This is a genomic window from Bacillus methanolicus (genome assembly GCF_028888695.1).
Taxonomy (GTDB): domain Bacteria; phylum Bacillota; class Bacilli; order Bacillales; family Cytobacillaceae; genus Bacillus_Z; species Bacillus_Z methanolicus_B.
On record NZ_PNFF01000001.1, the window covers coordinates 257,501 to 315,171 of the forward strand.

General features: G+C 38.9%; 47 protein-coding genes, 17 tRNA genes, 1 rRNA gene and 1 pseudogene (1 of these 66 cut by a window edge). 52 read left to right on the forward strand and 14 right to left on the reverse strand.

All coding sequences use genetic code 11. From position 1 onward, the window contains the following. Positions 1 to 94 precede the first annotated feature (94 nt). From rrf to C0966_RS01465, 25 genes and pseudogenes are all read left to right on the forward strand, one after another. A 5S ribosomal RNA gene (gene rrf / locus C0966_RS01345) occupies positions 95 to 210 on the forward strand. Between the two features lie 165 nt (positions 211 to 375). Beyond that, positions 376 to 450 (forward strand) — tRNA-Asn (locus C0966_RS01350). Positions 451 to 453: 3 nt separating this feature from the next. After that, positions 454 to 545, forward strand: a tRNA-Ser gene (locus C0966_RS01355). An 18-nt stretch (positions 546 to 563) separates the two neighbouring features. Next, positions 564 to 638: transfer RNA gene (locus C0966_RS01360), tRNA-Glu, on the forward strand. Positions 639 to 646: 8 nt separating this feature from the next. Next, positions 647 to 722 (forward strand) — tRNA-Val (locus C0966_RS01365). Positions 723 to 912: 190 nt separating this feature from the next. After that, positions 913 to 986 (forward strand) — tRNA-Met (locus C0966_RS01370). Positions 987 to 989: 3 nt separating this feature from the next. Next, a tRNA-Asp gene (locus tag C0966_RS01375) sits at positions 990 to 1,065 on the forward strand. 40 nt (positions 1,066 to 1,105) lie between these two features. Then, positions 1,106 to 1,181, forward strand: a tRNA-Phe gene (locus C0966_RS01380). A 5-nt stretch (positions 1,182 to 1,186) separates the two neighbouring features. Next, positions 1,187 to 1,259, forward strand: a tRNA-Thr gene (locus C0966_RS01385). Between the two features lie 53 nt (positions 1,260 to 1,312). After that, positions 1,313 to 1,397, forward strand: a tRNA-Tyr gene (locus tag C0966_RS01390). 7 nt (positions 1,398 to 1,404) lie between these two features. Then, positions 1,405 to 1,478: transfer RNA gene (locus C0966_RS01395), tRNA-Trp, on the forward strand. Positions 1,479 to 1,486: 8 nt separating this feature from the next. Beyond that, positions 1,487 to 1,562 (forward strand) — tRNA-His (locus C0966_RS01400). 25 nt (positions 1,563 to 1,587) lie between these two features. Continuing rightward, positions 1,588 to 1,662 (forward strand) — tRNA-Gln (locus tag C0966_RS01405). Positions 1,663 to 1,666: 4 nt separating this feature from the next. Further along, a tRNA-Gly gene (locus C0966_RS01410) sits at positions 1,667 to 1,741 on the forward strand. Between the two features lie 7 nt (positions 1,742 to 1,748). Then, positions 1,749 to 1,822 (forward strand) — tRNA-Cys (locus C0966_RS01415). A 43-nt stretch (positions 1,823 to 1,865) separates the two neighbouring features. Continuing rightward, positions 1,866 to 1,951 (forward strand) — tRNA-Leu (locus tag C0966_RS01420). Positions 1,952 to 1,974: 23 nt separating this feature from the next. Continuing rightward, positions 1,975 to 2,057: transfer RNA gene (locus tag C0966_RS01425), tRNA-Leu, on the forward strand. A gap of 191 nt (positions 2,058 to 2,248) precedes the next feature. Further along, positions 2,249 to 3,469, forward strand: a complete 1,221-nt coding sequence (locus C0966_RS01430) for an ISL3 family transposase (protein WP_274853381.1) — start codon at positions 2,249 to 2,251, stop codon at positions 3,467 to 3,469. 130 nt (positions 3,470 to 3,599) lie between these two features. Beyond that, positions 3,600 to 3,722, forward strand: coding sequence for a hypothetical protein (locus C0966_RS01435; protein WP_274853382.1), 123 nt, complete (start codon positions 3,600 to 3,602; stop codon positions 3,720 to 3,722). A 96-nt stretch (positions 3,723 to 3,818) separates the two neighbouring features. Beyond that, on the forward strand, positions 3,819 to 5,327 hold the full coding sequence (gene istA / locus C0966_RS01440) for an IS21 family transposase (protein ID WP_274853338.1): 1,509 nt from the start codon (positions 3,819 to 3,821) through the stop codon (positions 5,325 to 5,327). Continuing rightward, positions 5,324 to 6,046: an IS21-like element helper ATPase IstB gene (gene istB, locus C0966_RS01445; RefSeq protein WP_274853337.1), complete on the forward strand. Its 723-nt coding sequence runs from the start codon at positions 5,324 to 5,326 to the stop codon at positions 6,044 to 6,046. Before istA (C0966_RS01440) ends, istB (C0966_RS01445) begins: the two co-directional genes overlap by 4 nt. Before the next feature lie 56 nt (positions 6,047 to 6,102). After that, positions 6,103 to 7,317, forward strand: a pseudogene (istA, locus tag C0966_RS01450) (IS21 family transposase); the annotation flags it as partial. Then, a complete protein-coding gene (gene istB, locus C0966_RS01455; protein ID WP_274853383.1) occupies positions 7,317 to 8,075 on the forward strand; it encodes an IS21-like element helper ATPase IstB in 759 nt (252 codons plus the stop codon). The pseudogene istA (C0966_RS01450) and the gene istB (C0966_RS01455), both read left to right, overlap by 1 nt. Positions 8,076 to 8,382: 307 nt before the next feature. Then, entirely contained in the window at positions 8,383 to 9,045 is a 663-nt protein-coding gene (locus C0966_RS01460; protein ID WP_274853384.1) for a hypothetical protein, read from the forward strand. Positions 9,046 to 9,369: 324 nt separating this feature from the next. Continuing rightward, the gene (locus C0966_RS01465; protein WP_087960461.1) at positions 9,370 to 10,605 is read left to right on the forward strand and encodes an IS256 family transposase; all 1,236 of its coding nucleotides are present in this window, start codon (positions 9,370 to 9,372) and stop codon (positions 10,603 to 10,605) included. 188 nt (positions 10,606 to 10,793) lie between these two features. Here C0966_RS01465 and C0966_RS01470 read toward each other — a convergent pair whose 3' ends face one another. Beyond that, positions 10,794 to 11,507: a hypothetical protein gene (locus tag C0966_RS01470; protein ID WP_274853385.1), complete on the reverse strand. Its 714-nt coding sequence runs from the start codon at positions 11,505 to 11,507 to the stop codon at positions 10,794 to 10,796. Positions 11,508 to 12,309: 802 nt separating this feature from the next. Here C0966_RS01470 and C0966_RS01475 point away from each other — a divergent pair. The 5 genes from C0966_RS01475 (at position 12,310) to C0966_RS01495 (ending at position 17,253) form a co-directional block, all read left to right on the forward strand. Next, positions 12,310 to 14,088 carry a stalk domain-containing protein gene (locus C0966_RS01475; protein ID WP_274853386.1) on the forward strand — a complete coding sequence of 593 codons (1,779 nt, stop codon included), beginning with the start codon at positions 12,310 to 12,312 and terminating at the stop codon, positions 14,086 to 14,088. A 26-nt stretch (positions 14,089 to 14,114) separates the two neighbouring features. Further along, complete coding sequence (locus C0966_RS01480; RefSeq protein ID WP_274853387.1) at positions 14,115 to 14,981, forward strand: phosphate ABC transporter substrate-binding protein; 867 nt, start codon at positions 14,115 to 14,117, stop codon at positions 14,979 to 14,981. A gap of 94 nt (positions 14,982 to 15,075) precedes the next feature. Continuing rightward, entirely contained in the window at positions 15,076 to 16,008 is a 933-nt protein-coding gene (pstC, locus tag C0966_RS01485; RefSeq protein WP_274853389.1) for a phosphate ABC transporter permease subunit PstC, read from the forward strand. Beyond that, positions 16,008 to 16,898 (forward strand): phosphate ABC transporter permease PstA, encoded by an 891-nt coding sequence (pstA, locus tag C0966_RS01490; RefSeq protein ID WP_274853390.1) that lies wholly within the window; start codon positions 16,008 to 16,010, stop codon positions 16,896 to 16,898. The genes pstC and pstA overlap by 1 nt, the downstream gene beginning before the upstream one ends. Positions 16,899 to 17,179: 281 nt before the next feature. Then, positions 17,180 to 17,253 (forward strand) — tRNA-Gly (locus tag C0966_RS01495). An 81-nt stretch (positions 17,254 to 17,334) separates the two neighbouring features. Here the strand turns inward: C0966_RS01495 and C0966_RS01500 are convergent. Then, positions 17,335 to 18,003, reverse strand: a complete 669-nt coding sequence (locus C0966_RS01500) for a B3/B4 domain-containing protein (protein WP_274853391.1) — start codon at positions 18,001 to 18,003, stop codon at positions 17,335 to 17,337. A 104-nt stretch (positions 18,004 to 18,107) separates the two neighbouring features. Here C0966_RS01500 and queG point away from each other — a divergent pair, with 104 nt between their 5' ends. The 7 genes from queG (at position 18,108) to C0966_RS01535 (ending at position 26,292) form a co-directional block, all read left to right on the forward strand. Next, positions 18,108 to 19,238 (forward strand): tRNA epoxyqueuosine(34) reductase QueG, encoded by a 1,131-nt coding sequence (queG, locus tag C0966_RS01505; protein ID WP_274853392.1) that lies wholly within the window; start codon positions 18,108 to 18,110, stop codon positions 19,236 to 19,238. Between the two features lie 94 nt (positions 19,239 to 19,332). Beyond that, entirely contained in the window at positions 19,333 to 20,217 is an 885-nt protein-coding gene (locus C0966_RS01510; protein ID WP_274853393.1) for an amidase domain-containing protein, read from the forward strand. Positions 20,218 to 20,319: 102 nt separating this feature from the next. Next, complete coding sequence (gene trmL / locus C0966_RS01515) at positions 20,320 to 20,802, forward strand: tRNA (uridine(34)/cytosine(34)/5-carboxymethylaminomethyluridine(34)-2'-O)-methyltransferase TrmL (RefSeq protein WP_274853394.1); 483 nt, start codon at positions 20,320 to 20,322, stop codon at positions 20,800 to 20,802. A 67-nt stretch (positions 20,803 to 20,869) separates the two neighbouring features. Then, a complete protein-coding gene (gene nfsA / locus C0966_RS01520) occupies positions 20,870 to 21,619 on the forward strand; it encodes an oxygen-insensitive NADPH nitroreductase (RefSeq protein WP_274853396.1) in 750 nt (249 codons plus the stop codon). 508 nt (positions 21,620 to 22,127) lie between these two features. Next, complete coding sequence (locus tag C0966_RS01525; protein WP_274853397.1) at positions 22,128 to 24,023, forward strand: PrkA family serine protein kinase; 1,896 nt, start codon at positions 22,128 to 22,130, stop codon at positions 24,021 to 24,023. A gap of 347 nt (positions 24,024 to 24,370) precedes the next feature. Further along, positions 24,371 to 25,537, forward strand: a complete 1,167-nt coding sequence (gene yhbH / locus C0966_RS01530) for a sporulation protein YhbH (RefSeq protein ID WP_274853398.1) — start codon at positions 24,371 to 24,373, stop codon at positions 25,535 to 25,537. A 179-nt stretch (positions 25,538 to 25,716) separates the two neighbouring features. After that, positions 25,717 to 26,292: an HXXEE domain-containing protein gene (locus tag C0966_RS01535; protein ID WP_274853399.1), complete on the forward strand. Its 576-nt coding sequence runs from the start codon at positions 25,717 to 25,719 to the stop codon at positions 26,290 to 26,292. A gap of 54 nt (positions 26,293 to 26,346) precedes the next feature. Here the strand turns inward: C0966_RS01535 and C0966_RS01540 are convergent, their stop codons facing one another. Continuing rightward, positions 26,347 to 26,988 (reverse strand): DNA-3-methyladenine glycosylase, encoded by a 642-nt coding sequence (locus tag C0966_RS01540; RefSeq protein WP_274853400.1) that lies wholly within the window; start codon positions 26,986 to 26,988, stop codon positions 26,347 to 26,349. Between the two features lie 120 nt (positions 26,989 to 27,108). On the opposite strand from C0966_RS01540, the gene ytvI reads away from it, so the two are divergent. Together ytvI and C0966_RS01550 are read left to right on the forward strand one after the other, a co-directional pair. Beyond that, positions 27,109 to 28,140 (forward strand): sporulation integral membrane protein YtvI, encoded by a 1,032-nt coding sequence (gene ytvI / locus C0966_RS01545; RefSeq protein ID WP_274853401.1) that lies wholly within the window; start codon positions 27,109 to 27,111, stop codon positions 28,138 to 28,140. 62 nt (positions 28,141 to 28,202) lie between these two features. Then, positions 28,203 to 29,105 (forward strand): aldo/keto reductase, encoded by a 903-nt coding sequence (locus tag C0966_RS01550; protein WP_274853402.1) that lies wholly within the window; start codon positions 28,203 to 28,205, stop codon positions 29,103 to 29,105. Positions 29,106 to 29,166: 61 nt separating this feature from the next. On the opposite strand, the gene C0966_RS01555 is transcribed toward C0966_RS01550, so the two are convergent. The 6 genes from C0966_RS01555 to C0966_RS01580 form a co-directional block, all read right to left on the reverse strand. Continuing rightward, the gene (locus tag C0966_RS01555) at positions 29,167 to 32,196 is read right to left on the reverse strand and encodes an efflux RND transporter permease subunit (protein ID WP_274853403.1); all 3,030 of its coding nucleotides are present in this window, start codon (positions 32,194 to 32,196) and stop codon (positions 29,167 to 29,169) included. Between the two features lie 392 nt (positions 32,197 to 32,588). Continuing rightward, the gene (locus tag C0966_RS01560) at positions 32,589 to 33,872 is read right to left on the reverse strand and encodes an IS110 family transposase (RefSeq protein ID WP_274853404.1); all 1,284 of its coding nucleotides are present in this window, start codon (positions 33,870 to 33,872) and stop codon (positions 32,589 to 32,591) included. A gap of 408 nt (positions 33,873 to 34,280) precedes the next feature. Continuing rightward, positions 34,281 to 35,582, reverse strand: a complete 1,302-nt coding sequence (locus C0966_RS01565) for an NCS2 family permease (protein ID WP_274853405.1) — start codon at positions 35,580 to 35,582, stop codon at positions 34,281 to 34,283. 173 nt (positions 35,583 to 35,755) lie between these two features. Next, the gene (locus tag C0966_RS01570; protein ID WP_274853406.1) at positions 35,756 to 36,754 is read right to left on the reverse strand and encodes an inorganic phosphate transporter; all 999 of its coding nucleotides are present in this window, start codon (positions 36,752 to 36,754) and stop codon (positions 35,756 to 35,758) included. Between the two features lie 12 nt (positions 36,755 to 36,766). After that, positions 36,767 to 37,384, reverse strand: coding sequence for a DUF47 domain-containing protein (locus C0966_RS01575; RefSeq protein ID WP_274853407.1), 618 nt, complete (start codon positions 37,382 to 37,384; stop codon positions 36,767 to 36,769). A 163-nt stretch (positions 37,385 to 37,547) separates the two neighbouring features. Beyond that, positions 37,548 to 38,069 carry a flavodoxin family protein gene (locus C0966_RS01580; protein ID WP_274855690.1) on the reverse strand — a complete coding sequence of 174 codons (522 nt, stop codon included), beginning with the start codon at positions 38,067 to 38,069 and terminating at the stop codon, positions 37,548 to 37,550. 310 nt (positions 38,070 to 38,379) lie between these two features. Here C0966_RS01580 and C0966_RS01585 point away from each other — a divergent pair, with 310 nt between their 5' ends. Beyond that, the gene (locus C0966_RS01585) at positions 38,380 to 38,640 is read left to right on the forward strand and encodes a GlsB/YeaQ/YmgE family stress response membrane protein (RefSeq protein WP_274853408.1); all 261 of its coding nucleotides are present in this window, start codon (positions 38,380 to 38,382) and stop codon (positions 38,638 to 38,640) included. A gap of 78 nt (positions 38,641 to 38,718) precedes the next feature. Here C0966_RS01585 and C0966_RS01590 read toward each other — a convergent pair whose 3' ends face one another. After that, entirely contained in the window at positions 38,719 to 39,642 is a 924-nt protein-coding gene (locus C0966_RS01590; protein WP_274853409.1) for an RluA family pseudouridine synthase, read from the reverse strand. A 276-nt stretch (positions 39,643 to 39,918) separates the two neighbouring features. On the opposite strand from C0966_RS01590, the gene C0966_RS01595 reads away from it, so the two are divergent. Further along, the gene (locus C0966_RS01595; RefSeq protein WP_274853410.1) at positions 39,919 to 40,317 is read left to right on the forward strand and encodes a YhcU family protein; all 399 of its coding nucleotides are present in this window, start codon (positions 39,919 to 39,921) and stop codon (positions 40,315 to 40,317) included. A gap of 347 nt (positions 40,318 to 40,664) precedes the next feature. On the opposite strand, the gene C0966_RS01600 is transcribed toward C0966_RS01595, so the two are convergent. Together C0966_RS01600 and C0966_RS01605 are read right to left on the reverse strand one after the other, a co-directional pair. Further along, a complete protein-coding gene (locus tag C0966_RS01600) occupies positions 40,665 to 41,135 on the reverse strand; it encodes a thioredoxin family protein (RefSeq protein ID WP_274853411.1) in 471 nt (156 codons plus the stop codon). Between the two features lies 1 nt (position 41,136). After that, positions 41,137 to 41,571, reverse strand: coding sequence for a disulfide oxidoreductase (locus C0966_RS01605; protein ID WP_274853412.1), 435 nt, complete (start codon positions 41,569 to 41,571; stop codon positions 41,137 to 41,139). Between the two features lie 199 nt (positions 41,572 to 41,770). Here C0966_RS01605 and C0966_RS01610 point away from each other — a divergent pair, with 199 nt between their 5' ends. Further along, positions 41,771 to 43,510, forward strand: coding sequence for a phospho-sugar mutase (locus tag C0966_RS01610; RefSeq protein WP_274853413.1), 1,740 nt, complete (start codon positions 41,771 to 41,773; stop codon positions 43,508 to 43,510). Positions 43,511 to 43,564: 54 nt separating this feature from the next. Here C0966_RS01610 and C0966_RS01615 read toward each other — a convergent pair whose 3' ends face one another. After that, on the reverse strand, positions 43,565 to 43,807 hold the full coding sequence (locus C0966_RS01615; RefSeq protein WP_274853414.1) for a YhdB family protein: 243 nt from the start codon (positions 43,805 to 43,807) through the stop codon (positions 43,565 to 43,567). 209 nt (positions 43,808 to 44,016) lie between these two features. Here C0966_RS01615 and C0966_RS01620 point away from each other — a divergent pair, with 209 nt between their 5' ends. Together C0966_RS01620 and C0966_RS01625 are read left to right on the forward strand one after the other, a co-directional pair. Next, the gene (locus C0966_RS01620) at positions 44,017 to 44,361 is read left to right on the forward strand and encodes a DUF3889 domain-containing protein (protein ID WP_274853416.1); all 345 of its coding nucleotides are present in this window, start codon (positions 44,017 to 44,019) and stop codon (positions 44,359 to 44,361) included. Between the two features lie 128 nt (positions 44,362 to 44,489). Beyond that, positions 44,490 to 45,902, forward strand: a complete 1,413-nt coding sequence (locus tag C0966_RS01625) for a SpoVR family protein (protein ID WP_274853417.1) — start codon at positions 44,490 to 44,492, stop codon at positions 45,900 to 45,902. Positions 45,903 to 46,084: 182 nt separating this feature from the next. Here the strand turns inward: C0966_RS01625 and C0966_RS01630 are convergent, their stop codons facing one another. Beyond that, a complete protein-coding gene (locus C0966_RS01630; protein WP_274853419.1) occupies positions 46,085 to 48,184 on the reverse strand; it encodes a transglycosylase domain-containing protein in 2,100 nt (699 codons plus the stop codon). Between the two features lie 364 nt (positions 48,185 to 48,548). Here C0966_RS01630 and C0966_RS01635 point away from each other — a divergent pair, with 364 nt between their 5' ends. The 8 genes from C0966_RS01635 to cydD form a co-directional block, all read left to right on the forward strand. Continuing rightward, positions 48,549 to 49,499, forward strand: a complete 951-nt coding sequence (locus C0966_RS01635; protein WP_274853420.1) for an ABC transporter permease — start codon at positions 48,549 to 48,551, stop codon at positions 49,497 to 49,499. After that, positions 49,492 to 50,442: an iron chelate uptake ABC transporter family permease subunit gene (locus C0966_RS01640; RefSeq protein WP_274853421.1), complete on the forward strand. Its 951-nt coding sequence runs from the start codon at positions 49,492 to 49,494 to the stop codon at positions 50,440 to 50,442. The genes C0966_RS01635 and C0966_RS01640 overlap by 8 nt, the downstream gene beginning before the upstream one ends. Beyond that, the gene (locus tag C0966_RS01645; protein WP_274853422.1) at positions 50,436 to 51,191 is read left to right on the forward strand and encodes an ABC transporter ATP-binding protein; all 756 of its coding nucleotides are present in this window, start codon (positions 50,436 to 50,438) and stop codon (positions 51,189 to 51,191) included. The genes C0966_RS01640 and C0966_RS01645 overlap by 7 nt, the downstream gene beginning before the upstream one ends. A 19-nt stretch (positions 51,192 to 51,210) precedes the next feature. Further along, entirely contained in the window at positions 51,211 to 52,176 is a 966-nt protein-coding gene (locus C0966_RS01650; protein WP_274853423.1) for a siderophore ABC transporter substrate-binding protein, read from the forward strand. Between the two features lie 189 nt (positions 52,177 to 52,365). Further along, positions 52,366 to 53,580, forward strand: coding sequence for an ISL3 family transposase (locus C0966_RS01655; protein ID WP_425535910.1), 1,215 nt, complete (start codon positions 52,366 to 52,368; stop codon positions 53,578 to 53,580). Positions 53,581 to 53,900: 320 nt separating this feature from the next. Further along, positions 53,901 to 55,307 (forward strand): cytochrome ubiquinol oxidase subunit I, encoded by a 1,407-nt coding sequence (locus tag C0966_RS01660; protein WP_274853425.1) that lies wholly within the window; start codon positions 53,901 to 53,903, stop codon positions 55,305 to 55,307. Position 55,308: 1 nt separating this feature from the next. Beyond that, a complete protein-coding gene (gene cydB / locus C0966_RS01665) occupies positions 55,309 to 56,322 on the forward strand; it encodes a cytochrome d ubiquinol oxidase subunit II (protein WP_274855692.1) in 1,014 nt (337 codons plus the stop codon). Continuing rightward, positions 56,322 to 57,671: the 5' portion of a thiol reductant ABC exporter subunit CydD gene (gene cydD / locus C0966_RS01670; protein ID WP_274853427.1), read on the forward strand. 366 nt of this gene lie beyond the right edge of the window; only the first 1,350 of its 1,716 coding nucleotides appear in the window; its start codon is at positions 56,322 to 56,324; its stop codon lies off the right edge, out of view. The genes cydB and cydD overlap by 1 nt, the downstream gene beginning before the upstream one ends.

The following is a 57,671-nucleotide window of genomic DNA, read 5'->3' on the forward strand; positions in this document are numbered from 1 at the left end:
CTTCTTCATGCGTTATCTAGTTTTGAGAGAATGAAAATTCCTCTTGAAAAAATAAAAAAAGGTATTATAATAATATATGTCTTTGATCACTTAGTCTGGTGGCGATGGCGAGAAGGTCACACCCGTTCCCATACCGAACACGGAAGTTAAGCTTCTCAGCGCCGATGGTAGTTGGGGCATTGCCCCTGCGAGAGTAGGACGCTGCCAGGCTGAATATGTAATTTACTATTCCGCAGTAGCTCAGTGGTAGAGCAACGAGCAAAGCTTCAACGAAAGAGCTGCGAGTTGTACCCATCGAGCTGCAACTTGAGTAAGCTTGCTGAGATGTGGACATTCGGCTAAGCTAGATATACTTTAAGAAGTAATACTAATTATTCCGCAGTAGCTCAGTGGTAGAGCATTCGGCTGTTAACCGAACGGTCGTAGGTTCGAATCCTACCTGCGGAGCCATTAGGAGAGCTGTCCGAGTGGTCGAAGGAGCACGATTGGAAATCGTGTAGACGGTTACCGCTGTCTCAAGGGTTCGAATCCCTTGCTCTCCGCCATTAATAACTACCATCTATGGCCCGTTGGTCAAGTGGTTAAGACACCGCCCTTTCACGGCGGTAACACGGGTTCGAATCCCGTACGGGTCACCACTTATTTTGGAGGATTAGCTCAGCTGGGAGAGCACCTGCCTTACAAGCAGGGGGTCGGCGGTTCGATCCCGTCATCCTCCACCATCCGAAAGCAAAGAAAGCGCATGGACTAACAAGATTAAATAATATTACCGCGGGGTGGAGCAACTAGCGTTACTTCACCGAATAAACAGCGAGTTGTACCGACCGAACGGCTTCTCGGTTTAGCTTTTTGAGGTCGGGACAGTCCTAAGCTAAAAAAAGCGCATGGACTAACAAGATTAAATAATATTACCGCGGGGTGGAGCAGTCCGGTAGCTCGTCGGGCTCATAACCCGAAGGTCGCAGGTTCAAATCCTGCCCCCGCAATTTGGTCCCGTAGTGTAGCGGTTAACATGCCTGCCTGTCACGCAGGAGATCGCGGGTTCGATTCCCGTCGGGACCGCCATACCATCTAATACATAATACTGGGTTATTTTTATTTGCTTGGCTCGGTAGCTCAGTCGGTAGAGCAAAGGACTGAAAATCCTTGTGTCGGCGGTTCGATTCCGTCCCGAGCCACCATAGTAGCCGGTGTAGCTCAATTGGTAGAGCAACTGACTTGTAATCAGTAGGTTGGGGGTTCGATTCCTCTCGCCGGCATCACTAAAATATATTGATCCAATAATATTTTCATGTTATAATCATAATCTCTTGGAGGGGTAGCGAAGTGGCTAAACGCGGCGGACTGTAAATCCGCTCCCTCAGGGTTCGGCGGTTCGAATCCGTCCCCCTCCACCATTCAAATAGGGGTATAGTTTAACGGTAGAACAGAGGTCTCCAAAACCTCCGGTGTGGGTTCGATTCCTACTACCCCTGCCAATCTTATGGCGGCTATGGCGAAGTGGTTAACGCATCGGATTGTGGCTCCGACATTCGTGGGTTCGATTCCCACTAGTCGCCCCATATGATAAGTACAATTTGTGATTACTGGGCTATAGCCAAGCGGTAAGGCAACGGACTTTGACTCCGTCATGCGTTGGTTCGAATCCAGCTAGCCCAGCCATTATGCGGAAGTAGTTCAGTGGTAGAACACCACCTTGCCAAGGTGGGGGTCGCGGGTTCGAGTCCCGTCTTCCGCTCCATTAATATGGCGGCATAGCCAAGTGGTAAGGCAGAGGTCTGCAAAACCTTTATCACCGGTTCGAATCCGGTTGCCGCCTCCATTTTTTATTTTTTATATTAAATGGACAGGCATATATGGAATACGCCGGGGTGGCGGAACTGGCAGACGCACAGGACTTAAAATCCTGCGGTAGGTGACTACCGTACCGGTTCGATTCCGGTCCTCGGCACTGCCGTTATAAATAATTAATATGCCGGTGTGGCGGAATTGGCAGACGCGCACGACTCAAAATCGTGTGGGTTTATCCCGTGTCGGTTCGACCCCGACCACCGGTATCGAAAACATTGCAAAATCAACACTTCTAACTGTTTTGTTAGGAGTGTTTTTTCGTTTTTCTAAAAGATTTTTTGGCTCTATAATATTTGTTGGGGTTTAAACACACTTTCGTTTGCATAAAAAATACACGCAAACATCCAATTCCTTTATACTTGAATTGTCCAGAAACAAGTTTAAAGAATGGAGTTGCGTGTATATGAATCTTATCATGAATATTCCTGGTTTAAAAGAGGTTGTCCTGACCAAAGTGGAACAAGTTGGGGAAGTTGTACAGTTTCATGTGGAGATGGAACGAAAGATGCATCGTTGCCCCCGTTGTAACAGAAGGACAAGCCGTGTTCATGATTACCGGATCCAGAAAATCCAGCATTTGAAATGGTTTGAGCGAAAGACCCAGATTTTTTATAGACGCCGGAGATATGTATGCAGCTGCGGGAAACGTTTCTCTGAGAAAAACTCCATAGTCGAGCGCTACCAACGCACTTCCATTGAGTGGAACCAGGCCGTATCCATCCGGGCCATCAAAGGAAAGACCTTCAAGGAAACCGCTGAGAACTATGGCACTTCTGCGTCGACGGTAGTCCGCCGGTTTGACCGCTTGGCGAGCAGTGAAATCCGTGCGGTTGAGGAATTGCCGAAAATCATTGCCATTGACGAATACAAAGGCGATACGAAGGAAGGCAAATACCAATTAATCATAGCCGACGGGGTGACAAAAAAGCCATTGGATATCCTCCCCAATCGGTATAAAAAAACCATTAAGCAATACCTTCAAAAGCACGGAAGCCAGGTCCAAGTGGTCATTATGGATATGAACCAATCGTTTAAAGCAGCCGTCCAGGCAGCGCTGGGGCGTCCGGTTATTATCGCAGATCGATTTCACTTCTGCCGATATATCTACTGGGCGCTTGATGCGGTGAGAAGGCGAGTCCAACAGGATTTTCACGACTATGACCGTAAAAAGTGCAAGCGAATGAAACATGTCTTCCACAAGGCCAGTGACCGCCTTACGGAAGAGGAACGCTGGTATTTAGAGCGTTATCTGGATATGTCCGAGGAGCTCAGGAAGGCATACGAACTCAAAGAGGCCTATCGAGAATGGTTTACACGTGCCAAAGAGATTGGCAGGGATCAAATTGCCGTGGTGAAAGAGGAGTTAAAAGCGTTTTACCGATTGGTTGAAGCTTCGGAAATCCCTGAGATGGAGAAAGCCATAAAGACCTTTCAAAACTGGCAGACAGAAATCCTTAACAGTTTTGTTTATGACTGTTCCAACGGATTTTTGGAAGGGATCAATAATTTAACCAAAGTACTAAAACGGAATGCCTTTGGCTTCAGAAGCTTCAAACGCTTCAGGGCTAAAATTTTATTATCACATCAGTATAAAGGAACTGGGGTTCACATTGGATAGGGGTGAGGACATAAAGTCATCACCCCAACATTTGACGGATAGAAATGATAATTTAAATATGTACACAAATGCTGGAATAATAATGTACAAAATTGACTTTAGATTTCATACTAATCATGAGGTGGTTAGTATGTACATATCGATAAATGTGGAAACTGATTTTGAGATTAAGAGTCTTGAAGACTTACCAAAATTAAAACAACTAATGGAGCATGTTTATTGCAAAATAGAAATGGCGCAAATTGCAAAATAAAAATCCTACAGTAAGAAAAAAAAATCATTGCCAGCACCCCTCTTCTCTACTAACCTTCTAATTGGCGTGAAATGTCAGTTAGAGGAGGAAGAAAGGATGCTTTCAATGATTCAACAACATCATATCAAGTATTTGCATCAATATAAAGGGCTCTCTTTACGAGCCATAGCCAGAGAGACTAATCATGATTTTAAAACTGTTAAGAAATATGCCTATAAAGAGGATGATAATTCCCTTCCTTCGGAACGGAAAAAAATTAAAGGATCAAAATTAGATCCTTATAAACCTCTTATCGATCAGTGGCTTCAAGAGGACATGAAAGCTCCAAAGAAACAACGCCATACTGGAGCCCGTGTTTTTCATCGCCTAAAAGCCATGTTTGGGGATGACTTTAATGTTTCATACCGGACCGTTCAATATTATGTATCCACAAAAAAGAAAGAGCTTTATGACGCTAATGAAGGATACTTGCCACTTGAACATTCTCCTGGAACAGCGCAAGTAGACTTTGGGAGCTATACTTATCAAGACGAGTCAGCAGGAGTTGAAAAAGAAGGTTACTATTTAAATTTATCATTTCCTTACAGTAATGCTGGCTTTATGCAAGCGATGCCAGCCCAAAATCAAGAATGTCTTCTTCAGGGGTTAAAACAGATATTTGAATATATTGGGGGCGTTCCAAAAAAGATTTGGTTTGATAATTTATCGGCAGCTGTCATTAGTATTTACAAAAATGGGGAACGCAAGCTAGTACCGCAGTTCGAGAAATTTGCCCTCCATTATAACTTTCAGCCTATTTTCTGTAATCCTAACAGCGGCCACGAAAAGGGGCATGTCGAAAATAAAGTGGGCTATCATCGACGTAATTTCCTGGTTCCCATCCCAATCATTAAAGATATGAACGCCTTTAATCAATCCTTACTTATTCGCTGTGAGGAGGATATGAAACGACCACATTACCGAAAAGAAAAGCAAATCGCAACATTGTTTGAGGAAGACAAGAAATCCATTTGGGAATTACCTAAAACATCATTTGATGTTCACAGGTTGATAAAAGCAAGAGCAGATAAATATGGCAAGGTTCGCTTTGAAAAAAACCGGTATTCTACCTCACCTTCCCTCGCATCCCAAAAAGTGTGGTTAAAAATTACATACGAAACAATTGTCGTATTGGATGATGAATACCATATGGTGGTCGAGCATCGAAGGTTGTACGGAGAGAACTTAGAATCTATGAAATGGATTCCTTATTTGGATTTGATGGCCAGAAGACCTAAATCTTTTGAACAGATGCCGTTTTTTCGTGAATTGCCGGATCCATGGCAAGATTATTTATCATATACAAGCAAAAAGAAAGAAGCCTTACGTCTCCTGTCCCAAATCATTAAGGAAGAAGGAGATATTGAAACTGCAACACAGGCATTGGTCGAGAGTATAAAACTGGGGCAAACAGATACAGACAGCATTTTGACCACCTGGTATCGAATAACTGGGAAATTAGAGGATTTACCAGAAATTCAGATTTCGGAACATTTAAAACAAGAAGAGGTTTTTGAAGCAAATTGGACCAGTTATGATCAACTTTTAGGCGGTGGTGTCAAATGAGAAGCCAAATAGAAGCATACTGTAAAGAACTGAAACTCGGAAACCGAATAGCAGAACATTATTCGAGCATACAAGCAGAAACTCATGAAGAGTTTCTGGCAGAGCTCCTTGCATTGGAGGTAAAGCATCGAAAAATCACTAGAAAAAACCGGTTATTAAAACAGGCCAACTTTGATACCTTTAAGACATTTGAAGGATATGAATTCGGAGGAATAGAACTGCCTGCAAAGCTTTCGATAGACGAATTAAAAACGGCAGCATTCATTGATAGAAAAGAAAATCTAATAATGTATGGAGGTGTTGGAACGGGCAAAACTCATCTGGCGACGGCTCTTGGAGTGGAAGCGTGTAATCAAGGAAAAGTCGTAAAGTTTTATCGAACTGCAGCATTGGTGAATGAATTAATCGAATCAAAACAGGCAGGTACCTTGCATAAAACAATCAGTCAGCTAGAAAAGGCGGATCTCTTAATTTGTGATGAATGGGGCTATATTCCAGTTAGCCGGGAAGGAGCGCAGCTTCTTTTCCAGGTGGTTGCCTCGTGTTATGAGAGGAGAAGTATTATCATTACAACAAATCTTGAATTTAGCAAATGGAACAGTATTTTTCATGATGAGAGAATGACAACTGCAATAATTGACAGACTCGTACATCACAGTTATTTACTTACATTTACCGGACCAAGTTATCGAATAAAAAATTCCTATATGAACCTATAAAATGAAGAGCAAGGTGCTGGAAAAAAATCTTGCAAAACGCTGGATTTTTAAATTGCAAAACACAGGAGCATTTGAAGATGAAAATTAATAAAAGTCAATTAGCTAGAGATCTAGGTGTAGATCGTAGAACCATTGATAAATATTTAAATGGATTTATTCCTAAACGTACACGAAAGAAGCATTCCAAAATTGATGAATACTATGAAATCATTGCGGCACTACTTTCGGAAGATGCTAAGCAGAAGTTTTATTATCGACGTGTGCTATGGCAGTATTTAAAGGATAATCATGGACTGGATTGTGCAGCATCGACGTTTCGAGCGTATATTGCAAAAACGCCCGAATTTAATGCTTACTTTGAAGAGGATAAACGGATTCCTTCTCCTAAAGGCACAGTACGTTTTGAAACGCCTATAGGAAAACAAGCACAATTGGATTGGAAAGAGAGTATTCCTTTTGAAACAAAGGATGGTCAGAACGTTGAAATCAATGTTGCAATACTGATTCTATCTCATTCACGTTTCAGAACCTTCCTAATGAGTATTTCTAAATCACAAAGTGTCCTGTTTTCCTTCTTAACAGAAACATTCGAAGCTCTTGGAGGGGTGCCGGCTGAAATAATCACGGATAATATGAAAACCGTTATGGATGAGGCAAGAACAGAACATTCTCCAGGAAGAGTAAATGCCAAGTTTGCGCAATTCGCTAAAGATTTTGGTTTTGAGGTGAAGCCATGCATTGCTGGACGTCCACGGACAAAAGGAAAAGTCGAAACCACAATGAAAATATTAGATGAAATTCATGCTTATCAAGGTCAGTTGACCTTGGAAGAATTACATCAATTTGTGCAAGACTTATCTCATCGGGTGAACCATGAGGTCCACCAAGGAACTGGAAAAATTCCTGCGATAGAATTCAAAAAAGAAAGGAATCACCTACTCCAGTTACCAGCCGAGAAAGTAAGAGATTCCTATCGGATCAAACATACGCTTGTAAAAGTCAATGCATCCAACATGATTTCCTACAAATCAAACCAATACTCGGTACCAGCACAATACCAAGGAAAGAAAGTAGGCTTACAAGTGTATGATAATCATTTATGGATTTATTATAACACGGAACTGATTGCGCAACACCCTATAAGTAACAAGAAATTAAATTATCAGGAAGCACATTATCAAGAAGCCTTGGGCGTTTCCATGCCCAATTATCCGGATATTGATGATCTAGCAAAACGGAATTTAGCAACGATTGGGGAAGTGTATAAATAATGAATCCTCCAACAAACTATCAACAACTCATACAAAACTTGGATTATTTGAAGCTCAAGCAAATGTCCTTGCATTTAAATGAAGTCTTAGACTTCAGCGTTAACCATCAATTGTCACTGGTAGATACGCTAGTGAAACTGACGAATTACGAAATTGATGTACGTGAACAAAATATGATTCAATCGATGGTGAAGGTTGCGGCTTTTCCGCATTTGAAAGAAATAAAAGATTTTGATTTTAGTTTTCAACCGTCAATAAATCAAAAACAAATTTTAGATTTTTTAACGCTTCGATTTATCGAGGCAAATGAAAACATAGTTTTTCTAGGGCCAAGTGGCGTAGGAAAAACACATTTAGCCACTTCCATTGGGATTGAGGCAGCGAAGAAACGTACAAGCACTTATTTCATTAAGTGCCATGATTTAATTCAAAATCTGAAGAAAGCACGTTTAGAAAATCGGTTAGAGAGCAGATTAAAACACTATACAAAATATAAACTATTAATTATTGATGAGATCGGTTATTTACCGATTGATGCCGAGGACGCAAAGCTTTTCTTCCAACTCATCGATATGCGTTATGAGAAGCGTAGTACGATTCTTACAACGAATGTGAATTTTAAAGCATGGGATGAAATCTTTCAAGAACCCAAGCTGGCCAATGCGATTTTAGACCGCATTTTACATCACGCAACCGTTGTCTCTATCATTGGAGATTCTTATCGTTTAAAGGATCATTTGGCGAAAGAAAACGAGTGATTTTGTACATCCTTAAACAAGCAAAAGTGTACATATTTGTGTTGACATTTATAGACGGAGAACCTTTTTTACAAGTAATCATGCGTGAATTAGTTTATTACGTAATAATATTTTAAGGTAGTCCCTAAAATTGTAAACTGCCCAAATTTTTTCCTTAAGAAATTCTATTGTGAAATAACAAGTAAACGATTTTTCCGGCATTTTGTATTTTCACTTGTTTGGAGTAATATAACTGCCTTAACATTCCAATATTAGTATGATATAGTATATTTTGATTTTTCAAAAAGGAGAGAGGGAGAGAAAGAAGTTGAATTTATTAAAAGTTGGAATGTCAGGAATGTTAATTGGTGGATTGTTGGCAGGGTGTGAAATATCAGAATCTTTAAAAACATCCGAGCTGAAGGAAGAAGTCAATACCGAAACGAAAAAGTCGGAGGAAGTTGACCCGAAAGAATCGAAAGACTTGTCGACTACGAAAGGTATAGAAAATCCCGATATTGAACCAGATGTGAAGAAATGGATTGCAAAAAAGGTCGAAGAATTTTCAAAACCCCACCCGAAAGTGTCCCAAGCGGGATTTGATGAAGGATACGATTACTATTTGAAAGCACAATCCGTTTCAAATGAGGTGGGGAGTTATATTCGGGTTGAAGGCGTTGACCTTGAAAAAGATTTCGAAAATTTGCGGCAACTTTCGAGTATAATCAGTCATGAACAATTCGTTCGAACAGCACACATTGATCCTAACGGAAATGCAAAGGAAAAAACAGAATATGCAAAAGAATGGAAACCTGTAAACGAACGAATGAAACGGACGTTTGAATATATGAAAGAATTATTGAATGATATTAATGTTGCAATAAATAAGAATGGGAAAGGCGAAACGTTTGGCGTGTCACACCAATTAGATGGGGACAAGGTAAGCGAAATGGAATCGTTCATGGAATATTTTGAGGAAGGCAACGAGTAATCACTTCTTTTTATATGACAATTAAAAAGTACCGTTTAGCATTATCATTTTGCTACACAGCAATTACTTTAATGTTAAAACCAGCAGGAATTCAGTCTGCTGGTTTTGTTGTTTATTTTCCCTTTTCTTTCTTTTCTTGAAGGAGGCGTTTTAGTCGAATATATTCTTTTTTGGTATCTTCATGTTTCTTAATGGCATCCTCCAATTTTTAGTTAAGTCCATATAATTGTGTAAAAAGGGAAATAGAAAAAGAGCCATGTTGCTTCCCCTTTGGTAGAATAAACAGTGGACAAACAAACACCAAACATAAGGAGGAATGCAACCATGGCTCAATATCATATTACCCTAAATGATGAACTTCTGCACGGGTTATTCACCAGAGATGAAGGATTAGCTAAGCTACTGGAACAAGTCCTCAATCAAATCCTCGAGGCACAAGTAGAAGAACAGCTGGGGGCTCGCCGTTATGAACGAACGGAAGAACGAAAAGGATATCGCAACGGTTCGTATCCACGCCAGCTGACAACCCGGGTGGGACGGTTGACCTTGCGCGTTCCACGCACAAGAGAGGGAGAGTTCTCTACGGAACTGTTCCAACGGTATCAACGGAGCGAACAAGCACTGGTACTGGCACTCATGGAAATGGTGGTAAACGGGGTGTCTACCCGAAAAATCACCCAAATCACAGAGGAGTTGTGCGGCACCTCGTTTTCCAAATCCACGGTTTCCTCGCTGTGCAAGGGGCTGGATCCGATTATCCAAGACTGGAATTACCGTTCCCTGCATGAACATGTGTATCCGTTTGTGCTAGTAGATGCTATTTATACGAAAGTCCGGGAAGATGGACGGGTACGTTCCAGAGCCGTTTTGATCGCCACAGGAGTGAATGAGGAAGGATACCGGGAAATTCTTGGCCTGCAAATCGGAAACAGTGAATCGGAGTCCAGCTGGAGCGAGTTCTTCGGATGGCTGAAAGATCGAGGACTCCGGGGAGTGGACTTGATCATCTCGGATCAGCACGGCGGGCTGGTGCAAGCGATTGAAAAGCATTTCCAAGGTGCTACATGGCAGCGATGCCAGACACATTTTATTCGCAATATCCTCGATGCCGCACCAAAGTATATGCAGGATGCCTTGCTGGAGGAGATTCGCGGGATTCTTCATGCCCCAAACAAGCAAACGGCCCGGCTGTTATTGGAACAAGTGCTGGCCAAATGGGAAGAAAAAGCCCCAAAAGCCATGCAAATCCTTGAAGAGGGATTCGAAGACGCCACGGCTGTATTGGACTATCCGGACCGTTATCGGCGGCGTCTGCGTACGACCAACGGAGTGGAACGGCTGAACGAAGAAATTCGTCGCAGAGAACGGGTCATCCGCATCTTTCCGAACCGGGAATCGGTGTATCGCCTCGTTGGTGCCGTGTTGATCGAAATCGATGAAAAATGGATGTCGGGACGTAAATACTTAGATATGTCCGAATATTGGCAGTGGCGGAAAACGAAAGAGCAAGAAGCTCGATCGGTGAATCAGGAAGTTTCGGAGATGAAAAGAGTAGGGTAACCCCTTCGCTGTGTCAAGGAGAACGTGGAATACCGGAGCGAAGCGAGGATATGCCGCGAAAGCTCCTTGACACGCCTGTTCCTTGACAACATGATCGTTTGTCCGGGAAGGCGACTGGCAGGGAGACTTGCCGGACTTGCCTACCATACGTCAAGTCATCAGGTCCATGTTGTCTATCAAAGGGGAATTTACACAATAATTAGGACTTGACCCAATTTTTTCTTAGCATCTGACAATTCATTGTCCAACTGATTCAAAGTGTATTCTTCTACTAATCTCTCTTCTTCCAGAATGCCTGGTGTGAAATTAAACTCAAGTGCTAGAGCCATTGCAAAATCATCACAATATTTTTCTACTTCCTGACCATGCAAATCACCTAAAGTCACATAACGTAAATGATGGCCTAATTCATGAAGCAATGTATTAATAACAGCATACTTTGTTATTTGTTCATCGGCCTGAAGAGTACCATCACCAAAACCATGATAATATATACCATTCTCATATGAAAAACCAAACAAGCATATTTCACCTTTAAGGAAACCGGTAGGTCTATACGAACCTCTAACACCTTCGTTCAAATAGGAAGGTCTTTCTATTATCAAGATCCTTTCAATACCTATAATAGAAAGGGGGTATTTCTTATAAACCTCTCTAAGGATATATTCAATTTCATCTTTCGATATTGGACATTCTATGTTTTTTGGGAGTTTTTTTATGATATTGATTGAACGATGTGATCCAAAAATAAAAGATAATAGGGAAACTAATAAAAAGTGAATTTTTTTGCCACGCCTTACTTGACTAACTGCATATTTTGCTAATATGAACCTAGCCGTTACATGATATAAGATAAATAATATAGCGAAATAAAACAATGCATATAACAAATTTTTGAGCACAACATTACCTCCATCAAACAAGTCAAGCGATTACGAGAAATAAGTATGGCTGTTAACTAAAAATCTTTTATATCCTATCGTACTATAACGAGGTGGATTTAATCCATATACTTTATGACTCTTTAATATTTTGTATAATTTATCTTTAGTTTCAATGTTCAACTGTGAAAACAATTCAAATGAATATTAATTTTCTACCAGCATAATTACACTCCAATAACAAATACTGTATATTACTATTTTAGTAGAATTATCAATTCAATAAAGACTTGATTTTTCAAAATACTCCATTTTCCTAATTGAATATTTATTTTATTGAATAAAAATATGAATTCATTATTTTTCCTCAACAACTGCCAGCCATAATTGTATTGATTGTGTAAATCTTGTTTAACTCTTTCCAGCCATTTTCAACTCAAAATTCTCCAATTCATTTAGAATTTAAAAACTAACTCAATTATCTTCTCTATTCAACCGAATTTACCTTTATTCTTTATCTTCGTAATTTTACTATGTGCAAGTTGGGATATTCCTTTCTTAAAGTAGATTCTCAATAATTGCGCTCATAAAATCATGCAATTGATTTGATGGATAGAAAAGGTGTGAGAGGAAACATTTAACAAACAATTAATGAAAAATTTATAAAGTTAAAAATATATCAATAATGTCTTAACAGTAGAATACTATAATTACGTTTGTACTAAGACTATAGTTGGTAGAAAAAGAGGTGAGTGAAGGCGGTTTTCAAGAAAAGTAGGTCCAATCTATTAGTTCAGTAAACATCAATAAAGGAGGAGAGGATTTGAAGAAAACTCCCACAGGACTAGTGATCGCTTTAGCTGTTTTAGCAGGCAGTGCCTATGCGCCTATTTCAAAGAATCATGTCGATGCGGCATCTGTTCAGCAATCATTAGCCGTTCAAAAAGAAAAAGTGCTTGTGAATGGCCAATTTAAAGATGTCAACTATATTAATTGGAATAAAAAGAAGCTTTATTCATCGGCAGATTTAGCGAAAATGATGGCCGCCAAGCTTACGACTAATCAAAAGAATAAGACAGCTGTCATTGAAAAAATGATCGGCAAGAAAAAAGTAAAAATCAGTCTTAAAGCAGATACAAATACAGCTGCCAGCAATGGAAAAACAGTAAAGCTTGGAGCTTCTACGAAACTGGTTGGAAGAACGTTATACGTGGATGCCAAACCTATCATCCAATTGTTGGGCGGAGATTCGATTGCTGATAAGAACCTTCTTATTTCAACAAATGGTTCTTTTAAATTTGAAACGGCTGCTTTAAATGTAGAAGGAAAACAACAAAAAGTGCCAGTATTAAAAGTGAATGGAAAATCATTATATTCTGTTCAACACATTTCAAAACTGTTTTCAGCTTCTACAAGTATTACAAAGGATCAGCGAGTCTTAATTACAAAAAAAGGAAAAACTCTTCAATTGAAGCTTTCTCAAAATACGGCAATTTTGAATGGAAAAACTGTAAAACTGCGTTCTCTTCCTATTATTGCTAAGAATCAAGCTTATGCCGACATTTATGATTTAGTGGCGGCACTTGGCGGAGACGTGATCCCTGTACAAAACAGCCTCTTTGTTTCAACAACAGGACTAATAAGCGGGGAAACATTTAATCCGGTATGGATTGACAAGTCAACACTTTTAGTTACGAATGAAACGGAATCAGGAGCAATTTCATATTTAGTAGACGTTAATAGTAAAAAAGCAATTGCCAAAATAAATGGCACTGAACTTTCTGTGTCTCCTGATGGAAAACAAGCTATCTATTCTGATGAAACTGGAGTTGTCTATATTGTTGATCTAGTCACTCATAAAGTGAAGACCATTAATGATCAGGATGACTCTACGAAATTTGAATTTGTTTGGGCGCCAGATGGAGAAAAGGTGTATTTTATTCAGGGAGATAAAAGCGATAAAATTTCATCTCTGAATGTCAAAGACGGTACAATTACCGAGGTTTATAAAGATGGACTTGCATATAAATCTGATTTGCACCTTTCTTTTGATGGGAATAAGCTTCTTTACGCAGTTGGAAAAGAAGGAAAAACGGAATATACGGAAGATAATTCTGATGTGAAAGACATTGATGTAAAAGATACAGAAGTTCAATTATATGAACTTGATTTGCAAAAGAAAGAAATTAAGCCTGAACAGTTGACAGCTACAGTCGATAATAAAGTATTTCCGGCTTATTTAAAAAATGGCAATGTAGTATATGTTTCCTATGATGTGGAAGGAAATAAAACTTCTGAACTAACAATGATTGATACAGCACGAAAAACAACTTCATTGCTTTCAGACAAAGAGATTATCGCCAGTACAGTGACTGCGCAAGGGAAAATCGTCCTTTTAGTTGCTGAAACAGACGGCAATTATGTTGTGTATGAAATGGATCCGGATAGTAAGAAACTGACAAAACTTGCCCAAACAAAAATCGAACTTCATTCAATTTCAGTTTCCAAGGACGGAAAATCGATTGCCGTAACAGCTCTTTCTCAAGAAGGAGAAAAAGTATTCATCATCAAAAATGGATTTTTTGAAGCAGTAACTAAATAACTAAAAAGGAAAAGGAGAGATGCACAATGAAATTGATTAAACGACTTACTTTAACAATTTTAACTTTTGCAACAATTCTTGGGTTTTCATTTTCCAGCTTTACTCAATCTGCAGAGGCTGCATCTAAAGTTTCAGGAAAAGTAGTAATTGCAGGATCTACTGCTTTGCTTCCATTAACACAGCAAGCAGCAAAAGAATTTAAGAAAATCCATCCTAAGGTATCGGTGACAGTCTCAGGTTCGTCTTCTATTGCCGGACCACAGTCGGTTATGAAAGGCTCTGCTACAATCGGTGCGTGTGACTGGGATGCTACAAAACCGGTTGCAGGTTTCAATGCTTTTAAAGAATTAAAAGCTCATAAAATAGCAGTAATTCCATTCGCAACTATTGTTCATAAATCAAATCCGGTAAAAAATTTAACAACAGCTCAATTACAAGGCATTTTCTCCGGAAAAATCACTAACTGGAAACAAGTTGGCGGAAAAGATGCAAAAATTGTTGTAGTGAACAGAAAGCACGGTTCCGGTACACGCGTTAACTATCAGATGAAAGCTTTAAAGAATGCAAGCTTTATGACAAAAGGAGAAAATTACAAAGAAGTAGGTAAAAGCGGTGAAATGTTGTCTGCTGTAGAGTCAAATCCAAATGCGATTGGCTACATTGACTTAGCATATGTAAAAGGAAATGTTAAGGCGGTTAATTATAACGGTGTAGCTGCAACTACTGCTAATGTGATCAATGGCAAATATCCGGTTTGGGGCTATGGATACTTATTGACAAAAGGTACTCCTAAAGGAGCAAACGCTGAGTTCATTAAATACATCCAAAGCAATAAATTCCAAAATGGATCTCTAACAAAGTTAAAATTTATTCCTATTAACAAAGTAAAATAAACAACCCTTTACAGGGAAAAAAGAAATTGAGGGTGACTAATGGCTGGGAAAACACTTATTAGTTACCCTCCTTTTCATACTATATGGAGGAATTATGGCAAAAATAGAACAAGAATTTCACCTGCCCTCATATAAAGCAGGGGAATTATTTAAGAAAAAATCAAAACGTAATTATATGAAAAATCATGTATTTAAAATAATTTGTTTTACAAGTGCTTTATTACTCGGAATAGTACTCTTGGCCATTACAGTTTTTGTTGGAAAAACAGGATTACTCGTATTTAAAGATGTACCAGTAACAGAATTCTTCTTTTCAAAAACTTGGGAACCATATGAAGAAAAGTATGGTGCCGCAATTTTTATTATAGGAACCCTTTCATTAACTGGATTGACGATGCTGTTTTCTGTTCCAATATCGTTAGCTTTCGCTATTTTCATTTCTGAAATAGCACCAAGCTGGATGAAAAAAATAGTAAGGTCGATGTTAGATTTGTTAGTTGGGATCCCCTCCATCATATATGGCTATCTTGGATTGACCATCTTGGTTCCTTTCTTAAGAGACGTTACAGGGTCCTTGATGGGAGATGGATTGCTTGCTGCATCACTTGTACTGACCCTCATGGTACTCCCGACGATCACAAGGATAAGTGATGAAGCCATTTCAACGGTACCTGAAAATCTAAAGGAAGGCAGTTATGCTCTAGGGGCAACTCGTTTTCAAACCGTATTTCGGATCATTCTTCCTGCTGCAAAAACCGGAATTTTAACCGCTTCGATTTTGGGAATGGCCCGTGCTATAGGTGAGACGATGGCAGTTGTGATGGTCATTGGAAATACACCACAGCTTCCGGAGAATTTGGTCACTCCAACGGCAGTGCTAACAAGTAACATTGTCATGCAAATCATCGATGTACCATTTGGATCAACATGGAACAACGCCTTATATATGATGGCTTTCCTTTTGTTACTCATTTCCACTTTTATTATTCTCATTATTCGGAGCATTCGTTCAAAAGGAGTAAAATAATGAAAGAAATAACCTTAAATCAAAAGAAAAGAAAGTTGACTCTAAATTTTCTAGTAGATAAGCTTTTTACTGTCGGATTATGGATTGTCAGCCTCTTAATTGTTGCTATGATTTTTTGGCTCCTTTTTCGAATTTTATCCAAGGGATTGCCTTCGTTAACATTTGATTTTCTAATCGGTATACCTGATGAAGTGATGGAGGGCGGCGGTATAGGCCCGTTTTTATTTAACTCTTTTTATATCCTTATCATTTCTCTGATTATTTCTTTGCCAATTGGTATAGGATCTGGAATATATTTAGCTGAATATGCGCCCGATAACCGATTGACGGAAGTCATAAGGGCATGTGTGGAAAGCTTGGCATCTGTACCGTCTATTGTGTTCGGATTATTCGGATATGTGTTATTTGTTGATGTGTTCCAAATTGGATTGACAATTCTTGGAGCATCCGTTGCATTGTCGCTGCTAAATTTGCCGGTATTAACGCGTGTGACAGAGGAAGCGTTACGTTCAGTACCGATAGATGTGAGAGAAGCATCCTATGCTCTTGGAGCAACGAAATCTCAAACTATTATCAAAGCCGTTATTCCAGCTGCCTTATCCGCGATTGTAACAGGTGTAAGTCTGGCAGCTTGCAGGGCGTTTGGAGAATCGGCAGTTATTTTGCTTGCCGGCGGAACCGGAACTTCTGGAGAAATGTGGGATTTCAATTTGTTGTCACCTGGAGGAAATCTTCCAGTCTATTTATGGTACGTACAATCCGAAGCACTGGTCCCCGATGCAAAGGAAATTGCTGAAAAGTCAGTAGCAGTGTTAGTATGTATTATTTTATTAATGAGCACCTTACTGAGAATTCCGGTTTGGTTGAGGGATTTTCGATTAAAACGTTAAAATTTATTTAGCAGTAAAGTAGTTTTTGAAAATACATGTAAAAATCCATTGGGTTGACTCATAAACAAAGGGTCAGTCCCCTCCATTCAGACTCTTATGAGTCAGCCCAGACATTACTTTCTTGAGGACAAAAAAAATTCGACAAAATTTTTGAAAGGCCCTTGACGATTATAAAAAAAGTGTGTAAGATATAAAAGTCGATTCAATGAAAAACGTTATATTCTAAGGTTTTGCTTGTTTTTTTTGAGAATTCATCGACAAAATCTATCATATTTTGTTATGCGGGTGTAGTTTAGTGGTAAAACCTCAGCCTTCCAAGCTGATGTCGTGGGTTCGATTCCCATCACCCGCTCCATACATAGGTATCAACGCAGTGTTTCGTTTCAACAAGAACGAGGCGTTGCGTTTTTTATTTTATTCTAATAAAGGATGCTGATTAGCATCCAATAATTTTATAATGTGAATCACCGCCATGAATCTGGACGAACATTTTCATTAGAGACTCAGTTAATTTATGTTTGCTGGAATCATCAATAGAAGGCTGTAAATAAATAATTTGAATAGCATTTTTTGTATGAACATCAACTGCGGTCCGTTCGGAGTCTACAAATGGGCTGCCAAACGGCCCTATATTGTCTGCAGAAATAATCAGATTGTGCAATGAATTCTTCCTTCCATTCAGGCCGGTATATTCCTCATTTTCTTGTCCAAGCCGTATTATAATATCACCAGACAATTTATCTGCATCATAAATTCCAATCGGAACTTGATATTGAAGAGAAAAGAAGTTATTAATATCAATAGCACTATGTACAGATTGTAAATAATTTTGTTTCTTTATTCTTCGGTATAGAGATTCAGCCGAATGCCTGTATCGATTTGGGTCTTTGCCTGTTTTTTTGAAAATTTGCCTCCATTCTTGAATTCCGTCCAAATCAGTTACGTTTTTCGATTCCATTTCGAAATATATTGACTCTTGAAAAAGTTGAAGTCTGCCTTTTACCATTTGCGGGGAAGGCCCTACTTCGATCCCTTTGTAATAAATAACACCGACTTTTAAATTTGGAACTAAAGCACAGAGTTCCGGCGATATATGAATTTCCAAACGTTCCACCTCCAAATTTCCTTAATAATAGTTTATCATATAATACATTGTATGAATAATGTTGACTTTCATTATAGATTAATTTGAAGAAAGGAGGGATAAGCATGGATGTCCGTTTATTAAAAAAAGAAATCATCGAATACGCGAAGTCAATAGGAATCGATAAGATCGGCTTCACAAGTGCCAGTCCATTTACAGAAATGAAAAATCGCCTGAGGATCCAGCAAGAACTGAACTATCAATCCGGATTTGAAGAGCCGGATATTGAAAAACGGGTTACTCCCTCTCTTTTAATGGATTCCCCGCAATCAATCATTTCGATTGCATTAGCATATCCTTCAAAAATGAAGGAACGGGTGGTCGCCAAAAAAGGAGAACGAAGAGGAATTTTTTGCAGAGCTTCGTGGGGGACCGATTACCATTTTATTTTAAAAGACCGTTTAAAAAAACTTGAAGAATTCATTGCAGAAAAGGTACCGGGAGCACAACTTAAATCAATGGTTGATACGGGAGAATTAGTAGACAGGGCGGTTGCACAAAGAGCCGGAATTGGCTGGAGCGGAAAAAACTGTTCAATAATCACACCTGAATTTGGTTCTTATGTGTATCTTGGAGAAATGATTACCAACATTCCTTTTGAACCTGATACACCGATGGAAGACCGCTGCGGTTCATGCAATAAATGTGTGGAAGCGTGTCCGACAGGAGCGCTTGTTCAGGGCGGACAGTTAAATGCAAAGCGCTGTATAGCATTTTTGACTCAAACAAAAGATTTTTTGCCGGAAGAGTTTCGTGAAAAATTGGGGAACCGCCTATATGGCTGTGATACATGCCAAACTGTATGTCCGGAGAATAAAGGAAAGGATTTTCACCTTCATCCTGAAATGGAACCGGATCCTGAGATTGCCAAACCATTGTTAAAGCCTTTGCTTCACATAAGCAACCGGGAATTTAAAGAGAAATATGGCCATGTTTCAGGTTCTTGGCGGGGCAAAAAACCGATCCAACGAAACGCGATCATTGCACTGGCGCATTTTAAAGATGAAACGGCCATAAGTGATCTCGTAAAGGTATTAAACGAAGACCCGCGTCCGGTAATCCGCGGAACGGCAGCCTGGGCACTAGGAAAAATTGGTGGAGAAAATGCAAAAAAAGCACTTTTGAAGGCTAAGGAAACCGAAGCAGATCATCAAGTTATAAACGAGATTGAAAAGGGATTAGAATTATGTAGTTGAAACAGGAATTGACGTCATTCCTGTTTTCTTTTTTTAAATACTTACTTTTATTGCACTCTTCTTCATAAAAATGATGATGAGAGGAGTGAATAAAGTGCGGGAACAGTTGCAAAATTTATTAGATATGCGGGTTCAACAATGTGTTTCTCATAAGAATGGCAAAAATAAATGTGCAAAGATTGAAAAGAAAAAAGAAACACTATTAAAAAGAGGTGCGGAAATCGTAAAAGCGAAAGCAAGGGGAAAAATCATTTCAAGTAAAGAAGCAAATGACATAATGAAAGTCATATATGAAGTACATTTTCAATATTTGACTAAACAAAAAGATACGTTTTTTCTCGAAGAAGAAATAGAACAAAGAATTGCCGATTTTTATAAAGGGGTTTTAGTGGAAGACCATGAAATCAATCCTTTCGAGACAAAAAAGACTTTTGAACCAGAAGAAAAGTTCCTCCAATTTGATCAGGTAGATAATTCTGAACGATTGTCCTATCAGTATGACCGGTTGAAAGCTGTTCAATATGCAGAAAGATGGTGGAATGATTATAATCCTGCATACAAAAAATTTGAGGTTGATTGCACCAATTTCATTTCCCAGTGTCTTTATTCCGGCGGAGCTCCAATGACAGGATTTCCAAACAGGTCAAACGGCTGGTGGATGAGAAATAATAATTGGAGTTACAGCTGGACTGTCGCTAACTCCCTTCGCCTGTATTTGTCCCGGGCCAAAACGGGACTCAGAGCAAAGGAAGTAAAGAGCCCGGATCTACTGTTATTGGGGGATGTCATCTGTTATGATTTTCAGGGTGATGGACGTTTTGATCACAATACGATTGTGACAGGAAAAGATGTCAACGGGATGCCGCTCGTTAACGCTCATACTTATAACTGCCGAATGCGTTACTGGGCGTATGAAGATTCCACAGCATATACTCCAAAAATTAAATACAAATTTTATTCGATTGTAGACGATCGGTAAAGCATTTAAAACCTTAAAAATTGCATGGAATCTCGGCTGAGATTTACGTTCTTGTATGGGAAATGAAGAGTGGTATAATAGCTTTTAGAGTTAAAATATGAGGTGAAAAATGTGGCACTGCACGTAGTTTTATACCAACCTGAGATACCGGCCAATACGGGAAATATCGCCCGGACTTGCGCAGCAACCGATACAACATTGCATTTAATCCGCCCGCTCGGCTTTTCTACTGATGACAAGATGTTGAAGCGTGCGGGACTTGATTATTGGGAATTTGTAAAAGTGGTTTATTATGATTCATTAGAGGAATTTTTCGAAAAGAATAAGGGTGGAGAATTTTTTTATTTAACAAAATTTGGTCTCCAGCCTCATACGTCTTTCGATTATAGCAGAATGGATAGAGATTACTACTTTGTTTTCGGCAGGGAAACAACCGGGTTGCCGAAGGATCTTATTGATCAGAATAAGGACCGAAGCCTTCGTATTCCGATGAATGATAATGTCAGGTCATTGAATTTATCAAACACAGCGGCAATCTTGATTTATGAAGCATTGCGCCAGCAAAACTATCCAGGATTAAAGTAGACCCGAGTGAAAACCGGGTCTCTTAATTTCATTTATAAAAAAACTAGCAGGGGGGCATGCAAAAGAAATGAATGAAATCATCGAAACGATTTTGAATCATAGATCTGTAAGAAGCTTTAAAGATAAGCCATTGACTGAAGAACAAATCAAAATCATTGTATCAAGTGCCCAGTCTGCGTCAACATCGAGTTATCTTCAGGCATATTCCATTATAGGCGTGACTGATAAAGAAAAGAAAAAGAAATTGGCGGAATTGGCCGGGAACCAATCGTATGTTGAATTAAATGGACATTTTTTCGTATTTTGCGCGGACCTTTACCGTCATGAAGTTGTTGGAAAGATGACTGGGAAAGATGTCATCTCTTCGATCGAGAGTACGGAGAAATTTATGGTAGCTTTAATCGATACTGCGCTAGCGGCTCAAAACGCAGCTTTGGCTGCCGAATCAATGGGATTAGGGGTTTGTTACATCGGTGGGATCCGAAATAACCTCGATGAAGTTTGTAACATTTTAAAAACACCGGACCGAGTGATTCCGCTTTTTGGCCTTGCTGTCGGGTATCCGAACAAAGAAACCACAAAAAAGCCGCGGCTTCCGCTTGAACATGTATACCATGAAAATGAATATTGTCAGGATGAAGAAACTTATATAAAGCAATTAGCAAGTTATGATCAAGAAGTTTCAAGTTATTATCAGGAAAGAACAATGGGCAAACGGAAAGATACTTGGACCGGCCAAATTGCAAATATGCTTGAAAGACAATCTAGAATGTATATGAAAGATTTTGTTCAAAGTATTAAAATGAACCTTCGTTGAATAAGAGAAGCGCAAGTAACTTGGCTAGCCGCGGGCAAGCGATGAAGTTAGACTACGTAATTAATCCAAAAATACTCTTTTATGCTTTAACATAATTAACTTTCTTTAATAGAAGAAAAAGCTGCTGATTAATGTTTAACCAGCAGCTTTTTTTGTTAGGGCATTTCGAGACTTTTTCAGATTCTTTTATTTATTAATCCCCGGTTTATCATTGTATCCGGCTGTAAAGATCGCAGCAAGGAAAGCCACAACTACACCTAAAATTAAAACAGTACCCATCTATGTAAGCCTCCTTTTTTTCATTAGAAAAGTTCATATTCTTTAAATGCTACATAGAATTATTATAGCCCAAAATGACAGGGCTGTGAATCGAAACTGTGCAGATTTTTTGCATGTAAAGGATTAGATAAAAAAGATATACACAACATCTCACAGTTTAGGCATGTTCAATTGTCCAAGCGCATACAGTATATTAATCGTCTCTGATTAAAAACAGGGGGAGGTCCTTATGGATATTTTAAGAAAAATTGAAATGTTTCGAGAAGCAGAGGAAAAGCTAAAGTGGGAAGGGACATTTGCAGATTACTTGCAAATTGTTAAAAAGAAGCCATGGGTAGCCCAATCAGCACATTCAAGGGTATATAATATGATTAAAGATTCAGGAGTTGAAGAAGTCAATGGGAAAAAGAAGTATCAATTCTTTTCCAATCAACTTTTCGGTCTCGAAGAAGCGTTAGAAAGGCTTGTAGAAGAATATTTTCATCCGGCTGCGAAACGCCTAGATGTTAGAAAACGGATTTTGTTATTGATGGGCCCGGTCAGTGGCGGAAAATCTACATTGGTTACTGCGTTAAAAAGAGGCTTGGAGGCATACTCCCTTACTGACAGAGGAGCAGTATATGCGATTAAAGGATGTCCGATGCATGAAGATCCGCTGCATCTGATTCCACATCATCTCCGCCAGGATTTTTACGAAGAATATGGAATACGAATCGAAGGAAATTTATCGCCGCTTAATATGATGCGCCTTGAAAAAGAATATGGCGGAAGGATTGAAGATGTATTAGTTGAAAGAATTTTCTTTTCCGAAGATAAACGCGTCGGGATTGGGACATTCAGCCCGTCCGATCCGAAATCTCAGGATATAGCCGATCTGACTGGAAGCATTGACTTTTCAACAATTGCCCAGTATGGTTCAGAATCTGATCCTCGTGCTTACCGTTTTGACGGGGAGCTGAACAAGGCAAACCGCGGAATGATGGAATTTCAGGAGATGCTGAAATGTGATGAAAAGTTTTTATGGCATTTGCTTTCGTTAACCCAGGAAGGTAATTTTAAAGCTGGACGATTTGCGTTAATTTCAGCTGATGAATTAATAGTAGCTCACACAAATGAAACGGAATATCGCTCGTTTATCTCGAATAAGAAAAACGAAGCGCTCCATTCCCGGATTATTGTGATGCCGATTCCTTACAATCTTAAAGTTTCACAAGAAGAGAAAATTTATGAGAAAATGATTCGCGAAAGTGATGTGTCCAATGTTCATATTGCTCCGCATACGTTGAAGGTAGCGGCTATGTTTACGATTTTAACCCGTTTAAAAGAGCCGAAAAAAGGTGATATCGATTTAGTTAAGAAAATGCGCCTGTATGATGGGGAAAGTGTCGAAGGGTTCAACTCAGCGGATGTTGAAGAATTGAAAAAAGAATATCAGGATGAAGGAATGAGCGGGATTGATCCGCGTTATGTCATCAATCGGATTTCGTCGACGATTATTCGCAAGGAAATCCCGTCCATTAATGCGCTTGACGTTCTCCGGTCGCTTAAAGAAGGATTGGATCAGCATCCATCAATTACAGCTGAATTAAGGGAACGCTATTTAAATTTCATTTCATTGGCACGCAAGGAATATGACGAGATCGCCAAAAAAGAAGTCCAAAAAGCGTTTGTTTATTCTTATGAGGAATCGGCCAAAACCCTGATGGATAATTATCTTGATAATGTAGAAGCGTACTGTAATAAGGCGAAACTTCGCGATCCATTAACCGGGGAAGAAATAAATCCGGATGAAAAATTAATGAGATCGATTGAAGAGCAAATCGGAATTTCTGAGAATGCAAAAAAAGCATTCAGGGAAGAAATTTTAATCAGGATTTCTGCTTATGCACGAAAAGGGAAACGGTTCGATTATAATTCACATGATCGTTTGCGTGAAGCGATTCAGAAAAAATTATTTGCGGATTTGAAAGACGTCGTTAAAATTACGACTTCAACGAAAACGCCGGATGAACAGCAATTGAAGAAAGTCAATGAGGTGGTCGCACGGCTGATTGACGAATATGGCTACAACTCTACATCTGCAAATGAATTGCTGCGCTATGTTGGAAGTTTGTTAAACAGATAAAAAGTAGAGAGCTGACAAGATGCGTTGGTCAGCTCTTTTTATATAAGTTGTAAATGTTAAAAGGTATGAAATGACTTTGAACATAGTTGCCGACAAGACGGTTGAAATATCGAACGAGTGCACGGAAATTCCGATGATTTTCTGGAATGATAACAGACTGTAAATAGGCTTGTTTGTTTTTATTGGGCGATTGTCTTATTAACGAAATAATTTGTCAATTATTTTGTCGTTCTGCATAGGATAAAGTAATAAACGTTTCCCATATCTCATTCGACACTCGCGATATTGTATGCATGGATGAGTTTATATGTGCAAGAAATTGAGTATTTTAACAGGAGGGGTTTTAAATGACCAATGCAAATAACCATCAGTTTGTGATTTCAAAAGAAGACTGGTCCCTCCATCGGAAAGGTCACGATGACCAGCAGAGGCATCAGGAAAAAGTCCAGGAAGCGATCCGCAATAATCTCCCAGATCTCATTACAGAAGAAAGCATCATTATGTCAAATGGTCAAGAAGTGGTAAAAATTCCAATTCGTTCTTTGGATGAATACAAAATCCGTTATAACTATGATAAAAACAAACATGTTGGCCAAGGAGATGGAGACAGTCAAATCGGTGACGTAGTAGCCCGTGACGGTTCCAGCGATCAAAGCAAAGGCCAAGGCCAAGGAGCCGGTGATCAGCCGGGTGAAGATTATTTTGAAGCAGAAGTCTCTTTAATGGAACTTGAAGAAGCACTGTTTAAACAATTAGAACTACCAAACTTGCAAAAAAAAGAGCAGGATAAATATTTAGTTGAAAACATTGAGTTTAACGACATTCGAAAAACTGGTTTAATGGGAAACATTGATAAAAAAAGGACAATGATGACTGCTTTTAAGCGAAATGCGATGAACGGAAAACCGGCATTTCATCCGATTTATCGCGAGGATCTGAAGTTTAAGACTTGGAATGAAGTGGTTAAACCCGATTCTAGAGCAGTTGTACTTGCCATGATGGACACGAGTGGAAGTATGGGAATTTGGGAAAAGTATATGGCCAGAAGCTTTTTCTTCTGGATGACAAGGTTTTTGCGAACAAAATATGAAACTGTTGAAATTGAGTTTATTGCTCATCATACAGAAGCAAAGGTTGTATCGGAAAATGATTTCTTCACAAAAGGAGAGAGCGGCGGAACAATTTGTTCATCTGTATATCGCAAATCGCTCGAATTGATTGATGAGAAATATAATCCAAGACGGTATAATATTTATCCTTTTCATTTTTCTGACGGTGATAATCTAACTTCAGATAACGCCCGCTGTGTAAAATTAGTGGAAGATTTAATGAAAGTATCCAACATTTTCGGATACGGGGAAGTGAATCAATACAATCGCCATTCTACTTTAATGACTGCATACAAAAACATTAAGAACGAAAAATTCCGCTATTATATCCTCAAGCAAAAAGCCGATGTTTTCCATGCGATGCGAAGCTTTTTTAGTAAGGAAGAAAATAAGGTCTATGCGTAAAAAAATAAAAATTCGACTAGAAGAAATGCTTTGAAATAATTAAAAATAAAAAGTCTCTTATCAATACAGGTAAGAGATTTTTTCTGTGCGACGGACAAATAAACTATTTACAATAAAGCAAATATTTGGCATCATCATTTTAAAGGGAATTTTAAATCATCCGAAAAGCGGTGATTAAAGTGATATTAGAATGGTTAGATGCTAAAATTCATTTAATTAGCGTTTTATGGCTATTTCCCATTTTGTTTATGTTTCATGACTTTGAAGAAATTCTTACCGTGGAGAAATGGACCAAACAGAACAAAGAGCATGTTTTGACTGCTTTACCTCAATCGATCCGCAAGTATTTTTATAGTAGTTTTAAAATGACAACACTTCACTTTGCCCAAGATGTATTTTGGGTTTACCTCAGCATTACAGCGGCAACCATATTAGCCGTAATTTTCTCTTTTTACTATATTTTTCTAGTATTTCTAGCTATCTTTTTTGGACATGTATTCACGCATATAGGGCAAGCCATTTTCCTAAAAAAATATACTCCGGGTGTGATAACTTCAATCTTTTTGGTGCTGCCTTACTCATTATATGCTTACTACCGGTTGCTAAAAGAACATATTATTAATGGAGGAGATATTCTTTGGAGCATCCTGGGTATATGTATAGCTGTTCCTATTCTTTTACTCTTCTTAGTCAGTAAACGAAATCGAGCGACTAAGAATAAAGAATGGTTCAACCCCCTCCAATACAACAGTTAGACATACAAATAAGAAATATTCCATATATTGTCACTGTCGGAGGGAGTCAGTACCTTATGTGTCAGCTTTTTTTCTTGAGACAAAAGGATTTTCAGAAATCCAAAACCTCCATGGATAGTCTTTTGCTTCCCCTGAATTTTCAATTCCAATTCTTTTGCCTTGAGATATTTTTTCCGGCTGAAACCCCTTTGAAATAAACAAAGGAGGTTCAGCAATACAATGACCGTAATCATCCATCGTGATGCCTAAAGCTTTTGTCAGTTTTCCAGGGCCGTTTGTGAGATTTTTGATATTTGCCATACCCCGTCTTTGTTTCATCAAATCTATTCCTGTAAATGGCTCTATTGCCCTGATGAGAACAGCTTCAGGCTTCTCCGGGCCTCCGCTGACGATATTGACAAGACAGTGGGTATGCATGACAAAAGTATAGACAAGGCCTGATTCCCGAAACATAACCTCTGTCCGTTTTGTTCTTCTGTTATTATAGGAGTGTGCCGCGCGGTCATCAGGACCTATATAAGCTTCGGTTTCAACTATAAAGCCTGAAGCAACTCCCTCCTCGGTTTTTTTTACTAAAAGACAGCCAAGCAAAGATTTTGCCAGCTCCAAAGTAGGCTTATCATAGAACTGCTTTTTCAAAGGGCTGATCTTTATTTGAATTGGTCTTATCAGTTCCCCTTTAAAAATATGATTCATTTCAAGAAACCTCCTGCATATAGTAAATTTTATACAATGATTACTCGCTCAAAGGTGACTTTCATATAATTTTTTGTTACATTTACACTATGATTATCCAGGAGCGGAGAGAGTTTTCTTATGTGGAAAAAATGGTTATGGATTTCTGTTGTTGTTCTTGTCGGTCTGTTTTTAGTTCCTTACAGTTTGCCGTTAATTTTTGCTTTTATTACCGCTGTCATGCTTGAGGGACTTGTTCAGTGGCTGATGATAAAACTGCGTTTTAACAGATTGCAGGCTGTGATTATTGTATTTACAGGCTATGTCCTGTTAATGACCGTCATTGGCTATAACTTAATATCGATTATAGCCGAGCAAACTGTTGCATTGTCCGGAAAAACGCCAAATTTTATGAAAAACCTTTATATTTCTGTCATCTTGCCTCTAATAAGGAAATGGGAGTTCTACTCAAAAAATTTGCCTAAAGACGTGATCGTTTCAATCGAAAAAACTTTGGAAAACAGCATCAATTCTCTCGACAGCTTTTTGCAGGGTGTCATTCAGAATACGGTTAACTTGTTAACAGCGATTCCGGGATTTTTAATTGAGTTTTTAATCTATTTAATTGCTTTATTTTTAATAAGCCTCGAATTGCCTCGTTTGAAAGCGAAAATGGAAATGCATCTAAAAGAACAAACAAAGCGGAGAGTGTATTTAGTTGCCAATCAGTTAAATAAAGCAGGCATTGGGTTTATTAAAGCGCAGATTATTTTGAGTTTGCTTACATTTATTATGGCATTTATTGGCCTTTCCATTCTAAAAGTTCCCTATACCGGACTTTTATCTTTGCTGATCGTAATCGTTGATATATTGCCAATACTTGGAACAGGTTCGGTTCTTGTTCCATGGGCAGTTATTGCGATCTTGCAAGACAACCATTTTCTGGGTATTGGTTTAATCGTTTTGTTTTTAATCATTACCGTTGTCCGAAGAATTATCGAACCAAAAGTATATTCAACAAGCCTTGGCATTTCTCCGCTGGCAGCGCTTATCAGCCTTTATATAGGTTTTAAGCTGTTAGGGGTTGTAGGAGTAATCCTCGGGCCTGCACTTGTAATTGTTTTTGATACTTTAAAAAGGGCCAATATTATTAAAATGAAGTTTAAGATTTAGTTTTCGGTCACCTATCTAAGTTTATCAATTAATCAGGAAATTTTTTAGAAAAGGAGATTAATATGGAAAAAGTAAAGTTGGCTCACGATTTATCATTTTCACGGATTATTCACGGTTTATGGCGTCTTGCGGAATGGAACATGAACCCACAAGAAATAGTAGCCATGACGGAACAATGCATCGAACTGGGAATTACCACTTTTGATCATGCCGATATATATGGAGATTATACTTGTGAGAGCCTTTTTGGCGAAGCTTTAAAACTGAAGCCGTCATTGCGGGAATCAATCCAAATCGTGACCAAGTGCGGTATTAAGCTTCGTTCTTCAAAGTATCCTGAGCATGAAGTGAAACATTATGATACGAGCAAAGAACATATCATTAAAAGCGTTAACCAATCATTGAAAAATTTGCAAACTGATTACATAGATGTGTTATTAATACACCGTCCTGACCCTTTTATGGATCCGGAAGAAACAGCGGAAGCTTTTTCGCAGCTTAAGAGAGAGGGAAAAGTACGCCATTTTGGCGTCTCTAATTTTACGCCTTCACAGTTTAATATGTTAAATAGCTATTTGGAAGAACCGCTCGTTACAAATCAAGTCGAAATTTCAGCAGTTCACCTTGATGCATTCCATGATGGAACAATAGACCAGTGCCTTGAAAAGCGAATTCCTCCTATGGCATGGTCCCCTCTTGCTGGAGGAAGGATTTTTACTTCTGAGGGAGAAAAGATAGAGCGGGTTCGTCATGTTCTAGAGGAAGTAGGGAAAGAACTTGGCGTGAGATCGCCTGATCAATTGCTTTATGCATGGCTGCTTATCCATCCTGCGAGAATCATGCCGATTGTCGGGTCAGGAAAAATGGAACGAATAAAGCATGCAGTAAAAGCTATGGAAATTCAAATGACCCGCCAGCAATGGTTTAAAATCTGGATTGCGTCTATAGGGCAAGATGTTGCATAAGAATGTGTTTGGCAGATTGTATAATAACAAAAACGGGCTCAAGGCCCGTTTTTGTTTAATCTTATAGACTTAAGTTTTCAGCAGGAGTTTCTTTGCTTTGCCGTTGTTTTTTTGATTTCTTGAAGTGAAGCAATTCATAGACGACCGGAATGACAACAAGTGTTAACAAGGTTGCAACAGCTAACCCTCCGATTACTACTACGGCAAGGCTTTGCGAAACAAGGCTTCCTGCTTCGGCTTTTTTAAATAAAAGCGGAAGCATTGCACAGATTGTGGCTACTGCAGTCATCATGATTGGACGCATTCTTACAACAGACGCTTCAACTATGGCATCACGCATGATCATTGTTTTTTCATTTTGTTTCACTCTATCTAATAATACAATTGCGTTTGTGACGACGATTCCAATTAGCATTAAGGCGCCAAGTAGTGCAGTCTCTTCGACGGAAATTCTGCTGATGAGCAAACCTAAAATGGCACCGATTGCCGCAAGAGGCAAGGAGAATAAAATTGAAATCGGAGCACGGATCGTTTTAAATGTAATGACCATGATTAAAAATACAATTCCGACCGATACGAGCATTGTTTTATATAGATCGGAAAAGTCGTCTGCTTGTTGAACACTCGCTCCTCCTATAAAAACTTCAACCCCATCCGGAATATCTATACCATCTGTTTTCTTATCGCCAAAAATTTTCGAGTTCATTTCTTTTGAGATTTCTGATAACTTAGCCGGATCAACAGCAGCGGTTACACGGATATAGGTATCTCCATCTTTATGGAATATATTGGTTGGTTTTTCCTCTTTTTTCAGAGTGGCAACTTGTGAGACTGGAACCATACCGGTAGCCGTCGCAATTTGTACATTTTTTAGATCCTCAGGTTTTTTCGGATCTAAAACCGGTTCAAGAAATACGTTGGTTTGCTGTTCTTCCAATTCAATTGTACCAAGAGGGGTGCGATTAAGCATCACACCCAATGCTTGAGCAATTTGTTCAGTATTTGCCTTGGCAGGATTAACATTTAAAGAGTAGACAGTCTTTTTCTCGTCCTGGTTGGTTGATACTGTCTTAATTCCATCAATATCTTTAATAGAATTTTTTATTTTGTTCGATGTTTCTTCGAGGTCTTCAAGATTTTCCCCGATCACATCCACTGTAATAGTTGTTTTTGAATTGCTCATGACAGAACCTGCATCTACTTTGAAATCCGCATCTGAAAACTCATTTTTTATACTCTCAATTTTTTTAACGACTTTGTCGGTATCTTTTTTATCTTTTAGCATAACCATAAAACTTGTTTCGGTTGGAGAGCCAATGTCGCCATATTTTGCAGCATTTTCATTATTGCCCATCTCCAAAAATAAATCTTTGACTTCGTCTTGCTCCAGAAGATATTTTTCAAGCTTGAGGCTTTTTTCTTTTACTTTTTCAATTGGCGTATCGTTAGGATAGCTTAGTGTTGCTTGTATAAAATCAGCATTCGAATTGTCGACTGTTCCTTTTGGCATAGTAAAGTAGGCGGCGATTGAACCAGCGAATAGCAAGAATGCTAATGATAAAACAACCCACTTATGGTTAAGTGACCAAATTACAAGCTTTTTAAATGGAACAGGACTCTTGTGCTCCGGAAGCTTTGTATTTTTTAATAAACCGGCGCTCATTAGTGGCACGACCGTTAAGGCTATCACTAATGAAGAAAGAAGGGAGTAGGTGACCGTTAAGGCAAATGGCAGCAAGAAATCTTGCAGGCCGCCCCCTACCAAACCGATTGGCAAAAATACGGCAACCGTTGTTAAGGTTGAAGCAGTTATTGCCGTTCCCACTTCCTTTGTAGCATCGATGACCATTTGTACAGAAAATTTCTCTTGCTGCATCTTCCGGAAAATATTTTCTATCACGACAATGCTGTCATCCACAAGCCGACCTACGGCAACGGCGACACCTCCGAGCGTTAGAATATTTAGTGTCACCCCCGACCTGTCAAGCAAGAACAAAGTAAGTGCTAACGATAATGGAATCGACACAATCGTGATAAAAGTGGCACGGACATTCCGCAAGAAAAGCATTATGACGATCGTAGCAAAAAGTGCTCCAAGCAAGACTTCTTTTATCATAGAATGCACGGACGTTTCAACCATTTCAGCTGTAGTAAATATTACCTCTGCTTCCGTATTGTCATATTTTTTATTAATTTGATCAGCAGCTTTTTTTACTTCTTTGCTGATGCTTACAGCATTTGAACTGCTATCTTTTGTAACAATAAATAACAAGCCATCATTCCCGTTAATTCGTGTCATGGTATCTTCTGGCTTCCCAATTTTAATTTTTGCAATATCACCCAGTTTTACATTCGGACCTACCGATAAATCTTTCACTGTTTGAAGTTCGTCTATATTTCCAACCACTTTAATATTGCTTGATTTGCCGTCAATGACTTTTTCACCGATAGCTAAGGCCGTGTTCTGCCCTTGAAGAATCTTCAGAACATTTTGCAGGGATACTTGTTTTTGAGCCATTAATTCGTTATCAATCTTAACGGAAACATATGAATCAACATTTCCGTACATTTGCACGCTTGCAACACCCTTAATATCTTTAAAGTAGGGTTCAATCTTTTTCTTTGCAAATTCCATATTCTTTGGAGTTAATCCTTCTTTAAAAGTGACAGCCACGTCTGCGATTGGAATCATTGATGTGTTTAACTGAACGACAATTGGTTTTGATACATTTGGCGGCAAAGTTAACGAGTTTAAAACTTCTTGAACTTCCAGTTTGGCTTCTTTCATATCTGTTTTTGACTCATAGAAGATATCAACTTTTGAAAAACCATCTCCGGTTGTGGAAAGAATATTGCTTTTCCCTTTTACACCGACAACAGCGTTTTCGATCGGAGAAGTTACTTGTTTTTCCATTGTGTTTGAGTCGGTGCCCTGACCCATTACTACAATAGATATTTGAGGCTGGTCGGCAGCAGGGAGAAACTCCATAGGAAGGGTAAAATAACTGATAACTCCCATACATAAAATTAAAATTGACATAATCGTGACTGCGGCCTTATTGCCGAAAGACCATTTGGTAAACCAGGACATTAAAATACACTCCCTCTATAAACTTTAATTTTCTTCAAAATTCTCGCGTTTTCTTTAAATTTCGCTAACACATAATAGCTTCTTTACCTCAAATGAGTGGATATTACTTGTATTTATTCAATATATTTACATGGTAAGGTGCATCCTATAATACAGATTTACAATATCTGTAATATCATGTATGACCGTGCAAGAAGTCTCCACACTTCTCATGGTCGCTCACCCTCCCATGTATCACTGGATTATAAGATCCACACATTCCTTCGTCCTGCGTATCCATGAGGTGGAGGTTGGATATGCTCCTTTACAGGGTCTAATGCCCGAATGGTGTAAAATATACTCCAACTCTGCACTATTGGTGTTTGTCAGAATAACAAGTCGTTTGAAAGCTTTTATGCAGCCTGTAATGCTTTTATTTGAGGTAATCCCTTTAATAGCTTTAATCCATCAAACTCACACTGTTTCTTACCAATGGCAAATAACACACGTAATAATTTACAACACAAGGCAATCAGAGACTGTTGTTTTTTTAACGGCCTGTCTGGCCGATTGGTATAGTAATGATGCAAGGCTTTAAATACAGGATTATGGGCAACCAATGGTCGAATGGCCAGGTATAATGCTTTTCGTAAACGTCTTCGGCCCCTTTTGGTTATGCGTGTTTGCCCTTTATACTTTCCTGAACTGTGTTCTCTTAAAGAAAGCCCTGCCAGATTGACTAATTGTTGCGGATGATTGTACTTGGTTAAATCTCCTACTTCCGCAAAGAACAAAGCAATGGTAGTGTGACTAAGTCCCGGGATATTGGTCATTTGTTTCGCACCTGGTATGCTTTCAACAACACCTTCTAGTTCTTCATCTAGTTGTGCTAACTGTTTCTTGTAAAGCTCATATTGATCCAATAGGCAATCCAATTCTCTTTTTGCGAACTGGATTCCTGTCTCAATCCCAACGCTCTTTTTCGCTACTTCTACGAGTCGGGTTGCTCGTTTCAGCCCAACCCCACGCTGTACATACGGTTTCCATTTTTGCAGCACTTCTTCTGGTGACAACTTTTGAATATGAGAGGGAAATGGAAACATGCGCAAGGTATAAAAGGCTGCTTTACCTTTCCAATCTCCAAACACATCGAAAAACTCTGGGAAAAAGCGCTGAATGACGTTTTCAATCCGCCCTTCAATGATCATAAGCTGTTTGATGAGCTGATCTCGTAATTTGACGCCTTCCCTTAGTTCAGCGTATACGCCCTCTAATAGGTTCGGTACGGAGTATCGCCCATCTTTCATTAACTGTGCAATGACACGAGCATCTTTTGTATCGTTTTTTGTAGGCGAATTGTCATCAAGCTCTTTACTTTTTTTGACGTGCATGGGATTCACTAGCACTACATCATATCCTTTTGCCTTAAGAAAGTAGGCAAGATTTAGCCAATAATGACCTGTTGGCTCCATTCCAAAAATCACGTGGTCCTTATGATTTTCTTTTTGAATATGATTAACCCAATCTAATAAGGTTTGAAAGCCGTGTATACGATTTTCAAAGATCAATCTCTTGCCAAATTCTAAGCCTCGGTCATCTTGAAAACGGGCAACGTGCTTTTCTTTAGCTACATCAATACCTACAATGAGAGTTGATGGTGTAATTTGAGAGATTTTTTGATTTTGTGTATAATTCATTTTGAGTCCTCCTTGGTTTATTGATTTCTTGGTCAACGCGCATTGACACCCTGTACTATACCAAGGGGACTTTTTTTTATCAAACCTCAAATTTCCTCATTACAGGAATGCTCCTTTAATAGAAAAATTTAGAAAAAAATGCACCGAGACCATGTTTGAATAAAATAGATCGCGCCTTCAGCTATCGCTTCCTCCTCCACGTTTTCATCTTACTTTTTCAATTTCCTTTCAATAACGAGCCTGAGTTTTATTTTTAACTCAGGCTTGAGACCTAGGGGGCTGGCCTCTGCAAAAAGAATTGTAATAAATAAGGCAGCGCTTAAGAAGTGACTGCAGTCATTAAAAAAATCACATATCGAAGATAATTAAAATAAAAAAACTCGCCGAAAAGGCGAGCCTTGAAGATTGTTAATGAGGTAAAAATGCGAGCTGGTAGAAAAATAATAATGCGAATAAGTACACGAGCGGATGTACTTCACGCCACTTTCCTTTTACAATTTTCAATAATGGATAAGAAATAAAACCAAGAGCAATTCCAGTTGCAATGCTTGACGTAAGCGGCATGCTCAAAATAATTAAAAATGCCGGAAAAGCTTCATCAATTTCGCTCCACTTAATATTGGAAATGCTTCCGATCATAAGACTTCCTACGATAATAAGTGCAGGAGCTGTTATGGCCGACAATCCTGAAACTGCACTTACTAAAGGTCCGAAAAAGGCGGAAAGAATGAACAATACAGCGACTGTTAAGGATGTTAATCCGGTCCGTCCACCTGCAGCAACGCCTGAAGAAGACTCAATATAAGCGGAAGTCGGGCTTGTCCCAAACATGGCACCAATGGTCGTAGCAACTGAATCAGCCAACAATGCTTCCCTTGCCTTTGGCATCGTATTTCCTTTCATCAGTCCTGCTTGCTGTGCAACACCGATCATCGTTCCGGTTGTATCGAAAATAGTCACTAGCAAAAAGGAGAACACAACTGCATAAAGACTATATTGGACAACATCCCCGATGGCACTAAATGGATTTGTAATTAATAAGCCTTCAGGAAGTGATGGAAGGGAGACGAGGCCTTTTTCGAAAGACAGCTGCCCTGTGAAAAAGGCGATCAACCCCGTAATTATCATTCCGAAAAACAAAGCACCATTGACATTAAGTGCCATTAAAATAAGCGTAATTGCAAGGCCGGCAAGTGCCAACAGAGCCGACGGAGAATGAAGGTCTCCAAGCGCAACTAAATTTGTCGGATGGGAAGTAATGATTCCCGTTAAACGCAATCCAATAAAAGCAATAAATAAACCGATTCCGGCTGTTATGCCATGTTTTAGATTTTCAGGTATGGCTTCAATCAATTTTTTGCGAAACGGAGTTAAAGAAAGAATCACAAAAATAATTCCGGCAACAAAAACGGCTGCAAAAGCAGTTTGATAATCAATATCGCCGTGAGAGCCGACAACAGAATAAGCAAAATACGCATTTAATCCCATTCCCGGAGCAATAGCAATTGGATAGTTTGCAAAAAAAGCCATCCAAAGCGTTCCAATGACAGTAGCGATAATGGTTGCAGTAAATACTTGATCAAAAGGGACACCTGCATCAGACAAAATAACCGGGTTAACAACAACAATATAGACCATTGTCAAAAACGTCGTAATCCCTGCGATTATTTCAGTTTTCACAGTTGTATTGTATTCTTTTAATTTAAACATAAATAGTCCTCCAAAAACGAACATTTTTAAACACATTCCCTATATTATTCGTTTTTATTTGGAAATTCAAGTATGGTGTTTTAAGTATTTACTAATAATAAATAATCATTCCTTTCAACATTCTGGTTTTTAATATTAGCGGTAAGCAAAAAAAGAGCCTGGATTAGGCTCTTCTAAAAAAAGATATTTAAAATAACGTACGAGATGCCGGCCAGAAGGGCGGAAATTGGCAAGGTAATAAACCAGGTGACAATCATTCTTTGCGCTGTATCCCACTTAACGCCTCTCAAACGGTGGGCTGCACCGACGCCAAGAATGGAAGATGAAATTACGTGAGTCGTACTGACAGGCAAATGAATATACGTTGCCCCAAAAATAATCATGGCACCGGTTAAATCAGCGGCAACTCCATTTACAGGCCGGATTTTCATGATTTTTGCGCCGACTGTTTTAATGATTTTCCATCCGCCTACGGAAGTTCCAAGCCCCATTGCTAACGCACAGGAAAATTGCACCCAAAATGGTATTTCAGTTGATGATACATAGTTATTTGCGATAAGAGCCATAGTGATAATTCCCATCGCTTTTTGGGCGTCATTTGTACCGTGCGTATAAGCTTGCAAAGAAGCGGTAAAAATTTGAAAGATACGAAAGTTTCGGTTCGTCTTTGTTAAGTTAAGATTTTTAAAAGCAATTTTAAAAATACTATAAACAATAAATCCTACTCCAAAGGCAAGAATCGGCGAGATAATTAATGACTGGATAATCTTTAAAAACCCTGCGTAATTTAATGCATTAAATCCAGCCGCGGCGATTGCAGCTCCTGCAATGGAGCCGATAATAGCATGAGAGGAACTGCTGGGAATTCCATAGTACCACGTTAGTAAATTCCAAAAAATAGCTGCAATGAGTGCGGCTAGAATAACAATAGAACCGTTTTCCAATGTGAAAGGGTCCACGATATCTTTCGTAATGGTTTTCGCTACACCTGTAAAAGTCATGGCACCCACAAAGTTCATGGTAGCAGCAAGAATGATTGCCTGACGTGGTTTTAAGGCTTTCGTAGAAACGGAAGTAGCGATTGCGTTGGCAGTATCATGAAAGCCGTTAATAAAATCAAACGCAAGGGCACCGATGACAATTAATATGGTTAAAATGAATATTCCGTCCATGTTTAAGGCTCCTTATGCGTTTTTCATTATGATGGTTTCAAGAGTATTGGCTACACCTTGACAGCTATCTGCAATATTTTCAAGGTTTTCGTAAATTTCCTTATATTTAATAAGTCGGATCGGATCTTTTTCAATGGAGAACAAATGCTTAATGGACTGACGCTGAATGTTATCGCATTTTGATTCGTAATCCTTGATTTTTATCGCATGATCTCGAATCTTAAGCAATTTCTTAGTTGAAAGCAAATCAACCGCTTGTTCAATCTCTAAAGAACAGTTTCTAAGGGCATCTACGAATTTGAGCATATACTCATCTGCATTTGTGATCGTATACATTTCAAATAAAGCAGCGCAGTGTTCCAATCCGTCTAATACATCATCCATGCTCATTGCCAAAAGAAGGATATCTTCACGTTCAATGGGGGTGATGAACGTATTATTCAATTCCTTAATGACTTTATGTACAAATGAATCTCCTTTTGATTCATACTCCTTCATTTTTTCAGAGAAAATCTTCAAATCGCTGACATTTTTCAGCTTGTAATCCGCAAAATAATTCGTTGCTTCCTTTAAGTTAGCGGCTATGCTACTTAAAAGAATAGCAAACTTGTCCTTCTTTTTGAAAACCATAAGTTTACCTCCAATAAGTAATCCAAGGAATTAACTCAAACAAAAATATTTTACACGAAAATCGTCGAATAATAAATGATATTGCCGAAAAAATTTACCCAATATATATAGAAATCATGTTCGTATTCAGAAAATAGTTCGATCTAAGCCTGAAACCACCTAATTATTTTAATAAGTTACGGGCCTGCTGGCAGGCAGAGTGGTCATTTTCAACTTCACCTGGCGAATTGCCCTCGCCAATGACATAACCGCAAAAATCCATATTCATGAAATCAAATATATATTTGAATTGTAAAATGAGTGGAAGACCTTTTAATCTTGCATCGTCGCCCCCGCATGCCACTACATACGCTTTTTTCTCTTTCATTTTTTCTTTAAAGTCAAGTTCTCGGTCGCGAAGGCTTTGTGACCATCTGTCAATAAAATTTTTCATTATCCCTGACATACCATACCAGTAAATTGGCGTGGCAAAGATAATCGCATCGTACTCTAATACTGTTTTGATCAGAGTATCATAATCATCATTTAAAGGTTGAAACCCCTGTGGATCATGTCTTTTGTCGCAAATCGGCAAAATTTGTTTATCTTTGAGATGAATAAATTTTGCCTCTTTTCCTTCCACAGCCAATCTAGCTAGATATACGGTATTTCCGTTTTCTCTTGAACTTCCGTTTAATACAATAATCTTCATGGAAAAAACCTCCTGATATTACTTCGTTTAGCACCCTTTTCTTAAAATAAAGACATTCGTTCCTAAATTTATCATAAACTCAAAATAATTTCTTGAATCCGAAATTCTTCTGCTTGAATACTGCAGCATAACGTCTTGTATGAAAAAAGTGAAAAGAAAAATGTTTAAGTATGATAAAAAATTCATCCTTGGAAATACTAGAAATAATGTCATATGCATTTAGTGATTACGGATTCAAGTATGAAGGATTCTTCCATCTAAAATGCTTGAACCAAAAAATTTTGATAATAAAAGGAGTGTTAATATGTTTAGCTTTATATGGTCATTAATTATTGGAGGTATTATCGGTTGGATTGCCGGCATGATTGTTGGAAAAGACATCCCAGGAGGAGTTATTGGGAATATTATTGCCGGTTTTATCGGTGCATGGATTGGATCTGCAATATTAGGCGACTGGGGTCCTGAGATAGCTGACTTTGCCATTATCCCTGCTTTAATTGGTGCTGTTGTCCTTGTCTTCTTATTAAGCTTGATTATGAGAGGGATGAGAAAAGCAACAGATTAATCACAAAAGCTCATTTGGAGAAGATGTTTAAGAAAGAGCTGGTCTTCTGTTTAGACCAGCTCTTTCCTATTTAGACGCTTAGATTGAATAAGGATCAATATTCTTGAAAATAGGCGGCTCATCGATGAATGGCGCATGACAAACAATTTTTTCTCTCGTAAATGGATGTGTAAATTCTAGTTTTGCAGCGTGCAATGCCTGCCGTTTAAAAATCGGTTTTCCGCCATATAAAACATCACCTGCAAGAGGATGGCCAATGGCGCTGAAATGGACGCGAATTTGATGGGTTCTTCCGGTATCAAGCTGGCATTCAACAATGGTAAGTTTATCTTCTCTTAAGATATGTACAACGCTATACCTTGTGACTGCCTGCTGGCCCGTGTCAGATACCCTTCGCCTTGTCGGATGATGGCGGTCCCTCCCGATAGGAAGATTAATAATGCCGGACTTTTTTTGAAGAATGCCTTCCGCCATTGCCAGGTAGGTCCGTTTTATTAACCGATGTTCAAGCATACGGTCTAAAATCGAACCGGCTAAAGCATGTTTTGCAAACAGGACTGCACCTGTTGTATCCCGGTCAAGCCGATGGATATGCCTTATTTTTACAGACTCTCCATTAGCCTGCAAATAAAACGCAGCCGCATTGGCAAGTGTATTTGTCTGTCCGGTTTCGTTTGGATGTGTATCCATTCCGGCAGGTTTGTTAAATACAATTAAATGTTCATCTTCATAAATAACATGAACATCAAAATAGGCAGGAATATATCCATAATTTTCAGTTGGCTCAAAAAGTTTGATTTGAAGCAGGTCACCTTCACGAAGAGGTGAAGTCCAGTCAGCTTCTTGTCTGTTAAGCAAAACAGCCTTTGCCATTCTCAATGAATATATCTGTTTCTTTGCGGCATTCCATTTGCTTCGAAATAAATAGTCGATTGAAATGCCGGCCCATTCAGAAGGGATAGTAATTTCAAACCAATCGCCTTTTCGGCTTGTTTTCAACATATAGACTCCTTTGTAAAAAATTTTAGTCCTACACTCAAAAATTAAACATAGGCACGAATAGATTCACTAGGGGATCTTTGCTTGCAGGTGCTAAAGAATCAAGGCGCTTCCGCTTTTCTTTATCCTACCAATATCCTATTGAATGACAATTCCCTAATATGTTAACAATTACCTTTTATATGGGTATATTTACCACCCTTTGGCTGTAATATTTTGTGCTATTCTTATTATATATGTTACGAAATGATTACAAGTCTTACAAAAGGTGGGTTATTCGTGAAGGTTGTGTATGCGTCAACTCCTGATCAGGAACAAAAGATCAAGGAACTTGTGGATTATTTTTATTCCAATGTTTTTCCACTTTATTTTTCCGACGAAGACATAATGGAATTTAAGCGGCAAAAAGTGCTACATACATCCACACGTCATTTTGAATATTTTGGCACGCTAAAAGAAGCTTATCAAGTCATTGCAAGTCTGCAAACACTAATTTCCATTCTTGAAACTTCCCAAAATAAGGAAAAATACTATTCGTTGTTCATGAAAAATGCCAGCATTTTAGAAGAATTTGATATTTATTTTCCCTTTACATTTTCCCAATTTTCCGACGAAAAAAGTATGAGAGGCAATTTATTCAGTGTTTATGTAAAAGCAGCAAATGATTATATTCATTAGATGTTGAAATATTTCAAGGGTCTTACTTCTTCCAACAACGACAACATATAGGATGGTTTTATTAGTGTTTGTCTATATGTTGTATTGGAGGGGTCTGACCCTTTTCCTATTGTTGTTAAGGAAATTATAAATTTCATCGTTGTGAATAACTTTGAAATGAGTTTGTCGTAATCTGGCTCCACAAGGAACGCTTCGGAAGCGATTCTTCGCACGAAGAAAAGCGTTAGCTTTTCGAGGAGCGCCCAGCCCCTCGAGGTCACAAGCCAAATCACTCCAGAGTCTATCGACTCTTGCGTGATTCGTTTTGTGCTTGTCGGGGCTAAACTGGGCGCTTGCGCCTTTTGTTCTTATTTTGAATATTTATTAAACCATTCCTCAAATACAGATTTCTCATTATATCCAGTTATCCTGGCTATTTCTTTTCCGTCTTTATATTGTACAATCGTTGGCGTTTCTGTAATGCCATAGTCATCCCAGCCATCTTCAAATTCAAGCAGGTTAAACAGAACGAGATCTATTCCCATATTTTTAGACAAAGGCGCTACAATCGGTGTTGTATCCTGGCAATGCGGGCAGGTTGGACTGAAAAAGTATACTGTTACATCTTCTTTAGCTTCTAACTTTTTTTCAAGTTCTTCGGGCAGAATAATATTTTGATAATTCGGGTCGTCCAATTGTTTAACCGTTTCCGGATGAAGACTGTCTTTACCATAAGGATTTTTTGCAGATATTTTTTCTTTTTGCTGCATATTATTTAAAATTGCGACTCCGGCAAAAAGTACGATAATAATGGCCAAAAATATGATTACTTTTTTCATGCTATGCTGCCTCCTTATTTTTTTTCCAAATGAAATAGCTAACGATAAAAATAATCGTAAATGCTGTTAGGGCTAAAAATGGAATTGTAATAAATCCGAGCCAATTTATGTATTGACCTGTGCAGGGCACCCTTCCGCATGATATTGCGTGATCAGCCATAAAAGGGACCTTTTGGAGCGAGTAATGGTAAAGGGAAGTAAAAAAGCCGATACCTGACAAAATCATGGAGTAGAACGCAATAGGGTAGTCCTTTTTAATAACGGCAATTCCTAAAATAACAACAAGCGGATACATTAAAATCCGCTGATACCAGCATAATTCGCAAGGTTCAAATTGGCGAATTTCGGAGAAATACAAACTACCGAACATGGCGATTACCGATGTTGCCCAAGCGACGAATAATAATGTTTCACGAACATCTTTTTTTGGCTGCATAAACGAACTCCTTCAATATAAATTTCAACCCCATTATATTTTTAAAAATTTTACTTGTAAATCAACATTTATTGACTCTCGTGATAAAATTGGGAGGAAGAACGATTTTTGTCATAATTTTGCGTTCTATTTTTAAAGGAGTCTTTTTTAAAATATTGAAATGTTAAAAGTGTATAGAAATCAACTGGGAGGGCTAATGATGGATTGGAAAATAAAAGCCGAAAAATGGCTTCTGTATGAAAAAATGGAGCCTGAATTGAAAGAAGAATTACATAAGCTTGCAGGAAACGAAAAAGCACTCGAAGAAGCATTTTATAAAGATTTAGAATTCGGAACCGGCGGAATGCGGGGAGAGATTGGCCCAGGCACAAACAGAATGAATATTTATACTGTCAGAAAAGCTTCTGCCGGCCTTGCCGCTTACATCGAATCACATGGAGAAGAAGCAAAAAAACGCGGAGTGGCAATTGCTTATGATTCCCGCCATAAATCAAAAGAATTTGCAATGGAAGCTGCGAAAACACTGGCAACAAAGGGCGTTCAAACATATATTTTTCAAGATTTAAGGCCAACACCGGAGCTTTCTTTTGCCGTAAGGCACCTAAATGCCTTTTCAGGTATTGTTATTACAGCAAGCCATAATCCTCCTGAATATAACGGGTATAAAGTTTATGGTCCAGATGGAGGCCAAATCACACCAGAAAGCGCTGATGAAGTCATTGCCAAGGTTAATGAAATCAAAGATGAGCTCTTAATTGATGTAATGGATGAACAAGCATTAATTGACAAAGGTTTAATTAAAATAATAGGAGACGAAGTTGATCAAGCTTATTTGGAAAAGCTGCTGACGATTTCAGAAAACCCGGGGCTTGCTGAAGAATCCGATATTAAAATTGTCTTTACTCCTCTCCATGGAACAGCAAGGCATCCTGTCGAAAAAGCGTTAAAAGCATTTCATTTTCAAAACGTACATATTGTAAAAGAGCAGGAACTTCCTGATCCTAACTTTTCAACTGTGAAAAGCCCGAATCCGGAAGAACATGCTGCATTTGAACTTGCCATTAGGGTCGGCAAGAAAGAAAACGCCGATATTCTAATCGCGACCGATCCTGATGCCGACCGTCTAGGAATCGCTGTAAAAAATGAGCATGGTGAATACGTTGTATTAACCGGAAATCAAACAGGAGCATTACTGCTAGATTATTTATTGTCGCAAAAGAAACAAAAAGGCACTCTTCCTGAAAACGGAGTTGTTCTAAAAACTATCGTAACCTCCGAACTAGGCAGAAAAATTGCTTCCTCTTACGGATTGAAAACGATTGATGTTTTGACAGGGTTTAAATTTATTGCGGAAAAAATTAAAGAATTTGAGCAGTCAGGCGAGCACACATTTCTTTTTGGTTATGAAGAAAGCTATGGCTATTTGATCGGGGATTTTACCCGTGACAAAGATGCTGTACAGGCTGCCCTTCTTGCTGCAGAAGTGTGCGCTTTTTATAAAAAGAAAGGAATGTCTCTTTATGAAGCATTGCTTTCAGTCTTTCAAAAATATGGTTTTTATCTGGAAGGGCTTCGCTCTTTAACTTTGAAAGGAAAGGACGGAGCAGAGACAATCCGGAAAACGCTTGAATCCTTTCGTTCAAATCCTTTAAGAAATCTCGGTGAGTTAAAAGTTGCTTTAACAGAAGATTACTTAAATGGAATTCGGACATATACAGATGGACGCGAAGAGAAGATTGATCTTCCGAAATCGAATGTCCTAAAATATCATTTCCACGACGGGTCCTGGATTTGTTTGCGTCCTTCCGGCACGGAGCCTAAAATTAAATTTTATTTTGGTGTAAATAGCGAAACAATGAGTGAAAGCAAACATAAGCTTGCTACAATTGAAAAAGACTTCATGGATATAGTTGAACAGATCATAAACGAAAATAGTTAAATCTAAAACACGGCCTTTTTCAAAGCCGTGTTTTTTGGTGGAATTCCCTGCTTATTATATTGGGGATTCTTGGTATTCATTCTCTGCGGCTTCATTTGCATGGTCGATGTAGCGCAGCAAGGAATATAAATGTTTTTCTACAACCGAATAATCTTTTTCAAAGTGGTAGGCGTGCAAAAAGTATTCGATTTTTTTTGATAAAAACTGATCTTTCGTTCTGACCATCAGGATCAGTAAATTATCCCACTCCGACCGGTGTGTATAAAACAGCGCCCGATCATAATCCATTTTAATCATATTTATCTCCTCCTTGATAAGGAGTTGAAATTAGTTTATGAAAGATCGCATATTTTTTTCTCAGCAAATGTTGGTCTTATTGATAATAAACGATTAACATGTTCTGCATGTATAAAAAAACGAATAGAGAGAAATGTTTTTTTGTACATAAAATCATTAATTTAGAAAATGCTAACAATAATAAAACATGATTATTGGAGGATAAATGTATGATGAAAAAGAAATTGTTCTGTATCTGCACGATACTAACCATCCAATTTGCTGCTTTACTTCCGTTCAAAGCGATAGCACAGCAACCCGATTATGAAAAATACGGAAGAATTGCAATTGTCGTTGTAAAGGAAGATTTTCCCGGTGATGAGGTTAAGGAGTACAAATATTTAGGAAGAAAGAAAATTTCAGAAACTGATGTAATGGATTCTTTCGAGTTTCAAGTAACAGAAAGAGGAAAACCGGTTACTATTGTTGTTAATATTTCCCATAACCTTGCCAACAATAAACTTTTGTCATTGACTGTTGAAATGAAGCCACAGGTTCAAGACCAAGGCCGCTAAGAAACAGATATACAGAAAAATATGCTCCATGGTTTTCTCCGTTTTTTATAAAGAAAAACAGAAACAAACTTCATCATTCCCGACTTTTCCTCATACATTGTGGTAAGAAGAAAAAGGGGGAGAGAATGATGAAGGAAGAAGATCGCAAAGCCCTCGAATATGCGATTGAAGAAATAACTGAAATTGCGAAAGGATTTGGGCTTGATTTTTACCCGATGCGTTATGAGATTTGTCCGGCTGACATCATTTATACATTTGGAGCTTACGGCATGCCGACGAGATTTTCCCACTGGAGTTTCGGAAAGCAGTTTCATAAAATGAAAATTCATTACGATTTAGGGCTCTCAAAAATATATGAATTGGTCATTAATTCAAATCCATGCTACGCTTTCTTGCTTGATTCCAATTCTTTAATCCAGAACAAATTAATTATAGCCCATGTTTTGGCCCATTGTGATTTCTTTAAAAATAATACCCGCTTTCAAAATACAAAGCGTGACATGGTTGAGAGCATGGCAGCCACGGCAGAGAGGATCCGCCGGTACGAAATTGAGCATGGAAAACATGAGGTGGAAACGTTCCTTGATGCTGTCCTTGCCATTCAAGAACATATCGATCCTTCGCTAATGCGTCCAAAACTGTCATGGTCAATGGAAGATGATTTTGAGGAAGAGGAAAAAACAGCCTCAAGCCCCTACGATGATTTATGGAATTTGGACGCTAAAGATAAACAAAATAAGGAACCGAAAAAAGAGAAAAAGAATTTCCCGCCTCAGCCGGAAAAAGACTTGCTGTTATTTATTGAGTCATACAGCCGCGAGCTTTCTGACTGGCAGAGGGATATTCTTACGATGATGCGAGAAGAAATGCTTTATTTTTGGCCGCAGCTTGAAACAAAAATCATGAACGAAGGATGGGCGTCCTATTGGCACCAAAGAATTTTGCGGGAAATGGACCTGACTTCGGGTGAAGCGATTGAGTTTGCAAAGCTGAATGCAGGGGTCGTGCAGCCGTCCCGAACAGGAATAAACCCGTATTACCTTGGTCTGAAAATTTTTGAAGATATTGAAGAACGTTATAACAATCCGACCGAGGAAATGAAAGAGCTCGGAGTTCGTCCTGGTTCAGGCAGTGAGAAAATATTTGAAGTCAGGGAAATAGAGGGAGATATTTCTTTTCTTCGCAACTATTTAACAAAGGAACTTGTTATGCGCGAAGACATGTATTTATTCCAGAAACAGGGCAAGGATTACAAAATTGTCGATAAGCAGTGGGAGAATGTACGCGACCAGCTCGTGAATATGCGAATAAACGGCGGCTTTCCTTATTTGACAGTGATGGATGGCGACTATCAGAAAAACGGAGAGCTTTATATAAAGCACTGGTTTGAAGGCATCGAGCTTGATATTAAATATTTGGAAAAAGTACTACCGTATATCCAACAGCTATGGGGCAGAAGCGTCCATATTGAAACAATTGTGGAAGGGCGGAATATGCTTTTTTCCTCTGACGGCAGAGGTGTGCATCGGAAGTACTTGTGACAAGTTAAAGATCTAAGTGGAGCGAACTAAAAGTGGCTGACTCATAAGGGTCTGACTCCCTCCAACAATGACAATATATAGAATGAATTCTTAACAATCTTTGTCTATATGTTGTCATGGAGGGAACTGACCCTTTGCTTTTGAGCCAGCTTCTCTTAGAAGCAGGGGAAAGTCTTAAAAAATTAATTACCTGTAACTTCTTTCAGCTTTTCTTTCAACTTTTTTCCTATATATTCGAAATCTTTTATTGTTTCATCCATTGTTTGTTTCCATTTCGGAGCTTCCTCTTTTAGAGCCTCTTCAAGTTTTTTTGCTTGCTCTTTCATTTGTTCCGCTTTTTCCTTTATCATTTCTTCGGTTACAATTTTATCTTCTCCTCTAAGCCTTGCATTAACTGAGTGCACGTCAAATTCCGCTTGTTCAATATACGGGAGAGATTCTTCCATAATCGCCCTGAAAATGGGCACAACATTTTCAGAGCTGGAGTTCGATAAATAGTGCTCCCTGTCCGTTTTGTCATAGCCGAGCCAGACCGCTCCGACAAGATTCGGTGTATAGCCGACAAACCATTGATCTTTCGTGCCGTCGATATCATTGTACGGGAGCTGGGTTGTACCTGTTTTGCCTGCAAGCTGAACTCCCGGAATATTTGTTCCTTTTCCTGTTCCGCTTTCAACGACATTCAGCAGCATGGAAGTCATTTCGTTAGCAACTGATTTTGATGTCACCTTTGTTGTTTTTTGTTTATGTTCGGCAATGACGTTGCCGGTCGGTCCGACAATTTTTGTAATCAGGTGGCTGTCGTTCCGTTTTCCTTCGTTTGGAAAAACGGAGAAAGCCTCAGCTAATTGAAGCGGGGAGATGCCTTTATGCATGCCTCCAAGCGCAATCCCGAGATGTTTATCTTCTTTTTCAAGCGGGATGCCGAATCGCTTCAATGCATCCAACCCTTTTTCCAGTCCTATTTCATTTAACAGCCAAACCGTCGGAACGTTTAAAGATTTTTCAACTGCTTCATACATTGGAACTTCGCCTTTATATGTTTTGGAAAAGTTTCCCGGTTTGTAGCCGTCAAATGACATTGGTTCATCTTTAAGCTTGGATGTCACTTCGTAACCTTCTTCAAGCGCAGGAGTGTACACCGCAAGCGGCTTCAATGTTGAACCCGGCTGGGCCTTTAATTGTGTAGCCCGGTTAAACCCGCGAAATACGTGGTCTCCCCGGCCGCCTACAAGAGCGCGGACTCCGCCGGATGCCGGATCGAGCAAGACAGCGCCGCTCTGTACAAGGGCACCCCCTCTTCCATATGGAAAAAGAGAATCACGTTCATATACGTTTTCAAGTGAAGATTGTAAATTTTGGTCCATTTCTGTGTAAATACGGTATCCTCTTGTTAAGATTTCATCCTGTGTTAAACCGTATTTTGAGATGGCTTCGTCAAGAACGGCATCGACATAATACGGATATTTTCGATCAACAAAGCTTCCGCCGCCATCCTCCAACTCGATTTCTTCATTTTTGGCAATTTTATATTCTTTTGCGGAAATCATACCGAGTTCTTTCATTTTGCTTAAAACGACGTTCCTTCGATTTATTGCGCGTTCATAATGGTTATAAGGATCATAAGCGGACGGAGCCTGCAATAGGCCGGCCAGCATCGCAGCTTCACTAATTGTGGTTTTTTGAATGTCTTTATTAAAGTATTTCTTTGAGGCTTGGTCAATTCCCCAGGCGCCGCTGCCAAAATAAACCTGATTTAAATACATCTCTAAAATTTCATCTTTTGAATAATTTTTTTCAATTTCTACGGCTAAAAATAATTCTTCAATTTTTCGTTTGTACGTTTGTTCAGGTGAAAGCAAAGCGTTTTTCGTGAGCTGCTGGGTTATGGTGCTTCCGCCGCCTGTAATTCTGCCGGCAAACAGATTTTTGAAAAAAGCCCTGGCAATTCCTTTTATATCAAAGCCGTTGTGTTCATAAAATCGTTCATCTTCGATTGCAATGACAGCATTTTTTACATGATCGGGAAGTTCGTTTACTTTTACGCCTTCCGTCCTGTTTGTTGCTACCTTTGTGGCAACATCGCCGTCTTTATCATAAATAACAGTCGCCTGTCTCAAGCCGTCTTTTAATGATTGGACATTTGCCCGGCTGGCCATAAATGCAAAAAAGAGAATCGTAAGTAATAGAAACACTAACAAAATTAACAACAATATTTGTGTAATATGTTTATTTTTCCAAAAACGGACGACTGCTTCCCAGTATGGCTGTAATCGTTCCATATTTCCTCACGTCTTTCTTCATGACTTATTGTCTTCGATTCGATGTGATGATGCAAACATACCCATATATATGATTTTACACATATAAGCGATTAAGTGAAACTTCCATCAGTAATCCAAATATTTGAATAAACAATGAAATTTACCTAAGATAATGTATTGAAAAGGTTAAAGTCGAAAGGACAAGTTTTCAAAAAAGTTTAAAATATATGTTGACAAACGATAACGATAATCATTATCATATACAATGAAGACGTTGCCATTGAATTGGAAATTTCTTATTTTTTTAGCTTCAATTGATAATGATTCTCTTTTCCGGATTGCTTGATAAAATCCTCTGTTCAAGAGAAGAGGAAGGGACGTCATGAAAAAAAGATATTTGTTTATTACACTAGTTGTTTTATCAATGATTTCACTTTTTATAGGAGTGCAAGATCTCTCTCCATTTGATGTTTTTCAATTAAGCGAAACCCAAATACATATTTTATTCTCTAGCAGGTTTCCTCGGCTGATCAGCATTATGATTGCCGGAATGAGTATGAGTATATGCGGTTTAATCATGCAGCAGCTTACGCAAAACAAATTCGTTTCGCCGACAACTGCCGGAACGATGGATTCTGCAAGACTAGGAATTTTAGTATCGCTGATGCTGTTTTCTTCCGCAAGTCCAATCGTAAAAATGCTTGTCGCTTTTCTGTTTGCGCTGCTCGGAACTTACATATTTATGAAAATATTAGAGAAAGTAAAATACAAAGATGCCATTTTTGTACCGCTCGTCGGTTTAATGTTTGGGAATATTGTAGGCTCGATTACAACATTTTTTGCCTATAAAAATAACCTTATTCAAAACATTACCTCATGGCTCCAAGGCAATTTTTCGATGATGATTGAAGGGCGGTATGAACTTTTATATATTAGCATTCCAGCGCTTTTCATTGCTTATTTTTTTGCGAATAAATTTACGATTGCAGGAATGGGCGAGGAATTCTCGATCAATTTAGGCCTTAATCATAAACAGATAGTCAATATAGGGTTGATCATTGTAGCGCTTATTACTTCTATCGTAGTTCTTACTGTAGGAATGATTCCTTTTCTTGGGATTATCATACCGAATATCGTTTCGATGTATATGGGAGACCATCTTAAGAAAAGTATTTCTCATACAGCATTGCTCGGAGCCATTTTTGTATTGGCCTGCGACATTTTTGGCCGCGTCATTATTTATCCTTACGAAATACCGATCGGTCTTACAGTAGGTGTGATCGGAAGTGGGATATTTCTTTACTTCATCATGAGGAGAAAGGCATATGAGTAATAAAGGGAAAATTTTGGCTCTCGCAGCATTGGCGATACTATTAGCGGCATCATTTGTATTTTTAGATATAGGAAGCAATTGGGAATATGTATTTCCGAGAAGAGTCAAAAAAATACTGGCAATTGTGTTAACTGGCGGGGTCATTGCCATTTCGACAATTGTATTCCAGACAATTACGAATAACAGGATCTTAACTCCAAGTATCATTGGGTTGGATTCACTCTATATGCTGATCCAGACTTTTCTCGTCTTTCTCTTTGGTTCGATGAATCTGACCGTTAACAATAAAAATATCAATTTCATCATTTCTGTTGGTGTCATGATATTATTCGCCGGATTTTTATACAGGCTGATTTTTAAAAAAGAAGGCCAGAATATTTACTTTTTGCTGTTAGTCGGAATGATCTTCGGCATCTTTTTTGAAAGTCTCTCAACATTTATGCAGGTGTTGATTGACCCAAATGAATTTTTAGTGATACAAGATCGAATGTTTGCCAGCTTTAATCAAGTCAATACAGACATTCTTTTCATCGCCATTATACTCATGCTGGCAGCTGGGGTTTATTTTTCCAGATTTATTAAATACCTTGATGTCCTTTCTCTAGGAAAGGAACAGGCCATAAACTTGGGCGTTGATTATGATTGTGTCGTGAAAAGGCTGCTGTTTGTCATCGCCATCTTTGTCTCCATTTCGACAGCCTTGGTGGGACCCATTACGTTCCTTGGTCTATTGGTAGCCAACGTTGCCTATCAGCTTTTTCATACATATCAGCACAAATATTTAATTCCGGGTTCTGTGTTGATCAGCATCATTGCTTTAGTCGGGGGACAGCTCATTGTTGAACGAGTTTTCACCTTCTCAACGTCATTAAGCGTCATTATTAATTTTATTGGCGGCGTTTACTTTATTTATCTTCTATTAAAGGAGAATAAATCATGGTAGAAGTAAAAAATGTTTCGAAACGATACGGAAATAAACATGTGGTAGAAAGTGTTTCAATCAATATTGCCAAAGGGAAAATTACTTCTTTTATCGGTCCGAACGGAGCCGGCAAAAGTACGCTTTTGTCGATGATAAGCCGTTTGATTTCAAAAGATGAGGGTGAAATCTTTATTGACAACCTGGAAATAAGCAAATGGAAAAGCAATGATCTAGCAAAAAAGATATCGATCTTAAAGCAGTCGAACCACCTTAATCTCCGGCTGACGATTCGAGAACTCGTTTCCTTTGGGCGTTTTCCATATTCCCAAGGAAGGCTTTCGGAAGAGGATTGGAGATATGTCGATGAAGCAATTCAATATATGGGACTTGAAGAGATGCAAAATAAATATTTGGACCAGTTAAGCGGAGGGCAGAAACAAAGAGCGTTTATTGCCATGGTGATTGCCCAAAATACAGAGTATATTCTTTTGGACGAACCACTTAACAATCTTGATATGAAACACTCTGTTCAAATTATGAAAGTGTTAAGAAGATTAGTAGATGAATTAGGAAAAACGGTTGTGATCGTATTACATGATATCAATTTTGCAGCATCTTATTCAGATTATATTGTAGCTCTTAAAAATGGAAGGGTGGTGAAGGAAGGAGTTACCGACGAAATTATTAATCCAACGGTTTTGAAGGATGTTTATGACATGGATATTCAAATTGAAGAAATTAACAGGAAAAAGGTATGTATTTTTTATTAATCAATATGAGGTGAAAAAAATGAGAAGAAGATTTTCCTTGATTTTTATCATCGCTATTTTAACCATATTTGCTGCAGGATGCGGTTCCGATCAGTCAGCCGAAAAAACGAATGGATCAAATGCAGGCAATGATACGAAGCAGGAAGAATTGACCATTAAACATCAGCTTGGCGAAACAAAAGTAAAGAAAAATCCTGAAAAAGTGGTTGTTTTTGATTTTGGCGTACTGGATACATTAGATAAGCTTGGAGTAGAGGTAACGGGCGTACCTCAAGCAAATATTCCTACATATCTTTCAAAATATAAAGATTCAAAGTATGAAAATGTAGGCGGTTTAAAGGAACCCGATTTTGAAAAAATCAGCGAGATCGATCCGGATTTAATTATCATATCCGCTAGACAGCAAGATGCATATGAAGAATTAAGTAAAATTGCTCCAACTATCTTCTTAGGTATTGATACTTCTCGATATATGGAATCCTTTGAAAAGAATACTAAAACTCTTGGCGAAATCTTTGGCAAAGAAAGCGAAGTGGAAGAAGAACTGGCAAAAGTGAAGGAATCAATTGAAGCTTTACATAAAAAAGCTTCAGAAAGCGGCAAGAGTGGGTTGGTCATTTTAGCAAATGAAGGGAATATCAGTGCATACGGCCCTGGTTCAAGATTCGGTTTGATCCATGATGTATTTGGAGTTCAGGCTGTAGATGAAAATATTGAAGTATCAACACACGGCCAGAACATTTCGTTTGAGTATATCGTTGAGAAAGACCCCGATTATCTATTTGTTATTGACAGAGGAGCGGTGGTAGAAGGAAGCGGCGGCTCGTCTGCAAAAGCAACGGTTGAAAATGAATTAGTAAAAAATACGAAAGCATATAAGAATGACAATATTGTGTATTTGGATCCTAACTATTGGTATCTGTCAGGTGGAGGTTTGATTTCAGTAGCTGAGATGGTGAAGGAAATCGAAAAAGGCATTGAATAATTTCTATAAAACAAATTTTTTGAACTACCTAATTCGAGTAATGTAGAATTAGGTAGTTTATTTTTTGGCTCTATAATATTTGTTGGGGTTTAAACACACTTTCGTTTGCATAAAAAATACACGCAAACATCCAATTCCTTTATTCTTGAATTGTCCAGAAACAAGTCTAAAGAATGGAGTTGCGTGTATATGAATTTTATCATGTATATTCTTGGTTTAAAAGAGGTTGTCCTGACCAAAGTGGAACAAGTTGGGGAAGTTGTACAGTTTCATGTGGAGATGGAACGAAAGATGCATCGTTGCCCCCGTTGTAACAGAAGGACAAGCCGTGTTCATGATTACCGGATCCAGAAAATCCAGCATTTGAAATGGTTTGAGCGAAAGACCCAGATTTTTTATAGACGTCGGAGATATGTATGCAGCTGCGGGAAACGTTTCTCTGAGAAAAACTCCATAGTCGAGCGCTACCAACGCACTTCCATTGAGTGGAACCAGGCCGTATCCATCCGGGCCATCAAAGGAAAGACCTTCAAGGAAACCGCTGAGAACTATGGCACTTCTGCGTCGACGGTAGTCCGCCGGTTTGACCGCTTGGCGAGCAGTGAAATCCGTGCGGTTGAGGAATTGCCGAAAATCATTGCCATTGACGAATACAAAGGCGATACGAAGGAAGGCAAATACCAATTAATCATAGCCGACGGGGTGACAAAAAAGCCATTGGATATCCTCCCCAATCGGTATAAAAAAACCATTAAGCAATACCTTCAAAAGCACGGAAGCCAGGTCCAAGTGGTCATTATGGATATGAACCAATCGTTTAAGGCGGCTGTCCAGGCAGCACTGGGGCGTCCGGTTATTATCGCAGATCGATTTCACTTCTGCCGGTATATCTACTGGGCGCTTGATGCGGTGAGAAGGCGAGTCCAACAGGATTTTCACGATTATGACCGTAAAAAGTGCAAGCGAATGAAACATGTCTTCCACAAGGCCAGTGACCGCCTTACGGAAGAGGAACGCTGGTATTTAGAGCGTTATCAGGATATGTCCGAGGAGCTCAGGAAGGCATACGAACTCAAAAAGGACTATCGAGAATGGTTTACACGTGCCAAAGAGATTGGCAGGGATCAAATTGCCGTGGTGAAAGAGGAGTTAAAAGCGTTTTACCGATTGGTTGAAGCTTCGGAAATCCCAGAGATGGAGAAGGCCATAAAGACCTTTCAAAACTGGCAGACAGAAATCCTTAACAGTTTTGTTTATGACTGTTCCAACGGATTTTTGGAAGGGATCAATAATTTGACCAAAGTACAAAAACGGAATGCCTTTGGCTTCAGAAGTTTTGAACGCTTCAGGGCTAAAATTTTATTATCACATCAGTATAAAGGAATTGGGGTTCACATTGGATAAGGGTGAGGACACAAAGTCATCACCCCAACATTTGACGGAGAACCTATTTTTTTAAGAACATTGATTACGATTTTCGTCGTTTTTTTGTAACATAATTGTCAAACTGTCAAAGGTGTTATGACAGTTTTTTTGTTATAGTGTTAAGTAAGATTCTCTTTTAATAGAGAATGGAAATAAAAATTGTTTTCGTCGCCCGGAAAGTGGCCTGTTTATTTTTGTGGAGTTTTCAAGTTTTCCATATTATTAATCGTGCTTATTCATGTGAAATTATGAACATTTTATGAACTAACTCTGGCGAAATTCTTAAAGGAGGAACAACGATGGATCCAGTAATGTTGGCAAGGATACAATTTGCTACGACTACAATCTTCCACTTCTTTTTCGTGCCGCTTACCATTGGGCTGGCATTTATGATCGCGATAATGGAAACATTATACGTTGTGAAGAAAAAAGAGATTTACAAAAATATGGCGAAATTTTGGGGACATTTGTTCCTGATTAACTTTGCTGTAGGGGTTGTAACTGGAATTATTCAGGAATTCCAATTTGGGATGAACTGGTCCGATTATTCTAGATTTATGGGTGATGTATTCGGAGCGCCACTGGCCATTGAAGCGTTGCTTGCCTTTTTTATGGAGTCTACTTTTATTGGCCTTTGGATTTTTGGCTGGGATCGTTTCCCAAAAAAAGTACACTTGGCAAGTATTTGGCTTGTATCAATTGGGTCTATGATATCCGGATTTTGGATTTTAACGGCACACTCCTTTATGCAAGTGCCTGTCGGTTATGAAATAAGAAATGGCAGGGCGGAAATGGTTGATTTTCTTGCACTTATCACCAATGGAAAATTATGGGTGGAATTTCCGCATGTCATCACAGGTGCATTGTGTACCGGAGCGTTCTTCGTTGCCGGTGTTAGTGCCTATAACCTTTTGAAAAAGAAACATGTTGAATTCTACAGAAAATCCATGAATCTCGCATTAATCATTGGTTTAATCGGAAGTCTTGGAACTGCCTTCAGCGGACATGCCCAAGCACAATATCTTGTGAAAACACAGCCTATGAAGATGGCAGCTGCAGAGGGTATTTGGGAAGATACACCTGATCCTGCTCCATGGTCAGTATTTGCCTGGATTGATACAGAGAAACAAGAAAATAAGTATGAACTAAATATTCCTTATGCATTAAGCTTTTTATCTTATTCTAAATTTGAAGGCAGTCTAAAAGGAATGAAAACTCTTCAAGCCGAATATGAGGAAAAATACGATTCAATCGTGGGCGAAGGGACAAATTATATCCCGCCGGTCAAGACAACGTATTGGAGCTTCCGGTTAATGATTGGCTTTGGTACAGCGATGATCTTATTATCAATGATTGGTTTGTATCTATGGAAAAAGGGGCGCCTTGAGCAAAGCAGTTTGTTCTTGAAATTGCTTCTTCCGGCTATCTCATTTCCGTTTTTGGGAAACACTTTCGGATGGATCATGACCGAAGTGGGCCGTCAGCCATGGACGGTATTTGGATTGTTGACGACTAAAGATTCTGTATCACCAAATGTTTCTCCAGAGACCATTTTAACTTCAATTATTATGTACACGCTGATTTTCACGATTCTTGCGAGTGTGATGGTTTATTTGATGGTTCGTGAAATAAAGCATGGACCGGAAGAGCATAAAGATGAAAATTCAACTGTATCAACAGATCCGTTCAATAAGGCAGGTGTTTAAGATGGAATTGAGTGAACTTTGGTTTGTCTTAATCTCCGTACTCTTTATCGGCTTCTTCTTTCTTGAAGGTTTTGATTTTGGCGTAGGAATGTCGACTCGATTTCTTGCCCGCGACCAAAAAGAGAGGACCGTCATGGTGAATACAATCGGTCCTTTCTGGGACGCGAACGAAGTATGGCTAATCGCTGCAGCGGGGTCCATTTTTGCAGCCTTTCCGAACTGGTATGCAACGATGTTCAGCGGCTATTACTTGCTGATGCTGGCAATCTTGCTGAGCCTGATTGTACGCGGTGTTTCCTTTGAATTCCGCCGCAAGGTTGATGATGAGCGCTGGACGAATGTGTGGGACTGGATGGTCTTTATCGGAAGCCTGCTGCCGCCGTTCCTTTTTGGTGTTCTGTTTACAAGCATGCTGAAGGGTATGCCGATTAATGAAGATATGAATATGTCCGCACAGTTCTCGGATGTGATTAATATTTATTCAATTTGGGGCGGTTTAACGATTACATTACTGTGCTTATTGCATGGTTTGACTTTTCTGTCTTTAAAAACAGAAGGAGAGATAAGAGAACGTTCAGCTGCATTGGCGAAAAAAGTACTGTTAGCCGTATTTGGAGCACTTGTCATCTTTGTGGGGCTCTCTTGGTTTATGACAGATATTTTTGAGGTACGCCGTATTCCGGAGATCATCATTGTCGCATTGATAGTGCTGGCTTATGGATTCGCATACTATTTTATTTCCAAAAAACGCGAAGGATGGGCATTCACTATGACTGGGCTGGGCATCGTGTTAACGGTATCCTCGATTTTCGTTGGACTGTTCCCGAGAGTGATGGTCAGCTCCCTGAATAAAGCCTTTGATTTAACAGTTTATAATGCATCCAGCGGGGCATACTCCTTAAAAGTAATGACAATAGCGGCCTTAACGATTTTACCGTTTGTATTAGGGTATTCGATTTGGAGCTACTACGTTTTCCGTAAACGGGTATCTGACAAGGAGCATTTAACGTACTGATGGATAAAACGTTCTTCTCTTACAAAGGGATAAAGCCGGTCCTTGCCGGGCTGGCAATATTAACAGCTGTTCAAGGTACTATCATTATTATTCAGGCTTATTATCTGGCAGACGCAATCTCCTCCCTTTTCGGGGGAGATTTGTTTGCTAATGTCATTAAAAAGTTGTCCATTTTCTTTTTGGCGTTAGTTGTCCGCCAACTGCTTGCCGTTTGGAAAAGAAATATAGCCTACCATTTTGCTGCTAAAACGAGTGAAGAGTTTCGGGAATCATTATTGCAAAAGTTGTTTCAACTAGGGCCCCGTTTTGTAAAAGAAGAAGGTTCCGGACAGACAGTCACCTTGGTGTTGGAAGGGATGATGAAATTCCGCCGCTATTTGGAGCTTATTCTTCCGAAAATGATAAATTCGGCAATTATACCCGCCATGATCTGCATTTTTGTCTTTTTTATGAATATCCGTTCCGGTGTCATTTTAGCCTTAGCCGTTCCGATCCTTATTGCCTTTATGATTTTGCTTGGATTGGCGGCAAAAGTAAAAGCCGATCGCCAATATGAATCTTATCAAATGCTGTCCAATCATTTTGTCGACTCTTTAAGAGGGTTGGAGACGCTCAAATATTTGGGATTAAGCAGGCAGCACATCGACAAAATTATTTTCGTAAGTGAAAGATATCGAAAGGCCACAATGGGAACTTTGCGGATCGCCTTTTTATCTTCGTTTGCATTGGATTTTTTTACAATGCTTTCAATCGCGACCGTTGCCGTTTTTCTTGGATTGGATTTAATAAACGGGAAGATGGAGCTGCTCCCGGCGTTGACGATTTTGATCCTTTCACCGGAATACTTCCTGCCAATCAGGGAAGTAGGGACCGATTACCATGCGACGCTTGACGGCAAAGAAGCGGGCAAGAAGGTTCAGGAAATCCTCGATAAAGAAACGCTCGAGCAAAAACAGGAGGCGATCCCTTATTGGAAATCAGAAAGCACACTTTCTGTTGAAGGATTGAGTGTACGATTTGCAGACAGCGATCGTCCGTCTTTGCAAAATATCCAATTTTCGGTTTCAGGACTGAAAAAAATCGGGATTATCGGAGCGAGCGGTGCAGGAAAATCGACAATGATTGATATATTAAGCGGATTTTTAACACCTTCGTCAGGTGAATTTCAAATAAACGGCAAGAAGTTGACAACTTTGTCTCAATCAGATTGGCAAAGTCAAATAACGTATATTCCTCAACACCCTTACATCTATCACGATACGGTTTTAAACAATATTCGTTTTTATAATCCGGAGGCAACAGAGAAAGATGTAGAGGAAGCCGCAGAAAGAGCGGGGCTCGCTGAAGTG

Coding starts and splice junctions, on each gene's coding strand:
- C0966_RS01435 (WP_274853382.1), top strand. CDS start 3,600: ATGTACATATCGATAAATGTGGAAACTGATTTTGAGATTAAGAGTCTT.
- istA (WP_274853338.1), top strand. CDS start 3,819: ATGCTTTCAATGATTCAACAACATCATATCAAGTATTTGCATCAATAT.
- istB (WP_274853337.1), top strand. CDS start 5,324: ATGAGAAGCCAAATAGAAGCATACTGTAAAGAACTGAAACTCGGAAAC.
- istB (WP_274853383.1), top strand. CDS start 7,317: ATGAATCCTCCAACAAACTATCAACAACTCATACAAAACTTGGATTAT.
- C0966_RS01465 (WP_087960461.1), top strand. CDS start 9,370: ATGGCTCAATATCATATTACCCTAAATGATGAACTTCTGCACGGGTTA.
- C0966_RS01480 (WP_274853387.1), top strand. CDS start 14,115: ATGAAATTGATTAAACGACTTACTTTAACAATTTTAACTTTTGCAACA.
- pstC (WP_274853389.1), top strand. CDS start 15,076: ATGGCAAAAATAGAACAAGAATTTCACCTGCCCTCATATAAAGCAGGG.
- pstA (WP_274853390.1), top strand. CDS start 16,008: ATGAAAGAAATAACCTTAAATCAAAAGAAAAGAAAGTTGACTCTAAAT.
- queG (WP_274853392.1), top strand. CDS start 18,108: ATGGATGTCCGTTTATTAAAAAAAGAAATCATCGAATACGCGAAGTCA.
- nfsA (WP_274853396.1), top strand. CDS start 20,870: ATGAATGAAATCATCGAAACGATTTTGAATCATAGATCTGTAAGAAGC.
- C0966_RS01525 (WP_274853397.1), top strand. CDS start 22,128: ATGGATATTTTAAGAAAAATTGAAATGTTTCGAGAAGCAGAGGAAAAG.
- yhbH (WP_274853398.1), top strand. CDS start 24,371: ATGACCAATGCAAATAACCATCAGTTTGTGATTTCAAAAGAAGACTGG.
- C0966_RS01540 (WP_274853400.1), bottom strand. CDS start 26,988: ATGAATCATATTTTTAAAGGGGAACTGATAAGACCAATTCAAATAAAG.
- ytvI (WP_274853401.1), top strand. CDS start 27,109: ATGTGGAAAAAATGGTTATGGATTTCTGTTGTTGTTCTTGTCGGTCTG.
- C0966_RS01550 (WP_274853402.1), top strand. CDS start 28,203: ATGGAAAAAGTAAAGTTGGCTCACGATTTATCATTTTCACGGATTATT.
- C0966_RS01555 (WP_274853403.1), bottom strand. CDS start 32,196: ATGTCCTGGTTTACCAAATGGTCTTTCGGCAATAAGGCCGCAGTCACG.
- C0966_RS01560 (WP_274853404.1), bottom strand. CDS start 33,872: ATGAATTATACACAAAATCAAAAAATCTCTCAAATTACACCATCAACT.
- C0966_RS01565 (WP_274853405.1), bottom strand. CDS start 35,582: ATGTTTAAATTAAAAGAATACAATACAACTGTGAAAACTGAAATAATC.
- C0966_RS01570 (WP_274853406.1), bottom strand. CDS start 36,754: ATGGACGGAATATTCATTTTAACCATATTAATTGTCATCGGTGCCCTT.
- C0966_RS01575 (WP_274853407.1), bottom strand. CDS start 37,384: ATGGTTTTCAAAAAGAAGGACAAGTTTGCTATTCTTTTAAGTAGCATA.
- C0966_RS01585 (WP_274853408.1), top strand. CDS start 38,380: ATGTTTAGCTTTATATGGTCATTAATTATTGGAGGTATTATCGGTTGG.
- C0966_RS01590 (WP_274853409.1), bottom strand. CDS start 39,642: ATGTTGAAAACAAGCCGAAAAGGCGATTGGTTTGAAATTACTATCCCT.
- C0966_RS01600 (WP_274853411.1), bottom strand. CDS start 41,135: ATGAAAAAAGTAATCATATTTTTGGCCATTATTATCGTACTTTTTGCC.
- C0966_RS01605 (WP_274853412.1), bottom strand. CDS start 41,571: ATGCAGCCAAAAAAAGATGTTCGTGAAACATTATTATTCGTCGCTTGG.
- C0966_RS01610 (WP_274853413.1), top strand. CDS start 41,771: ATGGATTGGAAAATAAAAGCCGAAAAATGGCTTCTGTATGAAAAAATG.
- C0966_RS01615 (WP_274853414.1), bottom strand. CDS start 43,807: ATGATTAAAATGGATTATGATCGGGCGCTGTTTTATACACACCGGTCG.
- C0966_RS01620 (WP_274853416.1), top strand. CDS start 44,017: ATGATGAAAAAGAAATTGTTCTGTATCTGCACGATACTAACCATCCAA.
- C0966_RS01625 (WP_274853417.1), top strand. CDS start 44,490: ATGAAGGAAGAAGATCGCAAAGCCCTCGAATATGCGATTGAAGAAATA.
- C0966_RS01630 (WP_274853419.1), bottom strand. CDS start 48,184: ATGGAACGATTACAGCCATACTGGGAAGCAGTCGTCCGTTTTTGGAAA.
- C0966_RS01635 (WP_274853420.1), top strand. CDS start 48,549: ATGAAAAAAAGATATTTGTTTATTACACTAGTTGTTTTATCAATGATT.
- C0966_RS01640 (WP_274853421.1), top strand. CDS start 49,492: ATGAGTAATAAAGGGAAAATTTTGGCTCTCGCAGCATTGGCGATACTA.
- C0966_RS01645 (WP_274853422.1), top strand. CDS start 50,436: ATGGTAGAAGTAAAAAATGTTTCGAAACGATACGGAAATAAACATGTG.
- C0966_RS01650 (WP_274853423.1), top strand. CDS start 51,211: ATGAGAAGAAGATTTTCCTTGATTTTTATCATCGCTATTTTAACCATA.
- C0966_RS01655 (WP_425535910.1), top strand. CDS start 52,366: ATGAATTTTATCATGTATATTCTTGGTTTAAAAGAGGTTGTCCTGACC.
- C0966_RS01660 (WP_274853425.1), top strand. CDS start 53,901: ATGGATCCAGTAATGTTGGCAAGGATACAATTTGCTACGACTACAATC.
- cydB (WP_274855692.1), top strand. CDS start 55,309: ATGGAATTGAGTGAACTTTGGTTTGTCTTAATCTCCGTACTCTTTATC.